50 protein-coding genes (2 of these 50 cut by a window edge) are annotated in these 57,671 nt (G+C 45.8%); 29 read left to right on the top strand and 21 right to left on the bottom strand.

Features of this window, described 5'->3' with window-relative positions; all coding sequences use genetic code 11:
* Window positions 1–721: the 3' portion of a histidine kinase dimerization/phosphoacceptor domain -containing protein gene (locus DES40_RS06605; protein ID WP_121099821.1), read on the top strand. 368 nt of this gene lie to the left of the window's left edge; the window shows 721 of its 1,089 coding nt (coding positions 369–1,089); the start codon falls outside the window, past its left edge; the stop codon is at window positions 719–721.
* A 217-nt stretch (window positions 722–938) separates the two neighbouring features.
* Here DES40_RS06605 and DES40_RS06600 read toward each other — a convergent pair whose 3' ends face one another.
* The gene (locus tag DES40_RS06600; protein WP_121099819.1) at window positions 939–2,528 is read right to left on the bottom strand and encodes an isocitrate lyase; all 1,590 of its coding nucleotides are present in this window, start codon (window positions 2,526–2,528) and stop codon (window positions 939–941) included.
* Window positions 2,529–2,531: 3 nt separating this feature from the next.
* Window positions 2,532–4,160: a malate synthase A gene (aceB, locus tag DES40_RS06595; protein WP_121099817.1), complete on the bottom strand. Its 1,629-nt coding sequence runs from the start codon at window positions 4,158–4,160 to the stop codon at window positions 2,532–2,534.
* Window positions 4,161–4,301: 141 nt separating this feature from the next.
* On the opposite strand from aceB, the gene DES40_RS06590 reads away from it, so the two are divergent.
* The 8 genes from DES40_RS06590 to DES40_RS06555 all read left to right on the top strand — a co-directional run bounded on the left by DES40_RS06590 (window position 4,302) and on the right by DES40_RS06555 (window position 19,944).
* Entirely contained in the window at window positions 4,302–5,726 is a 1,425-nt protein-coding gene (locus DES40_RS06590) for a helix-turn-helix domain-containing protein (RefSeq protein ID WP_121099815.1), read from the top strand.
* A 314-nt stretch (window positions 5,727–6,040) separates the two neighbouring features.
* Window positions 6,041–6,598 carry a tetratricopeptide repeat protein gene (locus DES40_RS06585; RefSeq protein ID WP_121099813.1) on the top strand — a complete coding sequence of 186 codons (558 nt, stop codon included), beginning with the start codon at window positions 6,041–6,043 and terminating at the stop codon, window positions 6,596–6,598.
* Between the two features lie 246 nt (window positions 6,599–6,844).
* A complete protein-coding gene (locus DES40_RS06580; protein WP_233345471.1) occupies window positions 6,845–9,631 on the top strand; it encodes a hypothetical protein in 2,787 nt (928 codons plus the stop codon).
* Between the two features lie 134 nt (window positions 9,632–9,765).
* Entirely contained in the window at window positions 9,766–12,339 is a 2,574-nt protein-coding gene (locus tag DES40_RS06575; RefSeq protein WP_121099809.1) for a TonB-dependent receptor domain-containing protein, read from the top strand.
* Between the two features lie 346 nt (window positions 12,340–12,685).
* Window positions 12,686–13,981, top strand: coding sequence for an efflux RND transporter periplasmic adaptor subunit (locus tag DES40_RS06570; RefSeq protein ID WP_121099807.1), 1,296 nt, complete (start codon window positions 12,686–12,688; stop codon window positions 13,979–13,981).
* On the top strand, window positions 13,978–17,076 hold the full coding sequence (locus tag DES40_RS06565; protein ID WP_121099805.1) for an efflux RND transporter permease subunit: 3,099 nt from the start codon (window positions 13,978–13,980) through the stop codon (window positions 17,074–17,076). The genes DES40_RS06570 and DES40_RS06565 overlap by 4 nt, the downstream gene beginning before the upstream one ends.
* Window positions 17,077–17,223: 147 nt before the next feature.
* The gene (locus DES40_RS06560) at window positions 17,224–18,558 is read left to right on the top strand and encodes a hypothetical protein (protein WP_121099803.1); all 1,335 of its coding nucleotides are present in this window, start codon (window positions 17,224–17,226) and stop codon (window positions 18,556–18,558) included.
* Between the two features lie 252 nt (window positions 18,559–18,810).
* On the top strand, window positions 18,811–19,944 hold the full coding sequence (locus DES40_RS06555; protein ID WP_121099802.1) for a carbon-nitrogen hydrolase family protein: 1,134 nt from the start codon (window positions 18,811–18,813) through the stop codon (window positions 19,942–19,944).
* A gap of 71 nt (window positions 19,945–20,015) precedes the next feature.
* Here DES40_RS06555 and DES40_RS06550 read toward each other — a convergent pair whose 3' ends face one another.
* The gene (locus DES40_RS06550) at window positions 20,016–20,942 is read right to left on the bottom strand and encodes an alpha/beta hydrolase (protein ID WP_121099800.1); all 927 of its coding nucleotides are present in this window, start codon (window positions 20,940–20,942) and stop codon (window positions 20,016–20,018) included.
* Complete coding sequence (locus tag DES40_RS06545) at window positions 20,939–21,316, bottom strand: YciI family protein (RefSeq protein ID WP_121099798.1); 378 nt, start codon at window positions 21,314–21,316, stop codon at window positions 20,939–20,941. Before DES40_RS06545 ends, DES40_RS06550 begins: the two co-directional genes overlap by 4 nt.
* A gap of 319 nt (window positions 21,317–21,635) precedes the next feature.
* On the opposite strand from DES40_RS06545, the gene DES40_RS06540 reads away from it, so the two are divergent.
* From DES40_RS06540 to DES40_RS06505, 8 genes are read left to right on the top strand one after another with little or no spacing between them, the layout of a single operon-like run.
* Window positions 21,636–22,112: a VOC family protein gene (locus DES40_RS06540; protein WP_121099796.1), complete on the top strand. Its 477-nt coding sequence runs from the start codon at window positions 21,636–21,638 to the stop codon at window positions 22,110–22,112.
* Window positions 22,096–23,115 carry an NADP-dependent oxidoreductase gene (locus tag DES40_RS06535; RefSeq protein WP_121099794.1) on the top strand — a complete coding sequence of 340 codons (1,020 nt, stop codon included), beginning with the start codon at window positions 22,096–22,098 and terminating at the stop codon, window positions 23,113–23,115. Before DES40_RS06540 ends, DES40_RS06535 begins: the two co-directional genes overlap by 17 nt.
* Window positions 23,108–23,560, top strand: coding sequence for a VOC family protein (locus DES40_RS06530; protein ID WP_121099792.1), 453 nt, complete (start codon window positions 23,108–23,110; stop codon window positions 23,558–23,560). Before DES40_RS06535 ends, DES40_RS06530 begins: the two co-directional genes overlap by 8 nt.
* Window positions 23,557–24,891 (top strand): MFS transporter, encoded by a 1,335-nt coding sequence (locus tag DES40_RS06525; protein ID WP_121099790.1) that lies wholly within the window; start codon window positions 23,557–23,559, stop codon window positions 24,889–24,891. Before DES40_RS06530 ends, DES40_RS06525 begins: the two co-directional genes overlap by 4 nt.
* Window positions 24,888–25,436 (top strand): alpha/beta fold hydrolase, encoded by a 549-nt coding sequence (locus DES40_RS06520; protein WP_121099788.1) that lies wholly within the window; start codon window positions 24,888–24,890, stop codon window positions 25,434–25,436. The genes DES40_RS06525 and DES40_RS06520 overlap by 4 nt, the downstream gene beginning before the upstream one ends.
* A gap of 43 nt (window positions 25,437–25,479) precedes the next feature.
* The gene (locus DES40_RS06515; protein WP_121099786.1) at window positions 25,480–25,797 is read left to right on the top strand and encodes a DUF1330 domain-containing protein; all 318 of its coding nucleotides are present in this window, start codon (window positions 25,480–25,482) and stop codon (window positions 25,795–25,797) included.
* A gap of 3 nt (window positions 25,798–25,800) precedes the next feature.
* Complete coding sequence (locus DES40_RS06510) at window positions 25,801–26,835, top strand: chromophore lyase CpcT/CpeT (RefSeq protein WP_121099784.1); 1,035 nt, start codon at window positions 25,801–25,803, stop codon at window positions 26,833–26,835.
* Window positions 26,836–26,850: 15 nt separating this feature from the next.
* Window positions 26,851–27,786 carry a DUF1838 family protein gene (locus DES40_RS06505; RefSeq protein WP_121099782.1) on the top strand — a complete coding sequence of 312 codons (936 nt, stop codon included), beginning with the start codon at window positions 26,851–26,853 and terminating at the stop codon, window positions 27,784–27,786.
* Window positions 27,787–27,816: 30 nt separating this feature from the next.
* Here the strand turns inward: DES40_RS06505 and DES40_RS06500 are convergent, their stop codons facing one another.
* From DES40_RS06500 to DES40_RS06490, 3 genes are all read right to left on the bottom strand, one after another.
* Complete coding sequence (locus DES40_RS06500) at window positions 27,817–28,320, bottom strand: DUF3598 domain-containing protein (protein WP_121099780.1); 504 nt, start codon at window positions 28,318–28,320, stop codon at window positions 27,817–27,819.
* Between the two features lie 66 nt (window positions 28,321–28,386).
* Window positions 28,387–29,112: a Crp/Fnr family transcriptional regulator gene (locus tag DES40_RS06495; RefSeq protein WP_121099778.1), complete on the bottom strand. Its 726-nt coding sequence runs from the start codon at window positions 29,110–29,112 to the stop codon at window positions 28,387–28,389.
* Between the two features lie 41 nt (window positions 29,113–29,153).
* Complete coding sequence (locus DES40_RS06490; protein WP_121099776.1) at window positions 29,154–30,560, bottom strand: flavin monoamine oxidase family protein; 1,407 nt, start codon at window positions 30,558–30,560, stop codon at window positions 29,154–29,156.
* Window positions 30,561–30,636: 76 nt separating this feature from the next.
* Between DES40_RS06490 and DES40_RS06485 the strand changes: the two genes are divergently transcribed.
* The 5 genes from DES40_RS06485 to DES40_RS06465 all read left to right on the top strand — a co-directional run bounded on the left by DES40_RS06485 (window position 30,637) and on the right by DES40_RS06465 (window position 38,639).
* Complete coding sequence (locus tag DES40_RS06485) at window positions 30,637–32,061, top strand: MFS transporter (RefSeq protein ID WP_121099774.1); 1,425 nt, start codon at window positions 30,637–30,639, stop codon at window positions 32,059–32,061.
* The gene (locus DES40_RS06480) at window positions 32,061–32,849 is read left to right on the top strand and encodes a hypothetical protein (protein ID WP_121099771.1); all 789 of its coding nucleotides are present in this window, start codon (window positions 32,061–32,063) and stop codon (window positions 32,847–32,849) included. The genes DES40_RS06485 and DES40_RS06480 overlap by 1 nt, the downstream gene beginning before the upstream one ends.
* A 141-nt stretch (window positions 32,850–32,990) precedes the next feature.
* Window positions 32,991–35,291, top strand: coding sequence for a TonB-dependent receptor (locus tag DES40_RS06475; RefSeq protein WP_121099769.1), 2,301 nt, complete (start codon window positions 32,991–32,993; stop codon window positions 35,289–35,291).
* A gap of 271 nt (window positions 35,292–35,562) precedes the next feature.
* Window positions 35,563–37,911, top strand: a complete 2,349-nt coding sequence (locus DES40_RS06470; RefSeq protein WP_121099767.1) for a TonB-dependent receptor — start codon at window positions 35,563–35,565, stop codon at window positions 37,909–37,911.
* A gap of 104 nt (window positions 37,912–38,015) precedes the next feature.
* On the top strand, window positions 38,016–38,639 hold the full coding sequence (locus DES40_RS06465; protein WP_121099765.1) for a chromophore lyase CpcT/CpeT: 624 nt from the start codon (window positions 38,016–38,018) through the stop codon (window positions 38,637–38,639).
* On the opposite strand, the gene DES40_RS06460 is transcribed toward DES40_RS06465, so the two are convergent.
* The 7 genes from DES40_RS06460 to DES40_RS06430 all read right to left on the bottom strand — a co-directional run bounded on the left by DES40_RS06460 (window position 38,636) and on the right by DES40_RS06430 (window position 44,791).
* Window positions 38,636–39,310, bottom strand: coding sequence for a hypothetical protein (locus tag DES40_RS06460; protein WP_121099763.1), 675 nt, complete (start codon window positions 39,308–39,310; stop codon window positions 38,636–38,638). The two genes, DES40_RS06465 and DES40_RS06460, sit on opposite strands and share 4 nt — an antisense overlap.
* Complete coding sequence (locus DES40_RS06455; protein WP_233345469.1) at window positions 39,307–40,041, bottom strand: hypothetical protein; 735 nt, start codon at window positions 40,039–40,041, stop codon at window positions 39,307–39,309. The genes DES40_RS06460 and DES40_RS06455 overlap by 4 nt, the downstream gene beginning before the upstream one ends.
* Entirely contained in the window at window positions 40,023–41,018 is a 996-nt protein-coding gene (locus tag DES40_RS06450; protein ID WP_121099759.1) for an MDR family NADP-dependent oxidoreductase, read from the bottom strand. Before DES40_RS06450 ends, DES40_RS06455 begins: the two co-directional genes overlap by 19 nt.
* Window positions 41,019–41,912: a VOC family protein gene (locus tag DES40_RS06445; RefSeq protein ID WP_121099757.1), complete on the bottom strand. Its 894-nt coding sequence runs from the start codon at window positions 41,910–41,912 to the stop codon at window positions 41,019–41,021.
* Window positions 41,913–41,925: 13 nt separating this feature from the next.
* Entirely contained in the window at window positions 41,926–43,506 is a 1,581-nt protein-coding gene (locus DES40_RS06440) for an FAD-binding oxidoreductase (protein ID WP_121099755.1), read from the bottom strand.
* A gap of 61 nt (window positions 43,507–43,567) precedes the next feature.
* Window positions 43,568–44,332 (bottom strand): GntR family transcriptional regulator, encoded by a 765-nt coding sequence (locus tag DES40_RS06435; RefSeq protein WP_121099753.1) that lies wholly within the window; start codon window positions 44,330–44,332, stop codon window positions 43,568–43,570.
* A 3-nt stretch (window positions 44,333–44,335) separates the two neighbouring features.
* Complete coding sequence (locus DES40_RS06430) at window positions 44,336–44,791, bottom strand: hypothetical protein (protein WP_233345468.1); 456 nt, start codon at window positions 44,789–44,791, stop codon at window positions 44,336–44,338.
* Window positions 44,792–44,979: 188 nt separating this feature from the next.
* Between DES40_RS06430 and DES40_RS06425 the strand changes: the two genes are divergently transcribed.
* From DES40_RS06425 to leuD, 3 genes are all read left to right on the top strand, one after another.
* Window positions 44,980–47,151: a TonB-dependent receptor gene (locus DES40_RS06425; protein ID WP_121099749.1), complete on the top strand. Its 2,172-nt coding sequence runs from the start codon at window positions 44,980–44,982 to the stop codon at window positions 47,149–47,151.
* Between the two features lie 70 nt (window positions 47,152–47,221).
* Window positions 47,222–48,595, top strand: a complete 1,374-nt coding sequence (locus tag DES40_RS06420) for a 3-isopropylmalate dehydratase large subunit (protein ID WP_121099747.1) — start codon at window positions 47,222–47,224, stop codon at window positions 48,593–48,595.
* Window positions 48,592–49,164 carry a 3-isopropylmalate dehydratase small subunit gene (gene leuD, locus DES40_RS06415; RefSeq protein WP_121099746.1) on the top strand — a complete coding sequence of 191 codons (573 nt, stop codon included), beginning with the start codon at window positions 48,592–48,594 and terminating at the stop codon, window positions 49,162–49,164. Before DES40_RS06420 ends, leuD begins: the two co-directional genes overlap by 4 nt.
* Here the strand turns inward: leuD and DES40_RS06410 are convergent.
* The 4 genes from DES40_RS06410 to DES40_RS06395 are packed head-to-tail and all read right to left on the bottom strand — an operon-like array spanning window position 49,161 to window position 52,824.
* On the bottom strand, window positions 49,161–50,321 hold the full coding sequence (locus DES40_RS06410; protein ID WP_121099743.1) for a CaiB/BaiF CoA transferase family protein: 1,161 nt from the start codon (window positions 50,319–50,321) through the stop codon (window positions 49,161–49,163). The genes leuD and DES40_RS06410 overlap by 4 nt on opposite strands.
* Window positions 50,318–51,214: a polysaccharide deacetylase family protein gene (locus tag DES40_RS06405; protein WP_121099741.1), complete on the bottom strand. Its 897-nt coding sequence runs from the start codon at window positions 51,212–51,214 to the stop codon at window positions 50,318–50,320. The genes DES40_RS06410 and DES40_RS06405 overlap by 4 nt, the downstream gene beginning before the upstream one ends.
* On the bottom strand, window positions 51,207–52,148 hold the full coding sequence (locus tag DES40_RS06400; RefSeq protein ID WP_121100495.1) for a polysaccharide deacetylase family protein: 942 nt from the start codon (window positions 52,146–52,148) through the stop codon (window positions 51,207–51,209). Before DES40_RS06400 ends, DES40_RS06405 begins: the two co-directional genes overlap by 8 nt.
* Entirely contained in the window at window positions 52,138–52,824 is a 687-nt protein-coding gene (locus DES40_RS06395; protein WP_233345466.1) for an isochorismatase family protein, read from the bottom strand. Before DES40_RS06395 ends, DES40_RS06400 begins: the two co-directional genes overlap by 11 nt.
* Before the next feature lie 98 nt (window positions 52,825–52,922).
* On the opposite strand from DES40_RS06395, the gene DES40_RS06390 reads away from it, so the two are divergent.
* Window positions 52,923–53,843 carry a hydroxymethylglutaryl-CoA lyase gene (locus tag DES40_RS06390; RefSeq protein ID WP_121099739.1) on the top strand — a complete coding sequence of 307 codons (921 nt, stop codon included), beginning with the start codon at window positions 52,923–52,925 and terminating at the stop codon, window positions 53,841–53,843.
* A gap of 72 nt (window positions 53,844–53,915) precedes the next feature.
* On the opposite strand, the gene DES40_RS06385 is transcribed toward DES40_RS06390, so the two are convergent.
* Genes DES40_RS06385 through DES40_RS06375 form a run of 3 tightly spaced genes read right to left on the bottom strand, consistent with a single transcriptional unit; the run spans window position 53,916 to window position 56,285 of the window.
* Entirely contained in the window at window positions 53,916–54,743 is an 828-nt protein-coding gene (locus DES40_RS06385; protein WP_233345465.1) for an alpha/beta hydrolase, read from the bottom strand.
* A complete protein-coding gene (locus tag DES40_RS06380; RefSeq protein ID WP_121099735.1) occupies window positions 54,721–55,089 on the bottom strand; it encodes a hypothetical protein in 369 nt (122 codons plus the stop codon). Before DES40_RS06380 ends, DES40_RS06385 begins: the two co-directional genes overlap by 23 nt.
* The gene (locus DES40_RS06375; protein ID WP_121099733.1) at window positions 55,089–56,285 is read right to left on the bottom strand and encodes a class I SAM-dependent methyltransferase; all 1,197 of its coding nucleotides are present in this window, start codon (window positions 56,283–56,285) and stop codon (window positions 55,089–55,091) included. The genes DES40_RS06380 and DES40_RS06375 overlap by 1 nt, the downstream gene beginning before the upstream one ends.
* A gap of 114 nt (window positions 56,286–56,399) precedes the next feature.
* Here DES40_RS06375 and DES40_RS06370 point away from each other — a divergent pair, with 114 nt between their 5' ends.
* The 3 genes in view from DES40_RS06370 to DES40_RS06360 are tightly spaced (each overlapping or abutting the next) and all read left to right on the top strand, a layout consistent with a single transcriptional unit that may run on beyond the window.
* Window positions 56,400–56,711, top strand: a complete 312-nt coding sequence (locus tag DES40_RS06370; protein WP_121099731.1) for an REDY-like protein HapK — start codon at window positions 56,400–56,402, stop codon at window positions 56,709–56,711.
* Window positions 56,711–57,544, top strand: coding sequence for an SDR family NAD(P)-dependent oxidoreductase (locus tag DES40_RS06365; RefSeq protein ID WP_121099729.1), 834 nt, complete (start codon window positions 56,711–56,713; stop codon window positions 57,542–57,544). Before DES40_RS06370 ends, DES40_RS06365 begins: the two co-directional genes overlap by 1 nt.
* A protein-coding gene (locus DES40_RS06360) for a polysaccharide deacetylase family protein (protein WP_233345464.1) crosses the window boundary here: on the top strand, window positions 57,545–57,671 show its start. 758 nt of this gene lie beyond the right edge of the window; only the first 127 of its 885 coding nucleotides appear in the window; its start codon is at window positions 57,545–57,547; the stop codon falls past the right edge of the window. It begins immediately after the preceding gene.

The following is a 57,671-nucleotide window of genomic DNA, read 5'->3' as shown; positions in this document are numbered from 1 at the left end:
GCCAATTGGTACGCTCTGTGTCCTCGACAATAAGCCTAACTCTTTGAACGATGATCAAAGGCAAGCTTTGAGAGTCCTGACGAGGCGTGTCACTCGTGAGCTTGACTTAAGACGCGCATTACAGGCGCAAACAATATTGCGCGACGAAATGGATCACCGCGTAAAGAATAGCCTAATGTCCATTGCGGGGGCTATTCGTCTTTACAAAACTGAGGCCCGTAAAACCGGAGATGCAGATGCGGCATTTGATGCGTTACAGCGTCATCTTGAAGCGGTTTCGGCCCTTCATCGTGCAATTTATATGTCCAAAGAGAATAACGGCAGTGTCGATTTGCAGGAATTTATGAAAAGTTTAGCCCTTCATTTGCAGGCTTCATTGCCGTCAAATGTGCGCGTAAAAGCAGAAACCCCTGAATCGACTGTACCTCATAAAATTGCGAGCACTTTGGGGCTTGTGGCAAATGAATTTGCGGCGAACACACTAAAGCACGGAGCAGCAGCGGAAACTCAAACTCTGATAAATTACGCGATTGAGATATCAGATAATAAGCTGATATTGACCTGTTCTAATAATGTACCTGAGTTTTCATCAAACAATGAAAACACTCAGTCAGGTATTGGTGCCAAATTGATGAAAGCATCAGTGGCTCAATTTGGTGGTGAAATCGTGCAGATGGGGCGCGGTGATGGATTTGAATTGAAGGCGACAGCTTATTTTTAGTTAGCTCTATAGCGCTCATAGATTTGGTTTCGGTAATTCTGATATGACATGTTTTAATAATGTGACATGGACTAATCTGGATGTGGTCCTCTCTGGGTTTTAGAGCTTCTTTTTGTAATTTAATTCAGAATGAAAAAACCCACCTCTGTAGAGGCGGGTTAAAGGTTGTTATTTAATTATGTTATTGTTCACGCTTTAATAGCGTGTTGGTTCGCTGTTATGCGGCGTTCTCGAACTGGTTCATTGTATTATGTTCGCCGCCAGCCTTTAGGGCGCGGTCTCCACCTGTCATCTCTTTGAAATCGTCACCAAGGTTGGACCCGACTTCGTGCTGATGCTTCACCGCAGAGACATTTTGGCGGATTTCTTCGCGTTGAATTTCTTTGACATAAGCGAGCATTTTTTGCTCTCCGAAGTAGCCTTCAGATAGGTCGTTCATGACCTTGGCCGTCCCATGGAAAGTCGGGAGCGTGATAAGGTTGTGGAAGACACCCGCTTCGCGAGCGATATCTGTCTGGAAGTTCTGTAGGCGGCGATCTGCTTCGAGGCCTAAAGCGTCCTCGTCAAATTTCGCTGACATCAGTTGGATGCCATCAGGATAGTCTGCGGCCTTAATTTTGCCAGAGGCAATCCAATCCTCACGCACCTGTTTGCGAAGGTTCAGTGTCCAGTTAAAACTTGGGCTGTTATTATAAGTTAGCTTCGCGTGTGGAGCCTTTTCGCGAATACGGTTCACCATACCTGCGATTTGTGCTACATTTGGTGTAGCCGTTTCAATCCAAAGAAGATCAGCGCCGCCTTCATTTAGGCTGGCAATACAATCTTCAATCACGCGCTCTTCACCCGTGTCGGCTTGGAACTTGTAAAGGCCATTTGGAAGACGAACTGGCTTACGCAATTCACCATTTAACTGAATAGCAATATCACCATCCGTTAAATCACCTGCACCAGAAACCGGAGATGTTTCTAGCCATTTTGTGTACTCAGCCGCATGATCTCCAGCCTCCCGAGAAACGGGGATTTTCTGTGTGAGGCCAGCACCAAGAGAATCTGTACGGGCCACAATGACGCCGTCTGTCACGCCGAGTTCTTCAAACGCCATACGTACGGCGCGAAGCTTTTCGATGAAGTCCTCGCGAGGCACTGTGACCTTGCCGTCTTGGTGACCACATTGTTTGGCATCTGAAACTTGGTTCTCAATTTGGATGCAGCAAGCGCCCGCTTTGATCATCTCTTTGGCCAATAAATACGTTGCGTGGACGTTACCAAACCCAGCATCAATATCAGCAATAATAGGCCGTACATAAGTTTCAAAATTATCGATCTTTTCGATAACTGCGTCTGGGTTATCTGACGTTTTTAGTTCGGCAAATAAGTCATTCAAATCGACTTCGTCGGCTTGTCGTAGGCTTGTGTAAATTTCTTGAATCAAATCAACGACAGATGTCTTTTCATGCATAGACTGATCAGGAAGGTGTCCAAAACGGTTGCGAAGGCCAGCCACCATCCAGCCGGATAGATAGACATAGGCTTTATCGAGAGAGCCTTTTTGACGTTTAATTGCGCGCATCATTTGTTGCGCATGGAAACCAGACCAACATCCTAGAGACTGTGTGAATGCGCTACTATCTTTATCATAGGCTGCCATGTCTTTACGCATGACAGTTGCCATAGCTTTGGCAATATCCAAGTGCGTCTCGAACGTGTTTTGCGTTTTTAATTGCGCTAAGTCCGCCAAGTTAATGCCTGCTGGCGCCCCATTGGGGTAGCGAGACTTCAGTTCATTGAGGGTTTCTGAGTAAGTCATTTTTTATCCTTTCAAAAGATCGTAAGCTGGGATGGTAAGAAATTCGGGAAGTATTTGTGCCGTCGCGGTTTCAGTGAAAATCTTGGCGGCATCGTCAAAACGGTTCTCGGTATAGGCATCGCCTAATTCGGATTTCAGCGCTTTGACTTCTTCGTCAAAGAGGCGGTCGTAAAGCCGTCTTGTAAGGGTCTCACGATAGCCACCTTCCATTTCAACGCTGGCGCCGTGTGCAAGCCACTGCCAGATTTGAGCGCGTGAAATTTCTGCCGTCGCAGCATCTTCCATCAAGTTGTGTATTGGCACGGCTCCGCGGCCCATAAGCCAGGCGGCAATATAGCGAATGCCAACTTCGATATTAGTGCGGACACCCGCCTCGGTAATCGTACCGCTATGGGGCGCAATCATTGCCTCATCACTTACGCGTGGTGTTTGGCGTTTTTTGTGAATTTGATGTTTGCTTGGCATGATGTCGTTAAACACATCCATCGCAACAGGTACGAGATCTGGATGGGCCACCCATGTTCCGTCATGGCCGATTGTGGCTTCACGAGACTTGTCTTTCCGGACTTTGTCAAAAGCGGCTTGATTGGCCTCTTCATCGTTTTTCACAGGAATTTGCGCAGCCATACCGCCCATCGCATGGGCGCGGCGTTTATGGCAAATTTCTACTAGGCGTGTCGCGTAAGCTGATAAGAAGGCCCGGTCCATACCTACCTGAGCGCGGTCAGGCAGAATAAACGCTTTATGATTACGTAATGTCTTAATGTAGCTAAAGATGTAATCCCAGCGGCCACAATTAAGCCCCGTGATGTGATTGCGCAGGACGTAAAGAATTTCTTCCATTTGGAATGCAGCAGGCAATGTCTCAATCAAAACAGTAGATTTGATTGTGCCGTTTGGAATGTCCAAAACAGCCTGAGCAAAGTTGAACACGTCATTCCAAAGGCGGGCCTCTTGGTAACTTTCAATTTTTGGTAAGTAGTAAAACGGCCCTTCTTCCTTGTCGGCCAGTATTTTACCATTGTGGAAGATATGGAGGCCAAAGTCGCACAAACTTGCGCTCATGGGTTTGCCGTCCACGGTAATGTGGCGTTCTTCTAGGTGCCATCCGCGCGGGCGCACGAGCATCGTCGCGATATTGTCATTTAAAGTATAAGACTTTTTCTCTGTCTCTAAAGCCAATGATCCGCGCGCATAGTCGCGCATGTTAACTTGGCCATCCATCATATTAGTGAATGTCGGAGAGCTTGCGTCTTCGAAATCTGCCATGAACATTTTGGCGCCTGAGTTCAAAGCGTTGATCATCATTTTACGGCTTACGGGGCCGGTGATTTCAACGCGCCGGTCTTGTAAGGCTGGCGGGCAGGGAGCAACTTCCCATACAGAATTGCGGATATGTAGCGTTTCAGCCGGTTGAGTTGGCATTTCGCCATCATCAAAGCGTTCTTGTTGCAATCGGCGGTTGTCTAAAAGGATACGCCGCTGGGGGCCAAACCGTCTTTCAAGGTCAGCAAGAAACAATAATGCATCAGGCGTCAGGACGTCACTATACTGTTCAGCATTCGCGGCTTCTACCTTGGCAAGTACGCGGTGGCGTGGGATTGGGCCGTTATTATTGACGGGAGCATTCATAGCTTGTCTCCATAAATCATTGAGTTCGTGCTCATACGATATTTACAAAACTATGTGTGCGTCTATAAGTAATTGTAATTCATGGGTATTTATGTAAATATAGTAAAAAAATATTTGTATAATTTGTAAATGTTGTAAAATATGGCGATTGATAATTCGAAATTAATGGTAGGGCCACGCCTAAGGCGCTTTCGGCAAACACTGGGGTTGACGCAGGCCCGAATGGCTGAAGACCTTGGTATTTCAACCTCTTACTTGAACCTGATGGAGCGTAATCAACGAGCGCTTTCAGCTAAAGTTCTGCTGCGCATGGCCGAAATTTATGATTTTGATATGGCCAGCTTCACAGGTGCCGGGGATGCGCACCTAATTGCTGAAGTTTACGAAGCCTTCCGCGATCCGCTTTTCAAGGACGAAAGCATTTCTAAAAATGAAGCCGAGGATATTGTAAACACCAGCCCTGCGGCTGCGCGTTCGTTTTTAAAACTCTATAGCAAGCATAGAGAGGCTAGTCGGCGTTCGGATGAGCCCTCGAAGAATTCAAACATGATAGAAAGCGGTGCTATGGAGGCTGTGGAGCTCGTCCGTAGGTTTATACATAAACAAAGAAATTATTTTGCAAGGTTGGATTCGGCGGCAGAGGCTTTGTCCGATCAATTAGGGTTGGCGAAGAGTGAACCAAACTCAGCGCTGACGGAACGGTTAAAGTCAAAACATGATTTAACCGTGAAGATAATGCCTGTGGATGTGATGCCGCAAATGCTTAGATATTTTGACCGGCACCAAAAACGTATCAATTTATCAGAACTTATGCGGCAGTCTGGACGGCGTTTTCAGTTGGCGTTTCAAATTGGAATGTTAGAGCAGCGCCCGCTTATAGATGACATAGTTAAGTCAGCGGGTTTTTCTGGCCCTGAGGCTGAACGGCTTTTGCGGACATCCCTTGCCAATTACTTTGCTGCCGCGACCCTAATGCCCTATCGGCGGTTTTTAAAGCAGGCTGAGAATACGAAATATGATGTCGATTTACTCTCGCATCGATTCGGGACGAGTTTTGAACAGACCGCCCATCGACTGACAACCTTACATAACCCTGATGCGCGTGGTATTCCGTTCTTTTTCGTTCGGATCGATGTGGCGGGCAATATCTCAAAGCGTTTTTCGTCAGGGCGCTTTCATATTAGCCAGTTTGGTGGGGCGTGTCCGCTATGGAATGTCCACGAATGTTTTCAAACGCCCGGCAAAACCATTACGCAAATGGTTCAAATGCCGGATGAATCGACTTATTTTTCAATTGCTCGCATGGTTAGCCGTAGTGACGGGACTTTTAATGCGCCAGAGCATAGGCTGGCCATTGGTCTGGGTTGTGATGTCGCTTATGCGCCGCGATTGGTTTATGCGCAGCGTTATAACCTGACAAATGCGCAGCCTACGCCTATCGGTGTGAATTGCTACCTTTGCGAGCGACAACATTGTCGTCAACGCGCTCATGCTCCCATGAATAAAACATTGAGTTTTGATGAAAGGGCGCGCGGTATGTCGCTCTATAGTTTCATAGACGAGTAACAGCTCTAAGGCGCTGAGGCGATTGTCGTCACTTTAGGGCGTTAGTTCAATAAATCCGTCTTATGTGACGTTTGACTATCCCCAATGTGACAGTTCGTAACTCTTACATGTGTAATGCTTTTTGAGTGAAATATCATTAATAACAGTTACTTATCTATATTCATGACGTTAATATGTGTTTTTTAAAACAGTTTCTTGACATATTTGTAACATTTAATGTAATAAAAGTGTCATAGAAGGTTAGGCGGCTTGTACGTATCCAACGGCGTTCAGTTGCAGAGAGTATGCGTTGGTGGTTTGATTAGGAGATCACCATGAAAAACATTTTAGTTTCAACATTTTTTGTCGCCGCATTAAGCGCGACCTCAGCATTCGCTAATGAAGATTACACGGGCGGAGTTGTCAGCCCTGAAGCCGCGCAAAATATTCAGCTTTGCCTAGAATCAAATGTGGATGTTGCATTAAATAAATCAATTCGCGCCTGTACTCAGGCGTATAAAGCCTCAGTGCCTAATTATAATGTGCGTTCAGATATATTGACTCGTCGTGGGTGGTTGCAACTCTCTGCTGGAAAGTATGAGCAAGCGGCTCGTGACTTTAAATGGGCTTCAAAGCTTAACGACGTAAATGAGTTTGCTTATTTGGGCGATGGATTCGCGGCATTGATGCAAAAAGACTATGATTCTGCGATTGCTTATTTCAATGATTGTAAGACTCATAATGATGCGGCCCCGCTTGCCTATTATGGTTTAGGTATGACCAAAGAGCTCGCTGGCGATTCATCTGGCGCATTAGAGGCTTATCAAAAGGCCGCAAATCTGCGTCCTGAATGGCAAGCGCCTCTTGAAGAGTTGTCACGGATTAAAGCATAATTTAAAACTCCCGCTAAGATTCAAATGCTTAAGCCAGCCGGTTCTTCGGCTGGTTTTTTTTGTTACAGTTTTGACAAATTTTCATCATGATTCAGTCATAAAAATTTTATCAAACTGGCACAATTACATTACTTCCTCGTCATATTAGCCTGCCAAATGCGCACCCAAACGCGGATGTTTATCTTTTATTTATAACTATCCGCGCCTTGAGAATTTTATGGTGAAGGATACCTTATGAAACTTTCTATGCGTAATCTGCTAATGGCCTCTGCGGCTTGTTTAGCGTTGGTTGGCTGCCAGCAAGGTAGTGAAATAATTTCTCCCGGCTTGACGGAAGTCGTTGTGTCTCCACCGCCTCCCCCCCCTCCGCCCCCACCGCCTTCAGAGGCTAGCACATGCCCAGACGGGACTGACGGAACGGCATTGGGTACTAAAACACTTTGTGATGCGCCTCTTGGAAATCTAACAACATTGTCTGGCGTGCTGACTGAAAGTGCGACGTTAGAATATATCGAAGACGTTGTTTATGAACTCAAAGGCCGTCTTGATGTTGGTACAGATGCTGGCGCAGCTGGTACGGGATCACCTGTCGTTCTTACAATCGAACCTGGAGTAGTGATTGTTGGTGATTCTGGTTCAGATCACATTGTAGTCAATCGCGGCCACCAAATCGAAGCTGCGGGTACAGCGGCGTTGCCAATTATTATGACAAGTGAGAATGATATCTCGCTCACATCTGAAGGTCGCGATGACGTAATCGGCGAATGGGGTGGTTTGGTTGTTCTAGGGAATGCTCCTATCAACCGCTGTAACGTCGCTGGCGTTAACCCAGGGACTGCAGATTGCCAAAACGCTGTTGAAGGTGTGACAGAACCTGATGCCTTATATGGTGGTGCTGACCCAGAAGCGAACAGCGGTACACTACAATATCTACAAGTGCGTTATGCTGGTTTTGAAGTTGCAACGGATGTTGAATTGAACGGTATTACGCTTGCGGGTGTAGGTTCAGGCACAACTGTTGATCATATTCAGGTGCATAATAACTCTGATGATGGTGTCGAATTCTTCGGCGGAACTGTGAATGCTAAATATATTGTTGTTACAGGCAATGATGACGAGCAACTCGATACAGATAATGGATATAACGGAAATATTCAGTTTGTTCTTGGTACACAGCGCGGCGGCGATTCTTCAGATAATGGTATCGAAGCGAGTTCTGTCGCGCCGGGTGTTACACCTTTATCAAATGCGACAATTTCTAACTTCACTTTAATCGGTAACGGAAATACGGATAGCCACGGTATTCGCTTGAACACAGGTACTGTTGGTCAGTATTTAAACGGCATTCTTATCGAAGCGAATAATTGTTTGGATTATGAAGATTCAGCAGGTGATGGCCTTCCGGGATATAATGCTGCAAATGACCCGACTTTTAAGTCAGTCTTATTTGATTGTGGTGCGGGTCTTTTGACAACAGGCGGCGACGCTGACACAGCTACTGGACAAGCTGCTGTCGACGCAGACGCCAATAATGTTGTGACAACAAACTCATTAGGTGGCTTCTTCCCAGGACCAAATGAATTGGCTGTCGAGACTGCGGATCTATCGGATGATTTCTTCACAGCTGTTGATTACATCGGCGCATTTGGCCCAGATGAATCAGAGACTGACAACTGGGCAACAGGATGGACACAGGACGTTTTCCCTGATCCAGAATGTCCAGAAGGTACAACGGCAGCGGGTCAATTAAACGGTCAAAACCTTTGTAACGTGACTGGTACAGTAACAGATACGCTCAGACTAACACGCGGCAATCTATATGCGCTTGTCGGTCGTGTGAATGTTGGTGTTGATGTGGGTTCAGATGGCACAGCACCAGATGGTGATGATGGTACATTGATTGTCGAATCAGGTGTCACAATCTTTGGCCGCAGCGGTGCAGACTATCTTGTCGTAAACCGCGGTTCGCAAATTTTTGCTAACGGTACGGCAACTAACCCTGTTATCTTTACTTCTGAAAATGATGTTATTGACGCTGACGGTGATCGCGAAAACGCTATCGGTGAATGGGGTGGACTTGTTATCCTTGGTGACGGTCAAATCAATCGCTGTAATGTCGTCGGTGCGACAAGCGGTACGAATGATTGTGAAAACGCTGTTGAAGGTGTGACTGAGCCTGATGCTCTATATGGCGGTTCAGACCTAAGCGATAACTCTGGTTCATTGACTTATGTTCAAGTTAAATATGCTGGTTTCGAAGTCGCAACAGATGTTGAACTGAACGGTATTACATTGGCGGGTGTTGGTAACGGCACGACAATCAATCACGTTCAAGTCTACAACAACTCTGATGACGGTATCGAGTTCTTTGGCGGCAATGTGAACGTCAAGCATGTTGTTGTTAACGGAAATGATGACGAGCAACTTGATACGGATAATGGCTATAATGGTTCAGTTCAGTATGTCATCGCTGTACAACGTGGCGGCGATTCATCTGATAATGGTATCGAAGCGAGTTCTGTAGCAGCTGGCGCAAACAATCCGGCATCAAATGCGACAATCGCTAACTTTACATTGGTGAATAACTCAACAATCAACAACACAGATAGCCACGGTATCCGTATGAATACAGGTACAATCGGAACATATATCAATGGTGTGATTGTTGAGCAAAACTCATGTCTTGATTATGAAGACAGTGCAGGGGATGGCGTGGCAGGCTTCACAGCTGGTGCTGACCCTGCGTTCCAATCTGTACTCTTTGATTGCGGTGCGGGCCTCTTAACAACAGGCGGTGATGCTGACCCTGTTACGGGTCAGGCTGCGGTTGATGCCGATACTAACAATGTTGTTGGTGGAAACAGCCTTGTGGACACATTTGTCAATGGTGCCAATGAGAACGCAGTCACTGCGGCGACAATTGCGCCGGGTGGTTTCCTTGATGTTGTCGACTATATCGGTGCGGTAAAAGACGCTGATGATACATGGTGGCAAGGTTGGACATGTGGCCTAGAGGCTTCAACTCCCTGCTAATCAAACGGACGAATACAGAGGCCGCGAAAATCGCGGCCTCTGAACTTTTACTTTTTCAAAATTAATTACTCAGGGGTTGGTCTAAATATCCATATTCAGACTCCCCTTTTATTGGTTGTAATCAAAGGTTCCCCATGAACTATAAATTCTCATTCAAGGCGGTTCTTGCTCTATCAGCCGCCGCTCTTAGCTTTCAAGCCCACGCACAAGATGCAGATGCGCCAAGTGATAGCGCAGTCGCTGTGGATGAAGTCGTTGTAACAGGCAGCTTTATCCCTGATCCGCAACGCGGAACATCCCAAGTGGCGTCGTTTCTTCAGGCCGAAGACCTCTTGCGTCAGGGTGATTCCGATGCGGCTATTGCTCTTACACGTGTCAGTGGCCTGAGCATTGTTGGCGGACGGTTTGCCTATGTTCGTGGCCTAGGAGACCGATATTCATCAGCTCTCTTAAATGGCTCACCGCTTCCATCGCCTCAACCTTTACGTCGGACAGTGCCGCTCGATCTTTTTCCATCAAGCGTTTTGAATGGTATCACGGTCCAAAAAACATTTTCACCTAATCTACCGGGTGAATTTGGCGGTGGTGTTATTGATTTACGTACGCTTAAAACACCCGCTGATGATTTTCTAAAAGTCAAAGTGGGCGTAGGGGCAAACACCGCCACGACGGGTAAGCAAAGCCTTTTTGTGCACGGTGGAGATCGTGATGGTCTTGGCTTTGATGATGGTACGCGCGATATTCCAACACCATTACTCGGTGTTCTACAGCGCGGTGAGCAATTATCTGACCAACCAGACGAAGACTTGGAATTGATCGGTCAGCTTTTGGTTGATCCCAATTTGACGGTTATTCAGGGGTATGATGAAACCTTCCCTGATTTGAATTTTTCTGTTGATGGCGCAAAAACTATTGGCTTAGATTTTGGCGAGCTTAGCTTCGTTGGAACGGCTGGCTTTGATAATGGCTGGTCAACTGAACGGTCGACACGTCAGGTTCAGGCTAATGGCCGACTTGTCGACGATTTAGAATCCACTGAATCAACATATCAAGTCACTTGGAATGGCCTTGCTTCATCAACGTTAAACTTTGACTCTGGTGATTCTGTACAGGGAACCTTGTTCTACGTTCATGATACCTCAAAAGAAGCTCAGATTGATACAGGTGAAACCTTTAGTGAACCAGACGGAATTTCACTAGAAAAGAGCGGCTATTATAAGCGTGAACTCATGTTTACACAGCTTAATGGAGAGCATTTTTTAGGAGATTTTACCGCGAACTGGCGTGGGTCATATTCAATGGCAACTCGCGATGCTCCATATGAGCGTGAGCTTGAGCGTCAAAACCGGGATGCAGGATTGCTCTTCCCAGGAAACAACGCGCATCGTATTGGCTTCTCAGAAGTGAATGATGAGATTGTGAGCGGCGGCTTTGATCTTAGCTATGACGTGCCTAACAGTGTTGATTGGCAAATTGAATTTGCGGCGGGTGTTGATTATGCCCAAACAGACCGTGAGTTCTCGGATTTAAATCTTCAATTTGCGACTTCAACACAGCTTATTCCTGAACTTGCTGCGGCCCGAGTGGATCTGCTTTTCTCTGCAGATACGATTGGCCCTATATTTACAATTCAGGAAACTCCACCTCGTACGAGTGATAATTATCTCGGCGATTTGGATGTCTTTGGGGCTTACTTCAAAACAGATATTGAATTCTCTGAAACTATTCGCGCCGATTATGGGGTTCGATATGAAGATGCAGAATTGTCTGTTCAAACTTTAAACCGCTTCAGCGATTTGGGCGTATCATCAAACTTGGACAATGATTATTTTCTACCTTCAGCGTCTTTGACTTGGAATTTCATGGACGACACGCAATTGCGTCTTGGGTATTCCAGTACAATCGCACGACCGCAATTTCGCGAACTCGCTTCGTCTCGTTTCTTAGATCCTGAATCTGACCGCACTTTCGTGGGTAACCCGAACTTGGTTGATTCTGAATTCCAGAACTTCGATGTTCGTTTGGAACGCTATTTCGGCCGTAATCAATTCATTACGGTTTCTGGTTTCTACAAAGATATCACAAACCCGATTGAAGAATCGACTTTTGAAACATCAGCGAATGTCTTTGAAACATCCTTTATCAATGCGCCTGCGGCGGAATTATTAGGTATGGAAGCCGAGTTGCGCACCAATTTCGATATGCCATTCGACGTAGAGTTTCTAAAGTCCCGTGATTGGTTCTTTACTGTCAACTATACTTACACAGATGCGACAGTGAAGGCGACGGCGGATGATGTAATTCTCCAAGCCGATGGTTCACCTATTCCTGCTGATTTGTTCGGAATTGACGGACAACCCCTTCAAGGGACGCCGGAAAACATCGTCAACACACAGTTTGGTTGGGAATCTGACAATGACCAATTCACCATTTTATTTGGTTGGGTTGACGAGCGAATTTCACGTCGTGGACTTCGTGGATTGAGCGTTGTGCCAGATGTTGTTGAGCGTCCAGGGCCGCAGCTGGATCTTGTATATCGTCGGAAAATTGACGTGTCAGGCCGCGAATTTAACTTGGGGCTAAGTGCACGGAATTTGTTGAACACAGATCACGAAGAATATCAGTTTAGTGATGAGGCTGGTCGTACGGAGTTTAATAGCTACGAACGTGGCCGAAATTTCTCTGCCTCTCTATCGACAAGTTTCTAAAGTTTTAGATACGAGCGGGGATGTGTTCTCGCTCATTTAGGACCACTTTAGGCTTTGGTCTAATGTGTAGGATCGGTGATTACTAACCTTGTCATCGATCCGCTTTATATACCGTTTCATTATCGATGAAATGGGGACAATAGATTTCAGAATATCTAAAAAACCGAGCCTTTGGCTCGGTTTTTTAGATAAATATAGCAAAACTCTTATGCAAGTCATAGGGATTGCGGATATTTGCCCTAAAAATTGGAAAACCTCGTATTTCAATAAATATTTATTGAAAAACAATAATTATGATGCTAGTTGATTCTTATAACCGGTGTGCCAACCGGACGAGGAGGCGAGTATGCAGGAGTCTGAAAAGGCCCAAATTCCGTTTGAGAAAATCGGAATGTCAAATTTCACTAATCAAAACGCTCAAGAAGGGCGACGAAAACTACTGATATGGAGAATATTAGGTTTCTTCCTACCCGTATTCGTCATCATAGTGGCGATTGTTGGAACTATAGGTATGGGAGCTTTAAAGCCCAAACCAGAAGAAAAGAAAGAAGAGGCCAAAGCTGTACCAGTCTTGACCTCTCTGGCGCAAACGGGCGATGTCACTTTGACTGTCAGCGCGCAAGGGGAGGTACAACCTCGCACCCAAATTAATATTGTGCCTCAGGTCAGTGGCCAAATCACTTACATGTCGCCTAAATTCATTGAAGGGGGCGCGTTCAAGGCTGGAGAGTTGTTAGTCCGTATTGACCCTGCCGAATACAAGTTAAGGGTTATTCAAGCGCGGGCAGGGGTTACTCAAGCGTCCACTGTTGTCACACGAGAAGAATCAGAAGCCGAAATTGCAAAGCGAGACTGGCAAGAGTTAGGCAGAGGCGGAAAGCCTTCTGCGTTAAGTCTAAGAGAGCCGCAGCTGGCTGAAGCTAAGGCCAATCTCGAATCAGCAAAAGCGCAATTGGGCGAAGCTGAATTACTGTTGGCAAGGACGTCGATATACGCTCCATTTACAGGGCGAGTGACTATGCGTCATATTGATCAAGGTGAATATGTAACAAGCGGTACAAAGCTTGGCGAAGTCTATGCCACAGATGTCATGGATGTCCGTTTGCCAATGAGCCAAAATGATCTGGCAGAAATTGGATTAACGCTTGGCTATCATAATGCGTCAGGAGACGGTATTCCCGTTAAACTATCTTCTAATATTGCGGGGCAATATAGCGAATGGACAGGTCATATCGTTCGGACGGATAGTCGTTTTGATAATCAATCACGCGTTCTTTTTGCTTATGTAGAGGTGAAGGATCCTTTTGGGAAAGGGATCGTTGAGGGCGCCCCTATGGCGCCTGGATTATTCGTCAACGCCGAAGTCGAAGGAAAAGGTCTCACAGATGTAACCTTTATTCCGCGTGCGGCCTTACGCGGAGATAACCAAGTCTATGTGGCAAATGATGATGGTACGCTTTCAGTTAAGACAGTCACCGTTGTGTCGTCTAATCGTGATCGCGCTGTGCTGTCGAACGGTCTCACGCGTGGTGAAGCCGTCATTACCTCTCCTATCCGCGGCGTTGCAGATGGAATGAAAATTGAGTTGGTGAAAACAGGAGGCGCTGCCGAAACGCGCATAGCTTCGGGAGCTAGACCATGAATAGAATAGTTAAATGGTGGGCAAGTAATCCCGTCGCCGCAAACTTATTGATGATTATATGTCTCTTGGGCGGCCTTGTCAGCTATATCCAAATTGAAAGAGAACTCGATCCTTATGTAGAGTTTCCAGGGGCTAACACTTATGTTGCATGGCCGGGTGCATCGCCTCAAGATGTAGAAGAGCAAATCATTGTTCGAATGGAAGAAGCTCTTTCAGAAGTTGACGATATAAATCGTATGTGGGCTTTTGCGGGTGAAGGTGGGGGCTCTGTCACTGTTGTAGGAAAGAACGGTGTCGATGAAGCTAAACTGCTGGCGGATGTGAAGCGGAAGATTGATTCAATTAATGCGTTTCCACCAGCGGCTGAAGAACCACAAATAAATATCTTCAGAAACCGAGACGAAGTTATTCGTTTGGCTGTTTCTGGAGATGAAACTGTTAGCGAAAGAGAGTTAAAGCGTTTTGCTGAAAAGACGCGCCGAGAGATTGCATTGCTGGGATATGTGCCTGCCGTGGAGTTATTTGGCGTTCGCGGCGAAGAAGTCTCAATCGAAGTATCAGAGGCGACATTACGGCAATACGGCCTAACATTGGCCGAGGTTGCGACAGCTATTCGCGGGACATCCGTGAATGCCTCTTCAGGTAATGTGCGGACAGATGTAGGCAATATGCAGCTACGCACGCGTCGACAGGCTGATACGCAATCGGATTTTGAAAATATTATCGTGCGCCAAGATGCAAGCGGCGCTGTCATTCGTGTCAAGGATATTGCTGAGGTAATTGATGGCTTTGAACAAGTCGATTTGATGGCGACTGTGAATGGGAAGCGCACCATTTTGGTTCAAATAATGAGTGGCCCGAATATGGACATTTTGAAGATGTCTGAAAATGTTCGTGGTTATGTGGAAGGGCTAAATCAAAATATTCCAGAAGGTATTACAATTACGGAATGGGATAATGCAGAAGACGATTATTCAGGGCGAATTTCAACAATTGCCAAGAATTTCTTCATGGGACTACTCTTAGTTTGTCTAACATTAATGTTGTTTTTGCGTCCGAAAATTGCCCTCTGGGTTTCGGTTGGGATTGCAACGGCCTTTGCAGGTGGACTCGCTCTGCTGCCTCTCTTTGATGTCTCATTTAATATGATTTCGACCTTTGCCTTTCTGTTAGTGATTGGGGTTATCGTCGATGACGCTATCATTGTTGGCGAAGCCATCCACTATAAAACAGAAGAAGGCGAAGTTGAGCTTGACGCAGCCGTGGGCGGAACGAGTATGGTGGTTAAACCTGTGATATTTGCTGTTTTGACAACGATGATTTTCTTTGCCCCTTGGATGTATTTATCTGGCGGCACTAGCGAATTTACTCGGGCAATTTCACTGGTTGTGATTTTAGCACTCGCCTTCTCATTGCTTGAGTCTTTACTGATTTTGCCGGCACATTTGGCGCACTTAAAACCTGTAAATCCAAAAAGCCGTATAATGAGATTTCAGAATAAAATATCGGAAAGCCTCATGTGGTTCGCCCGATCTGTTTATCGTCCGCTTATTATTAAGGCTCTATACTACCGTTATGTCACGGCCTCTATATTTATCGGTTTTATGATATTGACTGTGGGCCTTGTGACCAATGGATTGGTGACATCTACCTTTTTCCCTGAAGGGGAGTCGGACCAAATTGAGATTGATGTGACGCTACCTGAAGGTACGCCCTATGCGCGCACGCTTGAAGTCTTGGCTCAGATTCAAAAGGCTGAACATGAGCTCCAGCAAGAGATTAAAGCCAAAGATGGAGATTTAATTGAAAATTGGTACACGCGGTCCCGCGATAATAATGTCCTTGCCCTCGTAAAGCTCGTGCCGCCGGAAACACGTGCCATGAAGGTCAAAGACGCGACAGAACGTCTACGCGAACTTATTGGCGATGTACCAGACGCAGAAAACATCAATATTAATTACCAAGGTGGTAATAATGGGCCTGCTATACAATATGTTTTGAACGCGAAAGAGTTTGAAGATCTTAAACCCGCCGCAGAAGATTTAATGAATCACCTGCGGAGCTATGAGGGCGTGTTTAATGTCGTGAATGATATGGATAGCGCTTCTGATGAGATACAGTTTGATCTTAAGCCCGGTGCAGAGAGCCTTGGTATAACATCTGCTGATGTTGCAAGGCAGGTTCGTCAGGGGTTCTTTGGCGAAGAAGTACAGCGCTTACCTCGTGATGGAGAAGATGTGCGTGTATATGTTCGTTATCCCCGCATAGATCGTGAGTCTCTTGATTTTCTTAAGTCTATTCGAATCCGTACGAGCGACGGAAGGGAGTTGCCTTTAGAAGCCGTTGCTGAGTTACGTTATGAGAAAGGTACAAATCGAATTCTGCGCCGTGAACGACAACGCGCTATTATTGTTAGCGCTGAAGTGGCGTCGGAAAGAGCAGAAGAAATTCGTAAAACCTTGGACGAAGAATTCTTCAATGACTTTAACACGGTTCACCCTAACGTAACGCCGGGTAATATTGGACGGTCACAAGATGAAGCTGAGTTCCAAGCCGAACTCATGACGCTTATGATTATTGCAATCTTGGCGGCCTATGTCTTAGTGGCGATATCGTTCAAATCTTATGCTGAACCCATTTTGATTTTATTTGCGGCGATTCCCTTTTGTTATTGCGGCATGATAATTGGCCATTTGTTATTCGGAACGCCTATGTCTGTCTTGTCCATATTGGGGATGTTTGCAGCGGCAGGTGTTGCCGTGAATGATAATCTTGTCTTGCTCGATTATGTTCATCGTCTGCGCGATAAGGGTATGGCCGGTGCTGATGCCCTTATCGAAGCAGGCACAAGACGATTCCGCCCAATTTTGCTCACTTCGTTGACAACATTTGTCGGGTTGTTCCCCTTGCTTATGGAGCGCTCGCTTCAAGCGCAGTGGTTGATACCAATTGCCATTAGCTTAGCTTTTGGAGTTCTATTTGCCTTATTCGTGACGTTGTTTTTCGTGCCCGCCCTATACGGAATAGGCGCTGATATTCGCCGGTTCTTTGTTTATCTGATTAACGGTAAGCCAAGAGAGAAATTCACAGCCTAGGAAAAATATTAACCATTCGTTTTTTCTTTGCCTCACTGTGCTTGAATATTGCATGGTGGGGCATCATCTCTTGATTCATGAATTTGATGATACCTTAAAAGTTCTTGCTGTTGCGCGAACACCATAAAGAAAGCTGATTTCGGAGTGATGAAGCCTTTTAAAAATATAATGCTCAATACGGCCCTTCTTATCGTATTTTTTGGAATGGGGCAGGGGCCTGTCCTTGCGTCGTCAAATGCACAGCAAGAACAAACCGTAAGAGAGCATCATGTATTTGCGCAAGAGATTCTAGGCGAGGCATGGATGAGCGGCGAACTGCATAAGGTGTACCCTTATGCGATTATTGATCATGACCAACTCCGCTTTAAAATATTGACAGATTCAGGGGACGTCGTTGTTAAAGGCACTCAGGACACCCGCATCTATATTCAAGAGCTATACATCACGGATATATTGAAGAGCCGTTCTACATCTGGTGTTGTCTTGCAATCCACAGGGGCTCGTATGGCGAATTTGGTGAAGACTCCAGTTCGCGCCGTAAAGGCCGTTGGTAAGCGCACGGAAAAGGTCGACTCTGTAGGGGATGCCGCTCTCTTTATTCCAGATCTAACGCTGGATGTTGCTGGCGGCCTATTACATGGCGTGGGTGAGCTGTTCGTCACAGGGCAAAGATTAACGTCCAGTGTGGGGTCTACGAAATGTGAAGGGTTAAATTGTGTTGGAAAGGCTGGAGAAGATATCTGGTCTGGTGTGAATTCCTTGATGGGAAAACACAATGCCGCGCGGAAACTACACAGCGAATTTGGAACAGACCCGCAAACAGAAAATAGAGCCTATCGCCGCCAAATTGATAGAATTTCTTATGCTGAAAGTTACATTGGAACTGCTGTTAAATTGGGCGTGGGTAATGCGGGTGTTGATGTCGTCAGCCCATGGATGACTAGCGTAGGCTATTATAATAATGGTGAATTTCTTACGGGCTACGAAGATGCACATCGTCGCAGAAATTTTGAAAAAGGTAGAATAGTCAGCTGGGGCATATCGCGCCCTCAAGTGGAGGACTTTTACAAAAGTGAAGCCTTTACGAAATTGCAGCGGCGTCGTTTCTTTATCGCTCTGGAAACTATTCATGATCAACAGTTGAAACGGCGCATATTTGATGAGGCCTATTGGGCACCGGACAGAGCCGAGGCGCGTGGGCATTTAGCGCGTGCCGAACATATTGCGGAGTTTGCAAAACAAGGACTTGTGACCCTTGGTGATAAGTCAGCAAGAGCCTTAACTGTTATAACGCATGACGGAAAACGAATTACGCCGATTTACGCAGACCTATTGAATTCCAATAGTCACATTGCGGGGCCGCATGCGATTGTGAAACAAACTTCAGTCCAAAATGAAATTCATGTTTTGGGTAGAGCGTCTCAACGCTTCGTCAATATGGCTGTTGGTGTAGGGTTTAGCGTCGTGCAATTTCCGCAGTAGACGTAAATTGAATTAAATCACTTTGCGCTTTTCAGTTTTCAGTGACTTCAATTTGAGACGCATGGTTTCATTTATACCAAGCTATCTTAAAATTAGTGGTACACTTTAATATAACTTAGGCTTCGCTCTAGGGATTTGAATTTAAAAAAGCGGCTAATGTCTGGCCGTGCAGCTTTGATTAAAATCATAGCCCATGATTTACCTACCCCCATTATGTAGTTTCAAAACTAATAAAATTGACTGGGGCCGAATATGAAACTCAAAACATTTACAGCTTTTATAGGGCTTGGATTGGCTGCCCTTATATCGAGTTGCGCAGAACAGTCTGAGGTGGTGCCTACTAACAAAGCTGACCTTCCCGTTTTGGTGCAGGCAGATGGTTCATACCCCGTTGTCCCTTTAGAGAAAGACAGTGTTGTCTTAAAGGTCTTGCAAACAACGGTGGATTCACTGTCGAGTTTTGAGACTGTTGAGGCTGGTTTAGAACATAATCTTCAGCATATGGAAGCTATGGCCGAAAAAGCCTGTACGACGGGTAAAAAACCAGATTTCTTATTATATCACGAGTTTCCATTGACGGGTTATTCTTCTGGGTCGCGTACAGATAAATTGAAGTTTACAGTCCAAGTGCCTGGACCAGAAACAGAGCGCTTAGGAAAAATTGCCAAAGCCTGTGATACTTATTTGGTGTTTGGAACTTATGCGACAGATGCTGATTGGCCTAATCATATTCTCTCAATCAATGCCGTTATTGGCCGTGATGGAGAATTAAAAAAGGCGTTCTGGAAGTCTCGTAATATTAAGCGCATTTATGATGACCGAGAGATTATGACGACGACAATCGAGGCCGTTCGCGACAAATATCGAGCAAAATATGGGCCAGAAGAGGAGTTCCCTGTTCTTCAAACCGAATATGGTAATATTGCTGTATCAACTGTTCAAATGGATCCATTTATTTTTGCGGCCTTTGCCATGCGAGGAACAGAAATTATGATCCGCACAGCCACTTTATTCGCAGAGGATGACGTTATGGCTATGGCACGTATTAATAAATTTTACTCACCTATGACCAATATTGCATTTAATGTACCGGGTTATAATGCTGGCGAGAGTATAATCGTAGGGCCGAATGGTGAAATTTTGGCGAAATCGCTATCAAAAACCGAAGATGATATCATTGAGGCTGAGATTCCTATCGCAGAGTTTCGAAAGAATAGAAAAATTCCCAACTTCGCGTATGAAATGGTTCGGCCTGTTTTAGATCAGTATGTGCAAGAGTTTCCTCTTAACCACCTTGATATTCCAAATGATACGCTTCCTGAAACAGGGCAAGACATGAAAGCTTTGATGGAGAGTGTCAGTCGTTTCAATAAGGCTTCGGAATAAACGCGCTTGTGGCCACAAGCTAAACTTCGTTTATGCTAAACCCATTCGCAATGAATGGGTTTATCGTGACCTTACTTCGCAGATTGTTTGTCAGACGTGCCGTCGAGGAATTTCTGTGAAGTCATAGCCATATCTGAATAGGCCACATCAAAGAGACCCGTCGTGATATGCTCTAGATATTCATATTCAGAATTGGGGGTCAAATTATGCGCTTCCAATGTTTCCGACTCAAGGCTTCCTTTAATGGCGACATACAGAACTGGGACTGAAATTAACGGGAGCCGTTCATAACCAGGATAAGAAAAAACGGTGTAATAGGCTTGAGTGCTATTTGGCATAGATTGCATGTAGTCATTGAAATGGTCTTGTGCCGCTTCAAGACTAAGCCCGCCTTTCATCGTTTGCTTGGCGAACTCCCATTTCGAGATAAGATGAGAACCATCTAATTCTATGATATCAGGTTTTGCATATTTTTTATGTAATTCGGGCAGTTTATGGGGCGCGTAAACGGGTACACCCGCGAGCACCATTTTATTCACACGGTCAGGGGCTATAATGGCCATCTCTACCCCTATAAGGGTGCCGGTGTGATATCCAATTACGTCTACAGGTTCATGAATTCCAAGCTCCTCAAGTACCTTTAGGGCGTTGTCAGCATAATCTTGCATGGAAGGCGCCGTTTCCGGCCCCGTAGAATCTCCATATCCGGGCGTGTCGATTGCTATGATGAGGCGATCAGAGCGCATGGCCTCTATAAAAGGGATGTAAGTTTGAGAGGAGTAGGGGGTTGGGTGTAATAAAACGAGGGGCGTTTTCTTTGATGTGTTATTTTGAGGCTTCGCGACTCGAACATGCGCTTGGCCATAATTTCCTTCTACAAAACTGCGCTTTATAGTGCCTGGTGCTTGAGCCTCAATGAAGCTTTGGTCAAGAACGGTCGTGCAGGCCGCTAGACTTATGAGGCCTGTATAAAATGCCGCTTTAAAGAGTTTGCTCATGTGTATTTTTTCATATTTGCGCGAATCTCATCTTGATCCCAGATAACGCCGCCCATCCAATCGCCGCATGCGGGTGTAATGTGATGAACGACAATGGAGGCATACATCTCATTGCCAATATAGGGGTCATCACGCATGACATCCCATGCGGCCTCTTTGCTGTCCGCAGCAATTAAAAAGAAGCTCCCTATGATCTCTCCATCAGGGGTATCCCTCATTGGGCCTGCCACTCTGTATTTTTCGTTATTGGCTTCGATGTGATCGAGATGACCAAAAAGAAATTCTTCGCGAGGGCCCTTGGTTTCTGGCCCATCCGTACAAATGAACATAAATGTTTGTTCTTGAAGTTTTGCAACGCGTTTAGCTTTGGGCATAAGATATCCTTTTTATTTGAATTTATAGATAATCAGAGTGGGATAAGGCTGACTTAAGTCAATCAAAACCATGAGTCGATTTCTGTCTAAGGTCTTTGCTGCTCTAAAGCGCCTCAGTAAAATAGTTTTCTGACCCCGGAATTCATACCCCGTCTAAACGCTGAAATACGTTAAAAATCGATTGTGTTTTGACCTCAATCATAAGCCTACCTTTTTTTAGGGCTAATTATACAAGTAACAAGCCAATCAGAGAGGCGGTCAACAAGACTGCCCCGCGGCATTTTGGGGAATTATCCTTGGTAAGGGGAAGGTATATTTAATGGGAAATGTAATTAAGCGTACCACGCTAATGGTTCGAGACATGGAGCGTTCGCTTGTCTTTTTCCGTGATATATTAGGCGCCAAAATATGGTTTGATCGTCCATTCACATTAGATGGCGGTGGCCTGCCAATTGGGAAAAAAGGTGACAAGCTGAGATTATGTATCATCCAGTTTGACCATGATGAGATTGGAATGATTGGTCTTATGGAGTTTCTTGACCCAGTCATGCCTGCGCCAGAAGTCAGCTATGATTTGGGCTATGGTAATCCCGTTTTTGTCGTCGTCGCGGAAGACGCCCAAGCAATCTATGATAAAGCGAGCGCAGCGGGATTTAAAACGCGGGGCGAGCCGAAAGAATGGTCAACAACAGGCGCAAAGGGTGAAACCAAACATTTCTTATCGACATTTCTTTGGGATAATGATGGGCACTTCTTTGAATGCAATCAGGTGACAAAAATTGACGCTCCTGAATAAGCAATGGTGCGTCGGGGCAAGGCCTGAAGGCAAGCCCAAACCCAGTGACTTTCTATATAAAGAATCTCCGATGCCCGTTGCTGGCGAGGGTGAGGTTCTGCTTGAGACGCTTTATCTGGGCATAGCGCCTGTGATGCGTATGTATATGATGAACCTGCCCGCTGGTGGTGAGCCGCCACTGGACTTGGGTGACGTTATTCATGGGCGGGGCGTGGCGCGAGTCATGGAAAGCCGCCATCCAGACTATAGCGTAGGAGACATTGTTCAGGGTCAACTGGGTTGGCAGACCCATAAGGTCTCAAAGATGACCGAGCGAGAACGGTTCTTAAAAGTCAAGCACCATGAGCTGTCTTATGCACATTCGGTTAGAATATTATCCATGACAGGGCTGACAGCCTATACATCATTTTTTGATCAAGGTTCTCCAAGAGCTGGTGAAACCGTTGTGGTGTCAGGCGCCGCAGGCGGTGTTGGGCATATGGTTGTGCAAATGGCAAAAATCGCAGGGTGCCATGTGATTGGTATCGCTGGCGGCGCAGAAAAATGCGCTGTTGTGAAGCGTTTAGGGGCTGACGCTATGATCGATTATAAAAACGATGATGTCGCCGCTAAAATAGCTGAGCTTTGTCCTGACAAGATTGATATCTATTACGATAATGTTGGCGGCGAAATTTTATCAACCTGCTTGGATAACCTAGCTTATAATGCGCGTATCGTGCTTTGTGGGTCCATTAGCGAATATACTCGTGAGGAAAAATTTGGCCTCCAAAACTATGCAATGTTACGCCGAGCGAATGCAACAATGCACGGCTACTTTGTTTATAATTATTTAGACCAGTTTGACGCGTGTAATGCGCAATTGGCGGAGTGGATTGCCACGGGGCAGATGAAGCCCTTAATTGACGAATTAATCGGATTTGACAAAATGCCAGAAGCGCTCATCGGCGTTTACTCAGGCAATAATATAGGGACGCGCTGCGTAAAGGTGAAGTTAGATGAGTGAGAAACCTAAACTAAGATTCCAAAGATCAAACTTTGTTGTTGCCAATATTGAAAGGGCTTTGACTTTTTATGAAGGGGTTCTGGGGTTTGATGTCGTTTTCGTAAAAGAGAGCGCTGAGGACAGCTATAGCTACGACGTTTTTGAGATAGATAAGTCGAATAAAATGCGGTTTGCTGTCTTAGGAACAACCGAGCAAAGAAATGTCATGGCTCTGACTGAAGTACCAGAGGCCAAACCGATTGCGGCTACGCCGCGCCGAAGCGCAATTATTTTAGAGATTCCTGAGATTGACCGAGTTGTCGCTGAGTCAAAGGTTTTGGGGTTGAAAGTTTATCCAGAAGATAAGTTGATTACGAAAGATGGACGAGAAGGTAGAGAAATCGGCATTGTTGATTTCGATGGAAATTTGGTTGTTATCTATCTTATTACAAAGGCTGCAGCATGAATGAGGCAAAGATAGACTATCCGAAGCCAACATATGCATGGAGCTTAGTTGGATTTCTAACTCTTGCTTATATTTTCTCGATGATGGATCGATATATCCTTGGTTACCTCATCAAGGATATCAAAGCGGATCTTTTATTTACTGACAGTCAGGTTGGCCTACTTACTGGGCCTGCATTTACGCTCCTTTATGCTCTATGCGCCATTCCCTTTGGGATGATGGTCGACCGCAAAAAACGCGTTTGGATCATTGCTTTTGGTATCGCGGTTTGGTCCGTTTCGACGATGGCCACAGGCTTGATGACCACCTTTGTTTTGTTTTTTTTGGCGCGAATGATGGTGGGTGTCGGTGAGGCGGTAATGAGCCCTGCTGCTTTTTCTATAATCGGAGATAGCTTCCCGAAAGAGCGTAGAGCGAAGCCCATTGCGACCTATTCAGCCGCATTATTTATTGCTTCAACGATTACCTCCTTCATGATTTCTATTATTTTCAAAGTTACTGATGGCGCCGAAAAGGTTATGCTGCCTGTGTTTGGCGAGCTTTCTTCATGGCAAGTTGTTCTGTTGGCTGTTGGCGCGCCGGGATTATTGGTAGCCTTACTGTTTTTCTTTCTCAAAGAGCCCCCTCGAACAGAGAGTTCCCAATCCGACACTGCGAAATTATCAGATGGGGCACGTTTTGCAGCAAAGCGTTCAGCGACGCTGCTTTGCTTTGTGACGATTTTCACAACTATGGTGGCTATTGCTTATGCTCAATTTAATTGGTTGCCTGAAATGTTTAGCCGTACCTATGGCGAAGAAGAATGGGGGCGTAGTGCTTATGCCGCCCGAAATGGGGCCGCTACTTTCCTATTTGCACTGCCAACTTATTTTATTGCTGGGTTTGTCTCGGATGCATGGTCTAAAAAAGGCCGAACAGATGCACCATTTATATTGGCCATGGTTGGTCTGTTCATAATGGTTCCGGCTACGATTATCGCGCCGCTTATGCCTACGGGTTGGACCGCTTTTGGCATGTTATGTATTGCTACGGTCGGCGTGGGTATGGTTTCATGCGTAGGAGTTACAGCTCTATTGCAAATTGTACCTGGGCATGTCCGTGGGTCGATTGTGGCCTATTACTATCTCGCAATTACTTTGCTGGGCGGCATGGTCTCTCCCATGCTTGTCGGTTGGCTATCAACGCATGTTTTTGGTGAAGATAAGTTAAACCTCGCCATGTCGGCACAGCCTGCAATTTATGGCATTCCCACGATTTTACTGCTCCCCGTCACATATCGGCTTTACCGCAAGGAATTGGCTGCGCGTGAAGGATTGGAGAATAAACTATGATCCTTTTCCTCCCGCCTGCACCGCATACAGGGGCATTTTTTGACACCGTAAGGCAGTCTTTGCAGGGTGTAGACACGAAAGCGGTTACCTATCCTGGTTACGGAGATGAGCCGAAGACAGCGGCAAGCATATCTGCCTATGCAGCGCATTCTCTTCAGAATAAAGACGCTATTCTTGTGGGCTTCCATACAGGGTGTTTGGTTGCGCTGGAAATGGCGAAACAGTCTTCGCAACTCGGGCGTCTTATCTTGGTCGATGTACCATATTTTGATGAACAAACGAAACGAGAATATGCCTCTGGTTTAGACCCAGAGAACTCTGCTCATGATGCGTTTCGTGCGGCCTTTAGTTATGATTTGGATACGGTTCTGAAAACAACGCAGCATGAAGTCATTTGTATAGCGACAGATTCGTCTCTTTATGAACCCACAGTCAAGGCGTCTACATTAATACCTGATTGTCGCCTAATTAAACGCAGAGATATTGGAAAGCCCGCTTTTGAAAATGCAGCAATGGCGGATCTTATTCGCGTTTTGGCGACATGACTCAAATCAAATGGTTTGTAAATTAGACACCTAGGAATATTCTATGACCCAGACAAAAACCTATATGATTGTAATTGCTAAAATCGAGGACCGGGACGCCTTCATACAGGGATATGGAAAAGCGGCTGGGGCTCTCGTCGAACAACATGGCGGGCGTTATGTGTTGCGCGGCCCAGGCGCAAAACTGCTCGAAGGTGATTTTGGCGATGGGGCCTCGATGGTGATTTCGGAGTGGCCAAATCGCGAGGCCGTCGAAACATTTTGGAATTCCCCTGAATACCAAGCGGCGAAATTATTGCGGGAAACAATTTCTAAATGTCAGGTCTTAATTATCGATGCACCCAAATTCACTCAGGATTAAATTATGAAAAAGAGCATTCTGGCCACTTTTATGGGGCTTTCCTTATTTGCGTCGGCTGCGCCCTTTGCTATCGCCCAAGATAGCAGTACCGCAGACGCTAAAATACTGAAACGCGACTTTGCTAGAATGATGGACTGGTTTCCGGGCCGTTATGACAATCAAGAGCAAGTCTATTTCGAAGATAATCTGGAAGTAGATGATAGTTTGCGACATGGTCGTATTCATCATTTATTTGTGCCTATTGATCTTCCTGGCTTTCCCGGAACGACCTTTTACGTTCAACAATATCAAAATGACGACCCAACGGATGTGTATCGTCAACGGGTTTATAGTTTTGAACCAGATTACGAAGAAAATGCGACACGCTTAACAATTTATATTCCTAAAAACTCCAAAGCTATTCTCAACGCACATGAAGATCCTTCCAAGCTCAAGGGCCTTACTCCATCTGATTTCACAACGTATCCGGGGTGTGAAGTATATTGGACCTACCAAAATGAGTTTTATCACGGCTTTATGAAAGAAGGCGCCTGTAAGGTAAAAAGTAAACGGTCAGGAAAGACTTTGGTCGTCACAGATGATTTGCAGCTCTCTAAAAAAGGCATATGGATTCGTGATGAAGCCGAGGATTTACAGGGCAATTATATCTATGGGAACAAAGCCGGCATACATCACAAGAATAACCGTGCCCGCATGTTTAATTGTTGGGTGAGTCCTAAAAAAGACGATGGAGAATACGGCTTTTACAACAATATTCGCTTACATGACCAAGGCGGCCGCGTCTGGCTGGAAGGCGAAGGCCATGAGCGTGTTGGACTAAAGATGCGGAATGTTGAATGGCCTATGGGTAATAATCGTCCGTCATTAGTTTTATATGCTTATCGCGGAGATGATGAAGATAAAGCTGTCTCATATACATGGACATCACCTGACGGAGATCGTCTCGCCATGAATTTAAGATGGCTACAAGCGAGCTGTACCTTGGGCGAAGAAGAGATTTTCCCCGGTATCAACTTGAAAACTGGAAGTGGGAAATAATTAATGGGAGAAGTCATGAAAAAATTATTATTGGGAGTGGCCGCTGGTTTATTAGCTGCCAGTTGCGCCGCGTCTGAGAGTTCAGCGTCACAAAGTGACGAGGCTGTTAAATCATCCTCGGCAAATGTCGAACGCTTGGACTTGAATACGCCTGAAGGCGCGATGTTAGCTATGCGTAAGGTTCAATGTTCTTTGGTCGATGGTGAAGCCGTGACTTATTACTGGTTTGGCCGTGCTTATTCTCGCCGCATGGGGGAGAGAGATAAAAACATTTTCAATGTTGAGGGCATGAATGTTCGGGCCTGTTCTACTGTTAATGACCCAGAAAGAGGGCTTGGCTACAAACTCGTGACTCGCGAAATTTTGCTTTATAAAGATGCAAAGACTGGTGAAGTTCTAAAGACTTGGGAAAACCCTTGGACAGGCGAAGAAGTCGAAGTGATGCATGTCGCCAATGATCCCGTAAACTCGTCTGGCTATGTCACTGGCCGTGATGGGAAGCCGGCAACATTTGGCGGTGATGTGATGGATGATCGTTTTCAAATGAGCTTTACTGTTCCGCTCTTTTACCCGAGCCCTCTGGCGAGCGAGTATGAAAAAGAAATTGGCGGCACCTATCACGCAACAGAAATGTTTAACTTCTTTGGTTTCACGGATGATTTGACAGATATGAGCAAAAATACCGCCAACGTATCTGTTGGATGGGCGCGAATGTCTGATTGGCTACCTTGGATGAATATGCAGGGACGTGAAGGCACGATTTATATGCACACGGCAGGCCGGAAATTGGAAAGCTGGGACGACATGTCTGAAACGATGAAGTCAGAGATTAGAACCCATTATCCCGAATATGTGGCGCCGCCGCCTTTGGATGATCCGCGTAAAAATATGACAAGTTGGGAATATTATAAACAAGTTCGTGACGGTGAAATAAAATTACCAAAGCGCTAAAAAAAAGCCCCTTTTGAAGGGGCTTTTTTCTTATTTCGTTTCGTAACTGGCCCAGTCATCACTGATCTTTCGTTCATCCACGAGGGTGCGAGAGATTAAAGCGTCATTTTTAAACCAATGCCATGTCCGCGCTCGCTTTGTGCCGCAATCAGAGATTTGGATCATTTCATATAAATAGAGATCGGGTTCGCCCGTCCGTGTCCAATTCAGGACAGTTGTACGGTTATGTGTGTCCAATTTCATATCGGCGGCCCAGCCCTGAATGAAATCATTATCCCAAGAAAGGCGGCCATCTTTGACATCAGCAGGGAAGTCGCGGACTTCTGTGCGGCCGTCATCCCAAGTGTAGTAATTTGTTTGATGGTAGAGATAATCTCCGCTTTCTGGGAATCGGCAAAGTAATCGAGACTTATGCTCGTCCACTTTATTGCCTTCAGCATCATAATAGCGATACATGCCATCCCACACACCTTCGTGGCGTGCTAAGACGGGATGAAGTGCTTTTAATTCATTAACAGTTTTTGGTTCGTTCATGACAGTCTCCTAGATTAAGGATTATCTAGTGTCCTTTATCGAGAGCTGTGTTGAGAATTCTCAAAATTAATCGTAGGAACTTCCTCGATTATCCGTAAAATCATCGCGCCCACCAAGGTTTCGTACGCGGTCAATGTTAAGAATGTCGCATGAATGGGAGTCTTTGAAACTGATAACCTCAGATTTTTTCAGAGAGGAGAAAGCTCGGCTTACGGTTTCAATGGTTAGCCCTAGAAAATCTGCTATATCTAGGCGTGTCATCGGCAGTTCAACATGATTGCTTTTCTCTCGAGGTCCATCAGGAGAAAATCGCGCTTGGTTAGCTCTTAAATATAATAAAAATGAAGCGACCCGTTCTACGGCAGAGCGTTGCCCAATCGTATAAACATGGTCATGAGCGCTTTCCAAAATACGCGTAAGTACGACTCTGAATTCTGAAGCAAAACCGGGTGTCGTTGCGAGGGCTTTCTCTAAAGCTGAACGCGGATATGAGATGGCCGTCACTTGGGTGAGGGCTGTAGCCAGATTTGGGTAATTTGGAGTTGAGGCCGCACCAAGAAACTGACGAGCGCTCATAAAAGAGAGTATTTGCCTGCGTCCATCGCGTCCATTTCGAGCCAATGCGACAGTCCCATCCAAAATATCGTAAAAATAGTCCGTTGTTTCACCTTCGGTAATCAAATGTTCGCCGATTTTAAAATGTCTTTCGTGGCCCTGAGTGAGCAAAAACTCTACTTCAGGGCTACGGTGTCCATCGGCCATTTCGGCGAGGTGTCCCAATTTCGTTGTCATATGATTGTCTTAATCGCAAAATATTTTGCCTTCAAGAACAATCAAATGTCTAAAAGTGCATAAGCCGCATTTTCTCCAGATTCCATAGCGCCTTCCATGCCCGTATGAAGGTGACTGAGGTGTTCCCCAGCAAAATGAAGGCGCCCAGCGGGTTCACGCATGGGGGTTGCAAGAGTTGAAATTTGATTTGGCGCCCAATGCATATAGGCTCCGCCAGCCAATGGGTTCGATTTCGTCCAATTCTGGATGGAAAGTATTTTGACTTTGCCTTTTGAAGCTGGGCGAACGGTTTTTAATATAGAAGAAAACTGCTCGAGTGTGATGTCCTTACCAGACCAATGACTCGCAGAGGTGCCGTTAATCCAAGCTCTGAAAACCCCGGTCGGCTCACCCGAAGGGGAGCGATTGGCAAATATGCGCTCAATGGGGCTGTCAGTCCACATGTCAGCAGGAAGATTATCAACATCCCAAAAGGCGTCTTCAGCTTGAAAATGAATTTGATATATAGGGGTGTATGGCAGGCTTTCCACTGCATTACGTTGTGCATGTGGTAAATCAGCATTTACACGCATCGTTCGCATTACGGGAAATGGAAGGGTGGATATACAATGGGCTGCGCGAAACCTTTGCCCTGATTTAGTTTTAACCTCTACACCGTCATTTGTTGCTGTGATTTCCGTGGCAAATTGATTTAGTTTTACTGAGCGCGGTAATGAACTTGCCATGGCTTCAGGCAAGCGTTGTGCGCCGCCTTCTACAGATAGGCTCGGCCCCATTCCTTGAGATTGTGTGTAGAGCTGCAAGGAACGATACAGGTTCAACATAGAGTAATCGCTTAATTGATTTCCGTTTAGACTGATATTGATAACTCTGCGGGCTTCATCGCCAAAGCCATGCTCACGTAAAAATTGATCTGCACTGATGTCAAAACTTTTGAATTTTGGGTCAGTCCAATCACTGGCTGATTCTAAAGGGTTTGATTTCGCGGCGAGAGTAAACAAGGGCCGAGAGGGTGTGCTTGTTTCAAAGGGCGATGGAAAAATGGGCGTTTCGCCAAAATTCCAGTCATCAGAACTGAGAAGTTTGTTTTTATAGAAATAACTTGTTTGGCGCCGAACGGTGCTTTCGGGAATAAGTGTGACATTTAACTGCGCGGCTGTATCCAATATGCGGGCGTAACTTGCCCCGATTTGTTCTCCGCCGCTTTCCGTGAAATCACCATTTTCAAGGGTTTCTGTCTTTAATCGACCACCAATGCGCTGAGATCCCTCCAGAACCAAGACATCTTTGCCTTCTGACGCCAGTAAACGTGCGGCGTGTAGTCCTGATAAGCCAGCACCTAGAATTATAATTTCAGCATCAAAACCTTTTGATGAGGCACGACATGCGGGAAGGGCGAGCGCAGATAAGCCCCCAATTATTTTTCGTCTGTCCAATACTATTGTCATAAGTCAATTCCCCCCGTGCTATTTTCAAAGCATAAGCTTAAAGTTAGATAGAAGAGTATAAGCGCTGGGAGGCCGTATGAATGACTTACCTCAAACGTCTAAGAATGAATGGGCGACGGGCTGGCCGATTGTACTCTCATCACTCATAGGTATTGCATTGTGTTTAAGTCCTCTCCCTTATTGGGCGTTGATAATCATTGGCTCTGAATTGGGTAAAGAATTCGGATGGAGCCGAGAAATTATCACGGCAGGTTTTTTATACATGACAGCAGGCGTTCTTGTAGGGGCCCCAATCGCAGGGCAATTAGTGGATAAATTTGGCGCGCGAAAGGTACTTTTACCGTCAATAGTCGCTTTGAGTGTCGGGGTTTGCTCATTTTCTCTGATGACCGCTAACCCTATTGTGTTTTACGGTATCTTTTTCCTAACGGCATTTTTTGGCGCGGCAACATTGCCGATTACATGGTCTAAAGCGATTGTAAATAATTTCGATCAACATCGTGGCTTAGCTCTTGGAATTGCCCTTACAGGTACTGGGCTTTATGGATTTTTGGCGCCTACTTATATTCAAACTTTTATCGACAGCGTGGGGTGGCGCGGCGCCTATATCGCCGTTGGCGTCCTACCAATTATTTTCTCATTACCTCTCGCGCTCTTTTTGTTTCGAGATGAAAAAGAAGAAGTCGCATTAAAAGCGGCGGGTAACCAAACGGGTTTTTTGAAGACCTATGGCAAAGGTTTTCTTGTCGCTGCAGCGTTATTTGCTGTGATGTCTGGCATCATTATGACTCAAGGGCCAGTTTGGGTTATTGTTTTGATGTTGGCGTTTCTCGCAGCCTATGTTGGGTTTGTTTATTTTCGTTCGAATAATGAAACACACTCAGTCTCAGAGTTACCAGGCTTAACTCTGCGCGAAACTTTTCATAATTACCGTTTTTGGGTAATATTCTTTTCATTCCTTGTCCTAGGAGCCGTCGTTTCAGGCATCATAGCGAACTCAAAATATATCCTTCTCGATAAAGGCTATACGGACATTACGGCTACAGGGTTTTTCACAGGGGCAGGCTTGATTGGTTTGTCAACATTGGTCGGACGCCTCATTGGAGGCTGGTTAGTGGATCATTTCTGGGCCCCAATGGTTGCCTTTGTTTTCATGAGTGTTCCAGCGATTGGGTGTTTCATCTTAATGCAAGATTATAGCGTTGGCGTAAATGCGATCGCGCTTATCCTCGTCGGTTTAGCCGCGGGTGTAGAGTTTGATATGATGGCCTATTTCACATCTCGCTATTTCGGAATGAAATCATATGGTCGTGTTTATGGACTAGTCTATGCGGCCTTTGGCCTTGGGTCTGGGACGTCGCCTGTTATTTTTAATATAATCAGAGGGGATGATACGGATTATGCCCGAGTGCTTGTCTTTGCTGCAGTTGGGTTTGTTCTTGGCGGAGCGATGCTTCTTACATTAGGGAAATATCGGAATTTCGAAAGTGATATCGCATAATGAGAGCTGTCCTTTTACTCTCTACTTTAATGACGACGGCGTGTTTGCAAACAGAACCAGAGACTTTGCCGACTTTATACATAGATGACACCTCAATTACGGCACAATCTGTTATTGAAAGCGCCTATGACAAAGCTGGCGGGGCGTTTTGGGTGCGGCCCTTATCTTTGAGTATGGAAGGTTATGCGGTATTCTATAAGGATGGCGTGGCGACTTTGAATGAACGGCACAGTATGTGGCGGGTTTATGATGCTGCAAAAATGAATGCCCACCAAGTTGACGGCATGGTCCGCATTGAAAGTATACGAGACGGAAAACCCGTCATCAATATAAGCTTTGACGGTGAAACCACCTATACGGATGCGGGGCCATTGCCACAATCTACGTCAAATAAACAATGGTCTTCTAGTTTCGGCTTTGGCGTCATTCGCCATGCGCTGGATGACGGGTATACTATGAAGCGCCTCGCAGATGATTTAATAGATGGGCGAAAGGCCTATATTGTTGAAATAACTGATCCGTCAAATGGAAAAACTCTCTTCGGAATTTCCCAAGATAATTATTCAATTTTAAAGGTCGGCTTTGACACGAATAAAGGTTGGCACGAACGCATTTACTCTAACTTTTTTTCAAATTCAGACGATGAATGGGTGCAGCCCGGGCGGGTTAGGCTATATTATAACGGCATAAAATCTAATGAAGTTATATGGACGAAATATTCTGTGAATGATGTTTTAGACACATGCTTGTTTAAGTTGCCTGAAGAGACTGATTGCCGCCAGAGGTAGTGGAGTGAACTACTTTAAAAGAAAAACAGATTAATTATTTTTTGAATTAAATTCGTTTCATGACTTAAATCAATTCTTCTTTTTCATCCAGCGCGATGATGATTTCCAATAATAATCAAAATAATTGGACAAGGGGAAATCATGTCACAAATTTCTATATCGCTAAAATCGAAACTACTTATAACGGGCGCCATTATCGGTGGGCTGACTTTATCTGATGCAGCTTTTGCGCAGCAAGCCCCTGATGAAATCATCGTAACAGGCCGTAAAAAAGCCGAAACAGTCATGCAAGCGCCAATCGCCATTACGGCTTTCTCTGCTGAAAATTTGGAATCTGCAGGCATTCAAGACCTTCGCCAAGTGGCCGACTTTACGCCAGGCCTGCAGCTCTCATCTGACTTGGGCCGAAATTCAGAACGCCCCGTTATTCGCGGTGTTGCAAATGCTCGTGCTGAAACACCTCAGCCTGTTTCCGTATTCGTTGATGGGATTTATATTCGTCGCGGGATTACCTCGACGCTTATCGACAATGTTGAAAGAATTGAGGTTCTTAAGGGGCCACAATCTGCACTTTACGGACGTTCGACATATGGCGGCGTTGTGAACTATATTACACGGACGCCCGGCGAGGAAATCGGCGGTAAATTAGTACTCGAAGCGGCCACGCATGATGAATATCGTATCAGTGGATTTGTGGATGGGCCATTAAATGAATCGGGAACCATTCGCGGCACGCTCGGTGGTAAATATTCTGAATATGGTGGAGGGTTTGACAACACTGCTTTGTTGCAAGACGGCCGTGACGTTGGTTCTGAACAAACCACCGCTGTTTATGGTAAGCTGTATTTTGAACCCACAGATAATTTTTCTGCTCAGCTTTCAATGAATTATTCTGAAGATCGGGATGGAATTTTTGCGGGGCAATTAATTGAAGGACCTTATAACAGCCTTGATGCAGATTCGCCGTGTCCAAACGTAACACGCATTGCTTTTTGCGGAACTATTCAAGCGCCTGATGAGATAAATATTACAACGGGTTATCCAGAGGGAACATTAATCCCCACGGATGCTGGGCCACAACAAACTTTCGGAGAATATGATACAGGTTTGGACCGTGATATTTTCCGCTTAGGGGCCAATCTTAAATATGAAACTGATAGTGGTTACACGATAGAATCTCTGACGGGGTACACAGATGAAAAGCTCGATTTCAGAGTGAATGAAGGCTATTCAGACGTTCTATTATCTGCGCCTTTTGGCGGTGTTCTAGGGTGGGCGAGCTTTGATAAAGGCGGCCGTGAAGACTTCTATCAAGAAGTACGCGTATCTTCACCAACGGATGGCATGTTTGAATGGCTCGTCGGTGGTATTTACTACGAAAATGAACAATACAATGAAGACCGGGATATTAACCAAGCTGAATTCACGCCAGATTCTACTGAAAAAGAAGCTGAAAAAGCTGTCTTTGCCAGACTAGGCGTGAACTTATCAGAGCAGCTTTCCCTTGGTTTCGAAGGTCGATATTATGAGGAAGAAGTCGAGCAGATTTCTTCGTTTTTCGGTGGTACGGATCGTAAAGCAACATTTGATGGATTTAGTCCTCGCGTGACGATTGATTATCAAGTCACGCCGGACACGCTCATCTATGCGCTTGCAGCACGAGGGAACAAGCGCGGCGGATTTAATGATCTTCGCGCACCAGAGCCCTTTGATACATTTAGAGAAGAAATTGTTAAATCTTACGAGGTTGGTTTTAAAACACGTCTCGTTGAAAACCTTCGCTTAGAAGTCGCGGGCTACTTTAATGATTTAACCGATCAACAGCTTTCTCGCCTGGCTATTTTTGATGAAGGCACACCAGATCAAATTCAGGTGACGATTGTTGACAATATCGGCGCCACAGAAATTTGGGGTGTTGAAGTCGATGCGCGTTATGACTTCTCAGATAATTTCTATGTCAGAGGGACATACGCTCTTGCCGATACTAAAATCACAGAAGGTGAGGATGATACTCAAGCAGGTTTCTTTGGCGGTGACGGTTCGCTTGTTGGTTTCAAAGTCCCTCGCGTCGCAGAAAACACAGCGACTTTGACGATGGAATATAGTGATGCGTTTGGGAATTCAGAGAAGACTTGGTACGTTCGGGCTGATGGCATTTACAGCGATGGTCGTTACATGTCTGTTCAAAATATTGTAAAGACTCCTAGCGCGACAACTTTGAATGTTCGTGCAGGTATCAAGTCAGATAATTGGGACTTCAGCCTATATGGGAAAAATATCACAGATGAGGATGCGCCAACAAATGCCTTCCGATATGTTGGGTTAAGAGACTTCGCAAATGGAGCCACCTCGGCCAATCAAAATTTCTTCCGTAGAGGGAATAATGTCGCCTTTCTAAGACGGGGCGCGCAGGTCGGGGCTCGTTTTATTTACGACTTCTAATGTTTCTAATAATATGAATTAAATATATGGTTGAAAGCCCAGCTTTGGCTGGGTTTTTTTGTGCCAATCAAAGCATACTTCATACAAGTATTCCTGATTGACTGAAAATAATCGCAAGCATAACCAGCATGTAGGGGCAAAATGTGTGCTATTTTTGCCACTTTTACGACCCAATTTAAGCAATAAAAGCCGCTTATGATTTAAATCAAATTATAATGACCATGTGACCCAATTATATCTGCACACAGGCATACAGATAAAAAGGGATCCCATGCTATCAACTCATTTAACGAATAAATCAAAACTATTAATTTCAGTGGCCGCACTCAGCAGCTTAGTCGCAACAGATATGGCTTTCGCTCAAAGCTCTATACAAGATGAAATTGTTGTAACAGCAAGGAAGAAGAATGAATCCTTGCAAGATGTACCACTTTCAGTGTCTTCATTTTCAGAAGCCCTTTTAGAAGACGCCAATATTTTTGATGTTTCTGAGCTTTCTGATTTTACACCGGGCTTTCAACAACAACAAGCCTTTGGCCGTGACGGTGACCGCCCTGTAATTCGGGGTACTTCAAATATCCTAATCTCTGAGGGTAAAGTTGGAATCTTTGTTGATGGCGTTCCATTTATTGGAGACTCATCATCATTGGACTTTAGCGGGTTTCGGAATATCGAAGTTATCCGCGGTCCGCAAAGTGCGGTTTATGGCCGAGGTACACTCTCTGGGGCGATTAACTATGTCACACGAGATATTCCTGAAGAGTTTGGTGGACGCGTTAGTGCAACGGTTGCTGAACATGGTCAATATGAAGCATATGGCCGTATCGGCGGCGAGATTGCGGAAGGCTTGCGTGGATCAATCGCTGGGAAATATTATAAATTTGGCGGCGACTATCAGAATGAACTGACAGGTGAAGATCTGGGCCAAGAAACCATTTCTTTCAATACAGCTCTAGAATATGACGCCTCTGAAAATCTTTCTATGGGCATTCGGTATATTTATGCTGAAGATGACGACGATCACTATGCAATCGCTTTACAGGATTCCAGTGCGAATAATTGTTTTCAAGAAGAATCTCGCGGTTATTTCTGCGGTACGGTTCAAGCGCCAGATTCCTTTACGCTTTCAACGCCAAACATTCTAAACCCAGGTCTTCAACGTAAATCGCACCGCGTCATTGCAAATGTCGATTATGAATTAGATAATGGGTATGATGTTACAGGCCTATTTGGTTTCACAGACATTAATGAACGTTCTGGTGCTGACCAATCTTTTAATGGTTCATCGCCTTTGTTTATTACCTCGGCATTTGTCTGTAGTGCTTTTATTCCAGATTGTCTTTTCGGCGCTTCTGCTTTTGAGGATTCAGCTGGGATTGACCGTCAGGCCTTTTCAGGTGAATTGAGACTCAGCTCACCACAAGAGAATAGCTTCCGTTGGCAAGTCGGTGGTTTCATTTTCGATAATGAAACGAAGGGGACAGATTACGGTCTAGCTCAGACAGAGTTCGGATATGACTCCATTGGCGGTGTGAGCAACACGCGCAATTATGCTGCATTTGGTGGTATGGAATATGACCTTTCAGATGCGTTCACGGCTGGCGTTGAATTACGATATGCAAGTGATAAAATTTCGACATCTGAAGGCGCTTCTTATCGTCTTGGCGATTACTTCGCAGACGCTGCCGACCCAGATCGTATTATTACAGGTAGCGGCGTAGAGCAGTCAGAGACATTTGATTCATTGCTCCCGCGTATCACGCTTGATTACAAACTCAATGATGACACATTGCTTTATGGGGTCGTGTCTAAGGGTAACTCGCCGGGCGGATTTAACTCAATCGATGCTCCGAAAACCAGCTTTGAAGAAGAAACGCTTTGGAATTATGAAGCCGGTGTGAAAACCCAAATCAATAATTTGCGTTTCAACCTTACGGGCTACTACATTGATTATAGTGATCAGGTGTTGACGAGCACATTTACAAGCGGCCCTGGTTCAAGCACACCGGGCGCTGTAAACTCATTTAGCGATAATGTTGGTGACACGGAAATCTGGGGTGTTGAATTAGATACTCAAATTGATTTTTCAGATCAGTTCTCTCTTTTGGCCACTTATGGTTGGACAGATGCCAAGTTTACAAATGGCCTTAATAGCGACCAAGCCTATTTAATTGGCGGCGTAGCGTGTCAGGATGTAGACTTGAATTCCCCAACTGCGGGCGAGTGTGCAGTAGCCGGTGATATTACGGGTCAGCGTTCTCCGTTGGTATCGGAACATCAATTGACTATCAGTGCTGACTATAGAAATGCGTTTGGTTCAAATGGCATGGAATGGTTTGCCCGCGCAGATTATCTCTATCGCTCTTCATTCTTTGCCCAAGTTCATAACTTGGCTGAATCTGGAGACTCGAACAAAATCAACCTTAACCTAGGTATTGAAAACGATACCTTTAAGGTTCAGCTTTGGGCAAAGAATGTATTGGATGATGATTCAGTCCAAGGCATCTTACGTTATGTTGATTTTGCGGCCCCAGAATTAAATGGTGCAACGCAAAGAGCTTTCGCGGTTACGCCGTCATCTCGTCGTCAATTTGGCGCGACAGTCAGCGCCAATTTCTAGGCTCTGAAAAAGTTAATAATGCAAACCCAGTGCGTTCCGCGTGCTGGGTTTTTTTGTGCTGAATGCAGCTTGCTGCAACGACTTAACAGAATTGGATCAATATCATGCGGGCAATAATAACATTTTTCGCTGCAGGCGTGGCTTTAACGGCGTGTCAGCCTAGTGAAATTCCTACTGAACTTTCTAGCTTTGCCAATCTCATTGAAGGCGAATTCGCGACGTCGCCAGACAATAAAGACACCATTATCCGCGATAGACGCGTAAGAGTGAATTCCAAAGAGCTAGAAGGTGTATGGTTTTACACCCAGCTAAATACTGGCGAAGAGGGTAATTTATATCGACAACGCCTCTCTAAGATTACTTGGGATAATCAAGCCGGCGCCATTATTCAGACGGCATATGGTTTGAAAAATTCAGAGAAATTTATAGATGCTTGGGAATCGCCTCAGCTCTTAAATACTATGACGGCTGATGACATAGAACCATATTTTCAAAAAGGTTGTGAGCAAGTCTGGACCAAAAAGTCGAGTGATTTATGGCAAGGCTATGTCGACCCCAAGACATGCATCATTGCATCCAAACGCGGCGGCGTAGAGATACGCATAGAGTCAGAGGGTGTCTTATCTACGAGCTTGTATCAGACAACTGAACGGGGATATGATATGGATATGAATTTTTTATGGGGTTCCAAACCGGGGGAAATGATTACCCTCTATCCGGTGCGTTAGAAAAACTTTGTAACCCCGATAAAGCCTACAATCACGAGAAGTAGGTAAGTCATCCGCACCCAAAACCTGGATTTATCCATCGTTTTTCGTAAAGGGATTTCTGTTTCATCAGATGACCCTTTTTCTATCACATCCATCAATAATGGCCCGACAGGTTTGAACATGACGTCTATCAAAATAGCGGCGATGAAAATCAATCCAAATAAGAACGCTTTCGAAGCCAACCAGTTAGGTTCAAGCGGGGTATCGGTTGCCAGTGAAACCCCGCCAAGGCCTAAATAGAAGGCGGCAAGGCACCACTTTAAAACCATTTCATATTTCTTTAACACGGCGGCTTTGGGGGTTTGGCCCGCTTTATGAGCTGATATTGTCAACCATAGCCAGAATAAACTAATGGCCCAAGCCAAGACAACGCCCCAGCTCGGGACGTCCCAATACCCGCCAACCTTAACCAAAGATATAGTGCTGGCGATCATGAGGCACCAAGCAATGCGTGGACCCATATCTATGATAACTAATAACTTTAAAATCGTAAGGCGTTCTTGGATGGAGTAGTCATTTCGTTTCCGAAAATGATCCCCTAAAACGGCTACGCCAAGGTCTCCGCCAAGCCAGAACACAAATAAAATGATGTGAAAGAAAGCTAAAATAGAAATTAAGCTCGGTGTCATCTAAACAGCTCCGTCAGTTCATAATGAGTTTGCATATAGCCCCCAACGCCGCCCTTAAGGAAAAGGCCGTCTTCGTCATTTGTGCACCACATTTCATAAGGGGGGTGTTCTTCGGGAAGGCCTTCGGCCGTATCTACGACTTGAAACTTTCGTGCATCAAAGATACCGGCTTCGACAGAGACTTGTTCATTTCCAACGTAAACTAATCCAAAGCTTAGTGGGAAAATCTCTGGCCCTGTGGCGCCTCGGTGATCAGGGGAGCTCATGATAACATTATGCAGCGTAACTTTCCCGGGCTTAGCGTCCAGCGGGAAATATCGTGACAAAAACCCGTCATTTATGATGGCGTGGTTACCAAACCAAGGGGCAGGGCGGTCATAATCAAGGCGCTCTGATTTCCGACCTAAACTTTTATTGAAGACTTCTAGGTCACAGCCTGTATCGTCAAAATTGAACCAAGCAGATCCTTCGAAATGTCCGCCTATCGTGAGGCGCACACTGCCATCATGCGGGCGCATAGTTCGCGTATCAAAGCTTGCCGTAATATCGCGTATAACGTCAGGCTCGTCATCGATTTCGCAATGCGCATGAAGCACTGATAAGCCGTCACTTTGTTTTGTCAGAGTGAAGTATTCGCGGCCTCGTTCCTTATCCATCCTCTCGGGTTTTTTGGACGTATATTTCAATGTGCCGCGTATGGTTTGGTGTAACGTCATAAGGCAATTACGCATTTACCGACATTTTTGCCCTTCATTAATTTTTCCATTAATTCTGGGCCCGCTGATAAACCTTTGGCTATATCTTCTGCTATTTTTACATCACCAGATTTAACCCAAGGGGAAACCTCTGCGCGAAATTCATCCCATCGGTCATAGTAGTCATAGACAACCAAGCCCATGACAGCGGCGCGTTTGCCCACCATTGGGCCGATCAATGTTTTGGCTGGCTCAGTTTCATGATAATGGGCGGCGAGCCCACAAAGAACAACGCGGCCATAAAGTTTGAGGTTTTGCATGGCGAAGGCAAGTTGCTCAGATCCGACATTTTCGTGATGAACGGAAACGCCCTCTGGAGCCGCTGATTTATATTCGTCCTGCCAAGAATTCGTTTTGTAATCCACGCATTTACTAAATCCATAAAGGTCTTCTACCATCGCGCATTTTTCTTTGCCTCCGGCAATCCCGATAACTGTTTTTGCGCCTCTCATGCGGGAGAATTGACCGACCGCTCCGCCGACGGGACCTGCGGCAGCGTTAACCGCCACAACGTCCCCTTCGCCGACTTTGGCAAGTTGTGTAACGCTGGCCCACGCCGTCAGGCCGGGCATGCCTAATATACCTGCATAAGCTGATAGAGGGGCGGCATCAGGGTCAATAACGGTGTATTGCTTGTCATCGAATTTACAGTATTCGGCCCACCCGCCCGCGGATGGAGCATGAATGTGATCGCCAACTTTGGCCTTATTAGACTGGCTCTCGATAACCTCGCCAACGACGCCGCCGGGGATAGCTTCAATATTGGGTTCAGGTGGCGGCATGCCCATGTGGCCGACGTGCAACTGGTGCCCTACATAAGGGTCAACAGAGATATATTTAACTTTCACCAATATACCTGCTTCGGGGCAGTTCGGACGTTCTACATCAATTTCTTTGAAGTCTGTTGCCATTGGGGCGGCGTTAATTTTATGTTTTAGTACGATCTGTTTCATTTATGCCTCAATCAATTCTATCAGTGTGCCGTCTGGATCACGGAGCGTTGCTGCCCGCTTACCTTTGTAGATTTCACCATCGCGGTGCGTTGGGGGGGTAATCCAATGCGCTTTGTTTATTTCAGCGAGCTTATCAAAATCGGGGTGGACGAAGCTCCCAATAGCGGTGCAGGGCGGTAACATATCTGGGTGGGATGTTCGCGGTGTTGCAGCGTCTGGGTATGAATCTATTTGTAAAAAGACATCTCTCTCATGCTGCAAAGTCATGAGTGCATGTTTGGTATCGTTTGGTAAATTGAATGATTTATTTATCATTGAATAGATCATTTTGACAGATTGACCCTTAGAGACCAAAATGTGATTTTCTAGCCACTCAGATGTCTTTTCTATGTCTGAACACGCCGAGACGAGAATAAATAATTTATCAATCAAGCTTTCGGCTCTCGGCAAATCATAATCTTTTAAATTGCCACGAATTTCAGTGAGGTAAACTATCTCTTGGTCTGGCCCACTGACTTGCATGGGGAATATTTCAGGTATGCCATCAAGCGTTTTTGGCGGCCCGATTATTTCAAAGGGTGACTTGTCCATAATATCATTCACGGCCAAAGTATCTTGGTTGCAAATTTCAATCGCTGCCCATCCATAGGTTCGCAAAGGCTTGTAATCTGGCATTAAAGGTTGCTCGATCAATCTTATATAGACTGGCGCGTTAGAGGCAGGCTGCAAAATGCAATAAGGGCAGCCTTCAGTCTTCTTAGCGCCCCAACTTATTGCAAGAGAAGGTGAAATACGCCCTTGTTCCACCAGTTTATAACCGAGCCATTGGCAATAATCCGACTGTGAACGCTGTAAGTCCTTAACTGTTAAAGTGGCTGATCGGATTAAATGCATTCTGAGCGTCTCTTTATTCTAGGCCAAGGGAGCCAGAATTAATTAAATGGTCAGGGTCTAGGCCCGACTTAATCATCTTTAAAACTGACTGGGTTTCTGGGGACATGTTTTTAAGGTAAGGATATGTTCGGCCAATTTGGAAGTGTGCGGCGCCATACTGAGAGAAAATATCAAGCAAGTTTTGCCGCCCTTTTTCAACTATCGCTGTTGCCTCAGGGTTTTTGTCAAACCGCTTAACTCTCTTAAGGACGCCAGGTTCAACCGTTTGTTCATGAATAGAAAAAATCTCTTCAGGCCAGTAAAATACGGGTTCGATAAGAAACCCATTATTGGAAAGGGTTGTAAACAGCGCCCCCGTATATATTCCGTGTTGTTCGAACTCGGGTTTCATGGTCTCAAACATTGCATCTATATCGGCGGCGCATTTTACAGCGTCACCCATGGGTACAATACCGTGAAGAGGGGCCCAGCGTTTCCCTTCAGGGCCAAGAATATTATTTAAAGGGCCAAAAGGATTAGAGCGCACGATTTTAGGGATAGAGTTTTCAATGTCCTTACCGTTATGGCGGCTAACAATAGCTTTAAGCGTTTTTGTTTTGGCTTCAACTTCGGCTTGAGAATGGCCTTCGACAGCCGCATGAAGCGAATAGGCGACATTATCCATATAGCCTCGGCCCGCGAGTGCGACCTTTGCACCTTGTTTCAGGCCCTTAATGAGGCCGCCTTGGCCTTTGATAACATTTTTCAAGGCTTTGACATCTTCAGTCAGGCTGGCACGTTTCATACGCACCTTTGTGAGGCTAGGGTCAAATCCGAATAATTCACAGGCTAACCCTAGTCGTCCCATTTCAGCCATAGCCCCGGCCCAGTCGTCTCTGGTGTCAAATTCAGCGCTCATCCAATCCTCAGCCAAAGGCGTTGGAATCAAGCGGAGCGTGGCTTCTGCTTTATAAGCTAGAGCTCCCGCATCCGATAAAAACAAACCTGTTAAATCTGGGCCGTATTGACGCCAGAATGGTTTCCCATGAGGGCTGGCTGCCGTACCCGTTTTGACGATGCTTCCATCCGCCAGAACGACAGTGAGGGATGTAACGCTATCAGTAGAGGGGCCATGCGTTCCGCTCCCGAAAAAGGCGTTATTTTGCGAAAGACCGCCGCCGATGGTAGAGCTGAAACCTGATAAAGGTCCCCAGAAAGGCGTCCGCAGGCCAAGGGGTTTTAAAGCTTCATAGAGCGTTTTCCAAGTACAGCCCGCTTGGACTGTGACGTACATATCCTCTTGATTTATCTCTAATATCTTGTCCATTTTTGTAAAATCAACAAGGCCAGTCTTCTCTTTCGACGGGATGTAACCCTTTGTATAGGACATGCCGCCACCGCGTGGGTTGAGCTTTACTTTATCCCTCGCTGCAATCTTGATAGCCTCTGAAAGCTGCTCTGTATTCTGCGGGCTGATGATGAAATCCGCAGTTTCGCCAATGGCCCAAATATCCTGACTGTAAAGCTGGCGTGATGTTTCGTCTTCTGAAACATTCTCCGCGCCTAAAACTTGCTTGAAGTTTTTTAGGTCTATTTGCTTAGCATCTGGGTTCATGATTGATCCTTTGGGAATGTAATGGGAGGCATTGCGTTAACGCACTTTGAGACTTGTCAATTCAGGTCAATGTCATTTCATAGCGATAAAATTCAGGCAAAAAGTAAGATTTCACGAACTGACAGGGGGTGCCTGTTTGGTCGAACATCAGGCACTGTATTTCCATTAAGGGAGAGCCTGTCGGTATTGAAAAAACTTCGGCGTGATAATCCGTGGCTGCAATAGCGGTCAAAACTTGGTCTGCTTTTGAGACGCGTATGCCTTTCTCTTGCATCAGCGTAATGAGAGATTCTCTTTCAATGTCCTCATCAGAGAAATTCTTGATAAGCTCAGAAGGGGCATATGTAACGGACATGGTGACGGCGTTTTCATTTAATAAAAGCGCGTGTGTTGTCGTTTCGATTGAGGCGCTCATAGGCAGTTTAAGCGCGTTGAAAGCGCTTTCAGGAATGTCGTCTCGGCTACGGTTATAGAGCTTTGCTTTCGTACGGTGACGAATAGCGGCGATATTTGATGTCATTTCCAAGACACCGCCTTTGACGACGAGGGCCGTGTTCAGCGTTACAAGAGTCCCCTTACCGCGTTTGCGCGATACGAGGCCAGAATCAGCGAGCTCATTAAAGGCTCGTTTAATTGTAATGCGGGAAACCCCTAAGCGTTCAGCGAGTCGGCTCTCACTTGGGAGTTTAAACCCATTGGGAATTTCGCCTGCATGAATGCGCTTGCTTAAGCTTTCATAGAGCTGGAAATATAACGGAAGAGGGGATTGAGGGTCCAGTTTGAACGAATGAAAAGGGTTCAAAATATCATTTGCGTTGTTCTGCATGGGTTACTCCACCTTCCATTCGTCGCAAAGCGTTCGTTTGAAAAGCTCGCCGTCTTTGAACCAATGCCAAGTCCGAGAGCGATGTTTGCCATCACTACCCATCGCGATGATTTCGAAAAAATTAGAACCTGGGTCATCTTTACGGTCTAAGTTTAGCAAAATGAGATTATCTTTGGTTTCCCAAGCCGAGCCCTTAAAGGCCTCTAAGTCCCACCATAAACGCCCGTTTTGATACACACCCGGTAAACAGGCTTTATATTCACGTCCATCTTCCCAGATGAAATGATTGTGTTGAATATAGGCGAATTCTCCAGAAGTCGGGAATTCGCAACGAATTCTAACTTTATGTTTGTCTATGACGGCCGCGTCTCTATCAATATGTGTATAGACGCCTTCCCACACACCCTCATGCAATAGCATTGCAGGCATCTCGCGCCGGAACGTCTCTATATTATTCATTAACTATTTTCCCACTTGTTGTTTTTTTGACACACTCTCGAAACTTTAATTGAGTAAACTTAGGAGTTTGTCACAGATCAAAGATGGAGAAATCTATTCGTATTTAATTTAAGGCATACATAAAAGATATATCATTATATCAATTGTTCTATGTCAACCAATGACAAGAAAATCAAAAGGGAGCGAATATGAAAAACCTACTAAAAACCACAACTGCGTCATCAGCTATTAAGATAGCGATGGGTTCACTCGCGATATTCGCCGCCCCAAATACAGTTCTAGCGCAGATAGATGAGGTCGTTGTGACGGCTCAAAGAGCTGAAGAGAACCTGCAAGACGTGCCTGTTGCGATTACTTCAATCTCTACGGAGCAATTGGAAAATCGGAATATTCAAAATGTTTTAGATCTCCAAAACCAAATTCCCAATATTTCCATTGCAACGGGTACCGGCACATCGAATTCAGGTCGTATCTTTCTTAGAGGGGTCGGAGAAGATGAGTCGCGCGGCGCCGTTGATACAGCCGTTGGTGTGTATGTAGATGGCGTCTTTGTCAGTCGTTCTGTTGGCGCCTTATTTGATGTCGTGGATTTGGAGCGCATAGAAGTCTTGCGCGGGCCTCAAGGCACACTGTACGGGCGCAGCACAAATGGCGGCGCGATCAAGCTCGTCAGTATTAAGCCTCAGCAAGAGCAAAGCCTCTCTGCCAAAGTCACTTATGGGAATAATAACCGGTTAGACCTGCGCGGAACGGCGAATTATGCATTGTCAGATTCAACGGCTGTCCGCCTAACGGGTATGTATCGTCAGCGAGATGGCTTCTTTGATATTAATCCTAATGGTGTCGCTGCAAGCGAAGCCACCGAAGAAGTTGGTGATTTAGATACTTTGTCACTACGCGGGCAATTAAGCCAAGACTTTGGAGAGAACTGGAATGTTCTCATCGCCGCGGATTACACCGACGATAAATCAGATCCAATTCCAAGTAGTGTCGCGCCTGATGATGTAGATGGAGACTTATTTACGGTTGAACCCCAAGCTGGTGTCACCTGTTCTCAAAGCTCTCTTTCACCTATTACGGCGTTTGATTTCCGCCCTATTGGTTGTTTCAATAATTTTGAGAGCCGGACGGAATCCCAAGGTATCTCTGCGACAATTACAGGTGAGCTAGGCGATTTTACCGTTCAATCTATCACGGCGCATAGAAAGCTAGATGATTTCTTAAGCAGCCATATTGGTTTCGCGTATCTTCAAGAAACTGACCAAGAACAAACTTCTCAAGAGCTGACACTAAGTTCAAATTATGGGGGCCCATTTAACTTTGTTATTGGCGGTTATTATTTCAGCGAAGATATGAAGCTTGATAGTGTTTTTGTTTTCCCACATGAGATGCATTCAGAAACAGAAAGCTTTGCAGGTTTTGGACAGGTTAACTTTGATGTTTCAGATCGTCTGACCTTAACGGGCGGTATTCGTTATACAGATGAGACAAAAGACTATTCTGGATCACAAGGCACGCTTTCAAGAGTAGAAAGTGCTGACTTCAATAATACAAGTTTCACAGTTAAAGCTGACTATGATTTAACAGAGAATGCTCTTGTTTATGCTTCATATTCTACAGGCTTTAAATCTGGTGGTTGGTCTCCTGATTGCTTCGGTGCCGCGGCTTGTTTCTTACCTGTAGACGAAGAAAAAGTAGCCACAATTGAGACAGGGTTGAAATCTCAGATTTGGGATAACCGCCTGCGTTTCAATGCCACTTACTTTAATAACCAATATGATAACCTTCAAATTGCAGCGAGTGTTCCTGGACTTGGGTTTACACGATTTAATGTAGATGAATCCAAGATTTCTGGTCTTGAGTTTGAAATGACATTTGCGCCGACGGATCGTTTTGAAATGAACGCAAATTTAGGCCTTCTTGATGCGAAATACACATCTATTACAGATGCGCAAAATGGAGGGCTCTCTAATAACGGTGCAGGGTGCGCGAATGGCGTGTTAACACCAAATTGTGCGCTTGATTTAGATTTAAAAAATGCGCCTGATTATAAAGCCAGCATTGCTGCCTTGTATAAGCACCCATTGGCAGCCGGTGAGTTAGCAATAGGAGGGGATATTAGTTTCGAAGCGAAATCCTTTAGTTTGGTTGCAAACACACCTTCTGTTGCGACGACTGACATTCCGCCGCTGCTGAATGCACGCGTGGCATTCACACCAAATGACAGCTTTTGGAATGTAGCCGTTTGGGCAAAAAACATTACTGATGAACATGTGTGGCGTGTCTCAGCCGCGTCGGGATCATCAGCATATGCGTCTGAACCCGCGACTTACGGTATTGATTTTGGTTTTGATTTCTAAACTGAAAAAATAAAGTCTCAATTTGATATAAGGCAGTCGTCTTTTGGATGGCTGCCTTATATATTATGGTATGGAAGAAACTCTCTTTGATAAATTGTGGAATCAACACCTTGTCCAGTCGTTGGATGGCGGTGAAGATTTAATTGCCATTGATCGTGTGTTCTTACACGAACGCACTGGAAGCGTAGCGCTGATGTCACTCGTAGATAGTGGCCGTAAAGCTGTACGACCTGAACATGTGTTCTGTACAATGGACCACATTGTTTCAAATAAATCAGACCGTGATAAAGATGACGCCCGTACCCCAGACGGTGATGTTTTCATAAGTGCCACGAGACGTGCGGCTAAAAAAGCAGGCGTTAACCTCATTGATGTACTGGATGCCAATCAAGGTATTGTTCACGTGATTTCCCCCGAATTGGGGATAGCGCAACCTGGGTTAACTTTGGTGTGTCCTGATAGTCACACCTGTAGCCAAGGCGCATTAGGGGCCTTGGCGTGGGGTATTGGTTCAACTGATGCAGAACATGCCATAGCCACCGGCTGCTTACGCATCAAGAAACCCAGACAAATGCGAATAAATGTCGACGGCGCACTTGGCTCTGGTGTGAGTGCAAAAGACTTAGTTTTGCACATCATTCAAACTTTGGGCGTTGATGGGGCTAAGAGGTGCGCTGTAGAGTTTAGCGGAGATGCCATATCCGCCATGTCAATCGAAGAGCGTTTAACCCTATGCAATATGGCCGTTGAGTTTGCAGCCTTTACGGCCATCATAGCGCCTGACGAGACGACAATTGACTATGTAAAGGGAAAAAAATTCGCCCCTTCAGGTCAAGCGTGGAATGACGCGAAAGCCTATTGGGCAAGCCTTGTGACAGACAATGGGGCTGAGTTTGACTTTGATTATACTATTAAAGCCGCAGACGTGGTACCTACTGTTACTTGGGGTACTAACCCTTCACAAGCTGTCGCAATAACAGGAGAAGTGCCGTCACTTGATGCAAGTTCAGAGCGCGCATTAGAGTATATGAATTTGCGGCCTGGGACTGCCATAACGGATTTAAAAATAGACGGAGCTTTTATCGGCTCCTGTACGAATGCGCGTCTTTCAGACCTACGCATTGCCGCTAAAATTCTTGAAGGCCAGAAAGTGGCCTCAGGCGTCACCGCAATATGTGTTCCGGGCTCTATGGCTGTACGGCGTGCTGCGGAAGCTGAAGGGCTTGATAAAATTTTCAAAGCCGCAGGTTTTGAATGGGGCGCTGCGGGGTGTGCGTTTTGTTTCTATGCAGGCGGAGAAACCTTTTCTCCCGGTTCGCGTGTTATTTCTTCAACCAATCGAAACTTCGAAGGTCGACAGGGGCCGGGTGTCCGCACCCATTTAGCGAGTCCCGCTATAGTGGCGGCCTCGGCTCTTGCTGGACGGATTTCTTTAACATCATGAACGCTCCTTTTATTATACACACAGGTGTTGCAGCACCTTTTATTCGTGACAATGTCGACACAGACCAAATCATTCCATCCCGTGAGATGAAGTCAGTTTATAAAACGGGTTTGAAAGATGGATTATTTGCGGGGCAAAGATATATTAAAGACCGTATACCCAATCCAGATTTCATCCTAAACCAACAAGGCTATGAAGCGGCGAGTATCCTTTTGAGCGGGCAAAATTTTGGTTGTGGCTCATCACGGGAACATGCAGTTTGGGCGCTAAAGGAATATGGCTTTCGAGCTGTTGTCGCGGAAAGCTTCGGAGAGATATTCTATAATAACTGCGTTAGAAACGGCATTTTACCTATACAATTAAGCGCCGAACACATTTACAAATTGCCAAAGACATTAACAATTGATTTGCAAGGGCAAACGGTCAATGGAGTCTCTTTCGATATTCCCGAAGGCGATAAGGCCATGCTTGTAGGCGGGCTCGATCCTATCGCAATGACGCTACAAAAACAGGCCGAAATTGATGCCTTCATTGCGCAGGATAAAGTCAATAGACCTTGGGCCTATTAAATAACGCCGCGGCTTTTCAGGTCGGCAACATCCAAACCTAAGCTAGCCAGAATGTCGTCTGTATGCTCACCTGCTTTTGGCGGATCCATTTGCAAAGCTGGGCGTTTACCGTCCAAAGAAATAGGCAATGCAGGGAGCTTGCAACGGCCGCCATCTTCCATTTCCATATCTAATAATCCGCCTTCAGCATTCAGGTGAGGGTCATCGAAGAGCTCTTCTGGTTTACCAATTGGAGCAAATGGTAAGCCAAGATTTTCAATCTTAGCCATAAGGTCAGCCTTGGTCATTGATTTAAAGGCGGCTTCGATTTGCGGCAGAAACTTGTCTTTATTAATAACGCGGTCTCGGTTTTCGGCGAGTTCTGGGTCCTCTAGTAAATGTTCGAGCCCGAACGCATTGCAGAGAATTTTCCATTGGCCATCACTGACAACTCCGACAAATACTTGCTCATCATCTTTTGTGTCGAATAGCTGGTAAATAGCCCAGCTAGAGACTCTCGCAGGCATTGGGGCCGCAGCCGTCCCTGTAACAGCTTTCTGTGCCATATGCTGTCCAACCAAGAAGGCTGTTGTCTCGTAAAGCGCTGCTGTAATGCGCTTTCCTTTACCCGTCACGTGCCGTTCATTCATAGCCGCCAGAATACCCATAGCGCCAAACATACCACCCGTAATATCGACGACAGAAGTGCCGGCGCGAAGTGGCCGTCCAGGAGGCCCCGTCATATAGGCAAGTCCGCCCATCATCTGAGTGACTTCATCAAGCGCCGTGCGATGGGAGTAGGGGCCTTCGAGAAACCCTTTTTCTGAGCAATATATAAGCGCTGGATTAAGCGCAGAAAGGTCATCCCAGCCAAACCCAAGTTTGTCTAATGCACCGGGACGGAAGTTTTCGATAAAGACATCAGCCGTTTTAATCAGTTCTAAGACAGCGGCTTTGCCCTCTTGAGATTTCAGGTCAATTGCCAATGATCTTTTATTGCGGTTATACATTGGAAAATATCCCGCCCCAGCCCCGCGTAGGCGCCGTGTTTTATCACCGCCAATGGGTTCGACCTTGATGACATCTGCCCCCAGATCGGCGAGCATAAGGCCGGCGCAAGGCCCCATCACCATATGGGAAAATTCAATAACTTTTATACCGTTAAGGGGAAGACTCATTTTTGGGACCTAAATTTTTTATCGATTTCGCCAGCAGTAAAGGCTTCTACGCCCTCTGTGACATTGATGTGGGAAAGAAGTTCCCGCAAAGCCCAAATACGAAACGGTTGCCCGATGACGTAAGGCGTAAGGGTGAGACCCAGCATTTGCGATCCAAAACGTGAATGCTCTTCGATTAAGAGATCTATTGAACTCTTCATTTGCTTTAGCCAAGCCTCTTCACCTTGTTTGCGCATATGCAACAAGGTGAAATCAGATAGTTCATAACTGTTAGGGATAAGTGTTAAACCACCTTTGGTTGCCACAGGAACAGAATCTGCCTCCCAATCCAAACAATAATGCATTTCATGGTCAGTGAGTAAATCAATGGTCCGTGAAGATTGATTTCGGGCCGGGCTCATCCATCCATCAGGTTTGGTGTCAAAGCAATACAAGGTGTTTTCTATAAGACTGTTTTCATCAGTCGGCGTTAATGCCTCATGGTGAATAGCATCAGTCGACAGACCATGGGCCGCAACCTCATGTCCTGCGTTTCTGATAAAATTTAATAAGGGAGGATAACGTTTAGCAATTTCGCCGTTAACGGCAAATGTTGCAGAAATATTCGCAGCTTTCAAAGTGTCTAATATTCTGTAGACACCTATGCGATTTCCGTAGTCTCGAACTGTGAAATGCCGCAAATCTGGATAAGGCGTAACCATAGCCCCCGGATGTTTAAAGGGCGTGCCAGAGGGATTAAGCGGAAAAAACTCAAGCGGAATAATGAAACAAATAGCAACTTTGGCGCCGTTTTCCCATGCGAGAGAGGGGCGATCTTTAGCCATTCTCCAATCATAAAATTCATGATCTTGGCCATAAGCTCGATTGGGATATGCAAGATAGGATTTATCCATGATTGAACCCTGTCCCGCCTGAGACAACGCCTCGGGCTTTGATATCTGCAAGGCTTTGGTCCCAGTAATTATTTCTGAAATATTCCGCAATTTCTTTGCCGGTTGCAAACCAAACGTCATCTTGGTGGGAGCAGATATGCTTTAACGCCTCTTCAAAAACCTTCAGACGGTTGGGTTGGCTGACAAGATAGGCGTGAAGCGGAATGCACATTACCGTCCCGCTTTTTTCGCCTTCTAGTAATAATTGGTCAAAATGTCGTTTTAAAATATCCGTGTAACGATCTGGGTCCCATCCATTTACGGAATAGGTAATCACGTCATTGACCTCAAGAGAGTAAGGCATGGAGACAAGCTTACCTGTCTTCGTTTTTAGAGGTTGTGGTTGGTCGTCTTGGAAGAGATCACAGCTATACCAGAAATCATTTTCAGCAATGAGGTCAAGAGTGTCTTCGGTGTGCGTAAGGGCAGGGGCAAGATAACCCCGAATACGTTGCCCGCTCGCTTTTTCAACAGTCTTGATACTATCATCTAACACGGCCTGTTCTTGTTCAGGGGAGAGGCCATAAGAATACCGAGTATTATAAATACCATGGCTGAAAAATTCCCAATCTCGTTTGACACAATCTTCGATAATTTCTGGGTGATGATCGCACAGGGCAACATTCAAACTAACAGAGCCGCGCAAATTGTGACGGTCAAGAAGCTCCATAAGACGGAGGTGTCCAACGCGATTCCCAAAGTCTCTTTGGCTATATTGCTGCACATTAGGAATTGCATTCGGCCATGGTGATCGCTGAGGGTTGCTGGGCGGCATGAATTCATAGAACTCAATATTCGGGGCAATCCAGAAGGCGAGTTTTTTTCCGCCCGGCCACTCTATTTTAGGCCGGCCTGCATAAGGCCAATAGTCGTAGAGGTTGGGATCAGCCTTCATAGTTTTCAAGCCATTCATAAACGTCTTTCACATCCACCACATCAGCATATTTAATCAGTAGATCCGTCAGGTTTGCAAAGTGGTAGCTTTCATGTTTGTCGGCCGTCGTTTCTATCGGAACGATAGTCCGATACCCATAAGACAGGCTATCCACCGCTGTGGCGCGAACACAGCCAGATGTTGACCCGCCAGTCACAACAACAGTGTCAATTTTATGAAAGTTTAGAAAGCTATTAAGAGGGGTTTCAAAAAATGCACTCGGCATTCGTTTTGTATAGACGGCATCGACATCCCTATGGATTTCAAGGCGGTCGTCAAATTCTGCGCGTTCACTTCCAAATTTGATGTTTTGTAGGCTGTCAGGCGTGTCTGTCCGTGTCCCCCAAATGCCGCAATCGGCTGCGTTTTCCATATAGGCAACATGGGTCCAAATGACGGGTAAACCTTTGCTGCGGATAAGCTTGGATAGAGCGTTAATATGACTCATTTGCTCTGGGTCTGTGACATAGCCCGTTTTGAAGAGGTCAGGACGGGTATAAGACTTCTGCGGGTCCACATTGACGATGGCCATACGTTCCCCAAAACCGAACCGCTTTCGGGCTGGATTTGAACGTACCTCCTCAAATATCTGTCTGGCGGTCTTATCGGAGAGGGTCATTGTGGATTCGGTTTTCATAATTATCTCTAAGCCTGAATTTTTGATATGTTTAGTTGATGCAGCGCAAGAGCCATAGGTGAAAAGGTGAGAATGTTCATCTAGTGAAGGAAGAGTATATGAAAGATAAAATTCTTATATCCGAAGTTGGCCCACGGGACGGATTGCAAAATTGTAAAGGCGTTATGCCGACCGACGTTAAAAAGCGTTGGGTTAAGGGATTATATGATGCCGGAGTACGTGAAATTGAAGTCGGTAGTTTTGTTCCGCCAAAACTCTTTCCGCAATTGGCTGATACGGCAGAGATTGTCGCTTTTGCAAAAACTTTGCCAGGGTTAACCGTTTTAGCGCTCATCCCTAATTTTCGTGGAGCGCAAGCGGCGCTAGATGCTGGCGTTGACGCTGTAACGCTCCCATTATCGGCGAGCGAAACGCATTCATTAAAAAATATGAGGCAAACGCACGATCAAGTTATCGAAAATGTCAAATCGATTCGGACTTTGTTTGATGCGTCTTCTAATCCACCACGTTTTGAAGCCGGAGTATCAACTGCATTTGGCTGCTCTATTGAAGGCCATGTTCCAGAAGCAAAAGTTATTTCCTTAGGAGAGCGCCTTGTCGAAGCCGGCGTAGACGAGCTCGGACTTTCTGACACAGTGGGATATGCAAACCCGCTGCAAATCAAATCAATGATTAAATCAATGCGAGACGCAGTTGGCCAAGAAAAGGTAAAATCAGTGCATTTGCACAACACCTATGGCCTTGGCATTGCGAACGCATTCTCTGCCTATGAAGAAGGTATTGAAGTTTTTGATAGTTCCCAAGGCGGGTTAGGCGGCTGTCCAGCATCCCCAGGTGCAAGTGGCAATATTGTCACTGAAGACCTCGTTTATATGTTTGAGGCGATGGGTGTTGATACGGGCATTGATTTGGATCACTTGATGGCTTGCCGCAAATATCTGGAAGAAGGACTTCCAGGAGAGCCAGTATACGGATTCACGCCAAATGCTGGACTACCTAAGACGTATTCTGTCTCTTAAATTTAATGGCTGACGCTTGAACCGCGACAGCCACCTATTCGGCTTTAGCCTTAAGTGGAATTGGTGAGAGCGTTAAACCTTAGAGGGTTTATCGCTTAGGGCGGCTTTGATTTCAGAAACAGCTTTTTCCGTATCAGTATCCATGAAGCCAAAACCCCAATCAGGATAATCCACGACGGCGCCATTTTGTAAATATTTGGCAACGCGGGGCGTGTACTCAAAAAGCATGTCGTTGGGATTCATTACCGTGATACGGTGCGGAAGTGCGCTGATGCGGTCTTCGAAATACTCGTTGTATTTAAAGGCAGCCTCATGTCCCCATTCATAGGCTTCACCTGCCCGTAAGTTTTCGGCTACGGAGAAGGCGAGTTGCTCTAACGATACATTTGGGCCGCGATATTTAACGGCTTGTGTCCACATATGTGAGAAGCGTTTTCCGTCTTCGTCTAGGGGGATAGGTTGGAACTGACTTTTAAATTGATCGCGTTCTTCGACTGACAGGACAAGCGCAGACACCATAACAATAGTCTTTACCCGTTCAGGGCGTTGAAAAGCCATTTCAGTGGCCACTTTGGCGCCTGTATGGTGCCCCAATAAATCTACACTCCCTAAGTCTAGGGCATCAATCGCAGACCAAATTGAACGGGCGAAACCTTCAATTGACATCTTGGTTTCGGGGACATCGGACTCGCCATGGCCAGGACTGTCGATTGCAATAACAAGGCGGTCATTGCTTGCCTGCTTCATAAACTCAATAAACTCTCTCGAAGATTTTGGGCTTTGATGCAAACAGACCAGCGGGGCGTAATCAGATGGACTGCCTGCAATACGATAATGCATTTGCCCATAATCCGCATCAACAAAAGCGCGCCTTATCTTATTCATCTTGAGCGAGCTCATGGCCTATATCTTCTGATGTGGGCTCGTCAGGCGTGTTCAGCCCTTCGATTTCCTGTTGATAAATCCGCATAATTCGAGCGAGATATTCTTGGGTCCAAGCCCCTCTCTCTTCGGCAATTGGCTTAGGCGGAACATAGGTTTCAATATCGGCCTGTGTAAGACTGCCTTTGTCTTCGAGGATACGTTCTACAGTGTCCATGCGTTCCCTAACAACGGCTAGCTCTTGTGCGATTGCCATCGTGACGGCCAACACACGCTCTACATCAGGGTCTTTTAGGAAATAAGGGCGCTTACCTTTTGGTTTTGCGCCCGCAAGTTTAAGGGGGTCAATGCGGCTCTTATCCATTATGCGGCCTTTTTCTCAGCACCAATAATATGCCAAGCGGCTTTTCGGCCGTAATCTTCTACATCATCATTGGCGTGTTCTGGGAAAAGTTCAGAGTCGACCACGGCTGCGACGCCGCCATGCAGTAATTCGTCACGGTCAAAGCCCGCATCAACCATCCACTGATCAAGATCTAATTCATGAAGCTTCGTCCAAAAGGGTTCATTATTATAAAAGGCATCCCAGTCACGGATCGCTTGTTCATATAGGGGCATATCAGGGGCGTATTGCGGTTGCTCGACATGCATAACCAAGCCGCCAGCCGCCAAGAGACGGTGACTTTCCTTCATAATACGAGGCATAGATTTTACCGATGTTTCGTGAAGGAACATCGTCGATTGCACCCAATCAAAATGTCCATCTGGGTACATGGACAAATCTTCGGCGTTGGCTTGAACAAAAGTAATATTATCGACGCCCATAGTTTTAGCTCTGGCGAGGCCGTAGCGTAGTACAGGTGCTCCCGTATCTACACAGACAACTTCGGCATCCGGATAGGCTTTGGCTATCGGGACGACATTTTGTCCTAGGCCGCCGCCAATATCGAGGATGCGTTTCGGTGCAAAATTAGGTCGATTCTTTTTCATCCATGCGACGACCGCTTCGCCGCCGCCATCTGAAAAACGTCCAAGGCCGCCGCCTGTGGTGACAAAGATACCGACATCGTAATTGGCGGCACCTGTGACGTCACCGGGTACAATCTCGTCGTGATAAGAACCTGGCATGCAGTGATGGTCAATTTTGGCAAGATAATTCGGGATTTTCAGGTCAGGATTCAGAACAAGGCGAGGGTCCTCCTTGGTCAGGTTTTCCGCTTTTGAATTCAATGACTCTGCTTGGCGTAAAGTAACCCAGCGGCCGGCTTGCTGGCGTAGCTCCATCGTGCCTCTACGAAGGGCACTCCAATGTTGGAACAAGGGGTCTTGTAGCAATTGTTTGCGCACTTGGTTGCGGTGATTGGGTTTGGGCTGGTGCGGCGCGACCCGTGTTTCATAGGCCTTTTTGACACCCGGCAGAACATTAGAGGCTAAATGACGATTTAAGTGCGCTAAAAAATTAAACCGCGCTTTTTCGTCATGTGTGGTTTCTGGCGACATGCCGTGCAACCCAACATTTCGGTAATCAGGCGGGCCATCATAATTTCGTGTGTCTGACATAGTGCTTCCTAGCGTTTAACGCTTTCTAGTCGAACTCTGAACGAAAAGAGTTGACGTTTGTCAAAGCGAGGCGTTCTGTAAAAAGACATGAATTGTGCAAGAATGGAGAGCATAATGGCCGCAAAGATACTTGCACTTTTTAATTTAAAAGCTGGAACTTCCGTAGAGGACTATGAGGCGTGGGCAAAGACCGTCGATATTCCGACTGTCAACGGGTTAGGGTCTATTGAAAAGTTTGAGGTCTTTAAAACAACGGGGCTTTTGTTTTCTGAAGATAAGCCGCCTTATCAATATTTTGAAACTATTGATATTTTAGACATGGATGCGTTTGGCGCAGAGGCCAGCAGCGAAACCATGCAAAAAGTAGCGGCAGAGTTTCAGGCTATGGTTGATGATTTGGTCTTTATTCAAACGGAAAAACTGTAATGCGGTTCAAAGGTAAAACAGCGGTCATTACAGGGTCTGGACGTCGCGGCGGTCTTGGTGAAGCGATTGCGAAGAGGTTAGCCGCTGACGGCGCTAATATAGTCATTTCCGATATTGGAGAGCCTCGCGACGCTGCGACAGGCGCCGAGCATATTGGGAGCTCAGACGAGATGGAATCAATTGCGCAAGAAATGCGTGATATGGGCGTGGAGAGCTCAACATGTGTCTGCGATGTGCGCTCTTTGACGGATGTAAGAAAGCTTGCGGCGCATGCAAAGGAAACGCATGGTTCGCTTGATATCTGGATTAACAATGCGGGTATTGGTTACATCATGAAACCCTTGCTTGATGTAACCGAAGATGATTGGCGCGCTGTTATAGACGTCAATTTATCGGGCTCCTTTTTTGGGGTGAAGTCTGCCGCAGAAGTTATGGTTGCGCAGGGCACTGGTGGGCGAATTATCAATGTCGCGTCACAGGCTGCTAAATCAGGCTTTCCGCATGCTCAGGCTTATACAAGTTCCAAACATGGCCTCGTTGGGTTGGTCAGATCTGCTGCGACGGAGCTTGGCCCGCATAATATCACGGTCAATAATGTGTGTCCTAACCATGTCACGACGGCTCTGGGGGCCTGGCAAAACGAATATTTTGCCGAAGTTACAGGGGCTGATAGCGTTGAAGATTATTTAAAAGCGATGGCCGCCCGTATTCCTATGGGGCGTCCGGGTCTGCCAGAAGATACTGCGAATGCCATTGCCTTCCTATGTTCTGATGATGCGAAATACATTACCGCCGAGAGTATGAATGTCTCTGGTGGTGAGGAGCCCCATTAAATGAGTATGACAGATCCGGCGCCAAATGGATTTTCATGGCCCAATGGCGCGAAGCTAGCGCTCTCAATAGTTGTCAATGTAGAAGAGGGGGCTGAGCGAGGTTTGTTGCAAGGTGATAAGGCGAACG

Source organism: Litorimonas taeanensis (genome assembly GCF_003634015.1).
GTDB lineage: Bacteria > Pseudomonadota > Alphaproteobacteria > Caulobacterales > Maricaulaceae > Litorimonas > Litorimonas taeanensis.
This window is presented reverse-complemented; position numbering and strand designations above follow the sequence as displayed.

What these genes read in the sequence shown, in the direction of transcription:
- DES40_RS06545 (WP_121099798.1), bottom strand. Translation starts at nt 21,316, where the DNA reads ATGCCCAAAGCTAAACGCGTTGCAAAACTTCAAGAACAAACATTTATG.
- DES40_RS06455 (WP_233345469.1), bottom strand. Translation starts at nt 40,041, where the DNA reads ATGCGTAATTGCCTTATGACGTTACACCAAACCATACGCGGCACATTG.
- DES40_RS06445 (WP_121099757.1), bottom strand. Translation starts at nt 41,912, where the DNA reads ATGCATTTAATCCGATCAGCCACTTTAACAGTTAAGGACTTACAGCGT.
- DES40_RS06370 (WP_121099731.1), top strand. Translation starts at nt 56,400, where the DNA reads ATGGCCGCAAAGATACTTGCACTTTTTAATTTAAAAGCTGGAACTTCC.
- DES40_RS06480 (WP_121099771.1), top strand. Translation starts at nt 32,061, where the DNA reads ATGAGAGCTGTCCTTTTACTCTCTACTTTAATGACGACGGCGTGTTTG.
- DES40_RS06515 (WP_121099786.1), top strand. Translation starts at nt 25,480, where the DNA reads ATGACCCAGACAAAAACCTATATGATTGTAATTGCTAAAATCGAGGAC.
- DES40_RS06585 (WP_121099813.1), top strand. Translation starts at nt 6,041, where the DNA reads ATGAAAAACATTTTAGTTTCAACATTTTTTGTCGCCGCATTAAGCGCG.
- DES40_RS06525 (WP_121099790.1), top strand. Translation starts at nt 23,557, where the DNA reads ATGAATGAGGCAAAGATAGACTATCCGAAGCCAACATATGCATGGAGC.
- DES40_RS06450 (WP_121099759.1), bottom strand. Translation starts at nt 41,018, where the DNA reads ATGAAACAGATCGTACTAAAACATAAAATTAACGCCGCCCCAATGGCA.
- DES40_RS06565 (WP_121099805.1), top strand. Translation starts at nt 13,978, where the DNA reads ATGAATAGAATAGTTAAATGGTGGGCAAGTAATCCCGTCGCCGCAAAC.
- DES40_RS06390 (WP_121099739.1), top strand. Translation starts at nt 52,923, where the DNA reads ATGAAAGATAAAATTCTTATATCCGAAGTTGGCCCACGGGACGGATTG.
- DES40_RS06555 (WP_121099802.1), top strand. Translation starts at nt 18,811, where the DNA reads ATGAAACTCAAAACATTTACAGCTTTTATAGGGCTTGGATTGGCTGCC.
- DES40_RS06465 (WP_121099765.1), top strand. Translation starts at nt 38,016, where the DNA reads ATGCGGGCAATAATAACATTTTTCGCTGCAGGCGTGGCTTTAACGGCG.
- DES40_RS06395 (WP_233345466.1), bottom strand. Translation starts at nt 52,824, where the DNA reads ATGAAAACCGAATCCACAATGACCCTCTCCGATAAGACCGCCAGACAG.
- DES40_RS06385 (WP_233345465.1), bottom strand. Translation starts at nt 54,743, where the DNA reads ATGAGCTCGCTCAAGATGAATAAGATAAGGCGCGCTTTTGTTGATGCG.
- DES40_RS06365 (WP_121099729.1), top strand. Translation starts at nt 56,711, where the DNA reads ATGCGGTTCAAAGGTAAAACAGCGGTCATTACAGGGTCTGGACGTCGC.
- DES40_RS06570 (WP_121099807.1), top strand. Translation starts at nt 12,686, where the DNA reads ATGCAGGAGTCTGAAAAGGCCCAAATTCCGTTTGAGAAAATCGGAATG.
- DES40_RS06430 (WP_233345468.1), bottom strand. Translation starts at nt 44,791, where the DNA reads ATGAATAATATAGAGACGTTCCGGCGCGAGATGCCTGCAATGCTATTG.
- DES40_RS06540 (WP_121099796.1), top strand. Translation starts at nt 21,636, where the DNA reads ATGGGAAATGTAATTAAGCGTACCACGCTAATGGTTCGAGACATGGAG.
- DES40_RS06505 (WP_121099782.1), top strand. Translation starts at nt 26,851, where the DNA reads ATGAAAAAATTATTATTGGGAGTGGCCGCTGGTTTATTAGCTGCCAGT.
- DES40_RS06435 (WP_121099753.1), bottom strand. Translation starts at nt 44,332, where the DNA reads ATGCAGAACAACGCAAATGATATTTTGAACCCTTTTCATTCGTTCAAA.
- DES40_RS06510 (WP_121099784.1), top strand. Translation starts at nt 25,801, where the DNA reads ATGAAAAAGAGCATTCTGGCCACTTTTATGGGGCTTTCCTTATTTGCG.
- DES40_RS06590 (WP_121099815.1), top strand. Translation starts at nt 4,302, where the DNA reads ATGGCGATTGATAATTCGAAATTAATGGTAGGGCCACGCCTAAGGCGC.
- DES40_RS06580 (WP_233345471.1), top strand. Translation starts at nt 6,845, where the DNA reads ATGCGTAATCTGCTAATGGCCTCTGCGGCTTGTTTAGCGTTGGTTGGC.
- leuD (WP_121099746.1), top strand. Translation starts at nt 48,592, where the DNA reads ATGAACGCTCCTTTTATTATACACACAGGTGTTGCAGCACCTTTTATT.
- DES40_RS06485 (WP_121099774.1), top strand. Translation starts at nt 30,637, where the DNA reads ATGAATGACTTACCTCAAACGTCTAAGAATGAATGGGCGACGGGCTGG.
- aceB (WP_121099817.1), bottom strand. Translation starts at nt 4,160, where the DNA reads ATGAATGCTCCCGTCAATAATAACGGCCCAATCCCACGCCACCGCGTA.
- DES40_RS06490 (WP_121099776.1), bottom strand. Translation starts at nt 30,560, where the DNA reads ATGACAATAGTATTGGACAGACGAAAAATAATTGGGGGCTTATCTGCG.
- DES40_RS06400 (WP_121100495.1), bottom strand. Translation starts at nt 52,148, where the DNA reads ATGAAGGCTGATCCCAACCTCTACGACTATTGGCCTTATGCAGGCCGG.
- DES40_RS06405 (WP_121099741.1), bottom strand. Translation starts at nt 51,214, where the DNA reads ATGGATAAATCCTATCTTGCATATCCCAATCGAGCTTATGGCCAAGAT.
- DES40_RS06475 (WP_121099769.1), top strand. Translation starts at nt 32,991, where the DNA reads ATGTCACAAATTTCTATATCGCTAAAATCGAAACTACTTATAACGGGC.
- DES40_RS06500 (WP_121099780.1), bottom strand. Translation starts at nt 28,320, where the DNA reads ATGAACGAACCAAAAACTGTTAATGAATTAAAAGCACTTCATCCCGTC.
- DES40_RS06410 (WP_121099743.1), bottom strand. Translation starts at nt 50,321, where the DNA reads ATGAGTCTTCCCCTTAACGGTATAAAAGTTATTGAATTTTCCCATATG.
- DES40_RS06380 (WP_121099735.1), bottom strand. Translation starts at nt 55,089, where the DNA reads ATGGATAAGAGCCGCATTGACCCCCTTAAACTTGCGGGCGCAAAACCA.
- DES40_RS06575 (WP_121099809.1), top strand. Translation starts at nt 9,766, where the DNA reads ATGAACTATAAATTCTCATTCAAGGCGGTTCTTGCTCTATCAGCCGCC.
- DES40_RS06550 (WP_121099800.1), bottom strand. Translation starts at nt 20,942, where the DNA reads ATGAGCAAACTCTTTAAAGCGGCATTTTATACAGGCCTCATAAGTCTA.
- DES40_RS06530 (WP_121099792.1), top strand. Translation starts at nt 23,108, where the DNA reads ATGAGTGAGAAACCTAAACTAAGATTCCAAAGATCAAACTTTGTTGTT.
- DES40_RS06600 (WP_121099819.1), bottom strand. Translation starts at nt 2,528, where the DNA reads ATGACTTACTCAGAAACCCTCAATGAACTGAAGTCTCGCTACCCCAAT.
- DES40_RS06520 (WP_121099788.1), top strand. Translation starts at nt 24,888, where the DNA reads ATGATCCTTTTCCTCCCGCCTGCACCGCATACAGGGGCATTTTTTGAC.
- DES40_RS06495 (WP_121099778.1), bottom strand. Translation starts at nt 29,112, where the DNA reads ATGACAACGAAATTGGGACACCTCGCCGAAATGGCCGATGGACACCGT.
- DES40_RS06425 (WP_121099749.1), top strand. Translation starts at nt 44,980, where the DNA reads ATGAAAAACCTACTAAAAACCACAACTGCGTCATCAGCTATTAAGATA.
- DES40_RS06440 (WP_121099755.1), bottom strand. Translation starts at nt 43,506, where the DNA reads ATGAACCCAGATGCTAAGCAAATAGACCTAAAAAACTTCAAGCAAGTT.
- DES40_RS06375 (WP_121099733.1), bottom strand. Translation starts at nt 56,285, where the DNA reads ATGTCAGACACACGAAATTATGATGGCCCGCCTGATTACCGAAATGTT.
- DES40_RS06420 (WP_121099747.1), top strand. Translation starts at nt 47,222, where the DNA reads ATGGAAGAAACTCTCTTTGATAAATTGTGGAATCAACACCTTGTCCAG.
- DES40_RS06470 (WP_121099767.1), top strand. Translation starts at nt 35,563, where the DNA reads ATGCTATCAACTCATTTAACGAATAAATCAAAACTATTAATTTCAGTG.
- DES40_RS06460 (WP_121099763.1), bottom strand. Translation starts at nt 39,310, where the DNA reads ATGACACCGAGCTTAATTTCTATTTTAGCTTTCTTTCACATCATTTTA.
- DES40_RS06560 (WP_121099803.1), top strand. Translation starts at nt 17,224, where the DNA reads ATGAAGCCTTTTAAAAATATAATGCTCAATACGGCCCTTCTTATCGTA.